52 protein-coding genes are annotated in these 57,671 nt (G+C 52.8%); 26 read left to right on the forward strand and 26 right to left on the reverse strand.

What is annotated here, in order from left to right; translation table 11 throughout:
• The first annotated feature begins 530 nt into the window (after positions 1–530).
• The 12 genes from OPIT5_00005 to OPIT5_00060 all read left to right on the forward strand — a co-directional run bounded on the left by OPIT5_00005 (position 531) and on the right by OPIT5_00060 (position 11,076).
• Positions 531–1,052: a hypothetical protein gene (locus OPIT5_00005; GenBank protein AHF94951.1), complete on the forward strand. Its 522-nt coding sequence runs from the start codon at positions 531–533 to the stop codon at positions 1,050–1,052.
• A complete protein-coding gene (locus OPIT5_00010; GenBank protein ID AHF94952.1) occupies positions 1,049–2,101 on the forward strand; it encodes a hypothetical protein in 1,053 nt (350 codons plus the stop codon). Before OPIT5_00005 ends, OPIT5_00010 begins: the two co-directional genes overlap by 4 nt.
• A 1,355-nt stretch (positions 2,102–3,456) precedes the next feature.
• Positions 3,457–4,023: a hypothetical protein gene (locus tag OPIT5_00015; protein AHF94953.1), complete on the forward strand. Its 567-nt coding sequence runs from the start codon at positions 3,457–3,459 to the stop codon at positions 4,021–4,023.
• 40 nt (positions 4,024–4,063) lie between these two features.
• Positions 4,064–5,041 carry a hypothetical protein gene (locus tag OPIT5_00020; protein AHF94954.1) on the forward strand — a complete coding sequence of 326 codons (978 nt, stop codon included), beginning with the start codon at positions 4,064–4,066 and terminating at the stop codon, positions 5,039–5,041.
• Between the two features lie 8 nt (positions 5,042–5,049).
• Entirely contained in the window at positions 5,050–5,358 is a 309-nt protein-coding gene (locus OPIT5_00025) for a hypothetical protein (GenBank protein AHF94955.1), read from the forward strand.
• 144 nt (positions 5,359–5,502) lie between these two features.
• Positions 5,503–5,862 carry a hypothetical protein gene (locus OPIT5_00030; GenBank protein AHF94956.1) on the forward strand — a complete coding sequence of 120 codons (360 nt, stop codon included), beginning with the start codon at positions 5,503–5,505 and terminating at the stop codon, positions 5,860–5,862.
• Positions 5,863–5,984: 122 nt separating this feature from the next.
• Complete coding sequence (locus OPIT5_00035; GenBank protein AHF94957.1) at positions 5,985–6,701, forward strand: hypothetical protein; 717 nt, start codon at positions 5,985–5,987, stop codon at positions 6,699–6,701.
• The gene (locus OPIT5_00040) at positions 6,698–7,696 is read left to right on the forward strand and encodes a hypothetical protein (protein ID AHF94958.1); all 999 of its coding nucleotides are present in this window, start codon (positions 6,698–6,700) and stop codon (positions 7,694–7,696) included. Before OPIT5_00035 ends, OPIT5_00040 begins: the two co-directional genes overlap by 4 nt.
• Entirely contained in the window at positions 7,686–8,990 is a 1,305-nt protein-coding gene (locus OPIT5_00045) for a hypothetical protein (GenBank protein AHF94959.1), read from the forward strand. Before OPIT5_00040 ends, OPIT5_00045 begins: the two co-directional genes overlap by 11 nt.
• Before the next feature lie 77 nt (positions 8,991–9,067).
• The gene (locus OPIT5_00050; GenBank protein ID AHF94960.1) at positions 9,068–9,688 is read left to right on the forward strand and encodes a hypothetical protein; all 621 of its coding nucleotides are present in this window, start codon (positions 9,068–9,070) and stop codon (positions 9,686–9,688) included.
• Between the two features lie 360 nt (positions 9,689–10,048).
• Complete coding sequence (locus OPIT5_00055) at positions 10,049–10,279, forward strand: hypothetical protein (GenBank protein ID AHF94961.1); 231 nt, start codon at positions 10,049–10,051, stop codon at positions 10,277–10,279.
• Positions 10,280–10,344: 65 nt separating this feature from the next.
• On the forward strand, positions 10,345–11,076 hold the full coding sequence (locus OPIT5_00060; GenBank protein ID AHF94962.1) for a hypothetical protein: 732 nt from the start codon (positions 10,345–10,347) through the stop codon (positions 11,074–11,076).
• On the opposite strand, the gene OPIT5_00065 is transcribed toward OPIT5_00060, so the two are convergent.
• Positions 11,053–11,538, reverse strand: coding sequence for a hypothetical protein (locus OPIT5_00065; GenBank protein ID AHF94963.1), 486 nt, complete (start codon positions 11,536–11,538; stop codon positions 11,053–11,055). The genes OPIT5_00060 and OPIT5_00065 overlap by 24 nt on opposite strands.
• Positions 11,539–11,683: 145 nt before the next feature.
• On the opposite strand from OPIT5_00065, the gene OPIT5_00070 reads away from it, so the two are divergent.
• Both OPIT5_00070 and OPIT5_00075 read left to right on the forward strand, forming a co-directional pair.
• The gene (locus OPIT5_00070) at positions 11,684–11,944 is read left to right on the forward strand and encodes a hypothetical protein (GenBank protein AHF94964.1); all 261 of its coding nucleotides are present in this window, start codon (positions 11,684–11,686) and stop codon (positions 11,942–11,944) included.
• Positions 11,934–12,467, forward strand: a complete 534-nt coding sequence (locus tag OPIT5_00075) for a hypothetical protein (GenBank protein ID AHF94965.1) — start codon at positions 11,934–11,936, stop codon at positions 12,465–12,467. The genes OPIT5_00070 and OPIT5_00075 overlap by 11 nt, the downstream gene beginning before the upstream one ends.
• 486 nt (positions 12,468–12,953) lie before the next feature.
• Here OPIT5_00075 and OPIT5_00080 read toward each other — a convergent pair whose 3' ends face one another.
• From OPIT5_00080 to OPIT5_00095, 4 genes are all read right to left on the reverse strand, one after another.
• Entirely contained in the window at positions 12,954–13,166 is a 213-nt protein-coding gene (locus OPIT5_00080; protein AHF94966.1) for a hypothetical protein, read from the reverse strand.
• A gap of 1,351 nt (positions 13,167–14,517) precedes the next feature.
• Complete coding sequence (locus OPIT5_00085; protein ID AHF94967.1) at positions 14,518–14,643, reverse strand: hypothetical protein; 126 nt, start codon at positions 14,641–14,643, stop codon at positions 14,518–14,520.
• Positions 14,644–15,580: 937 nt separating this feature from the next.
• Complete coding sequence (locus tag OPIT5_00090) at positions 15,581–15,766, reverse strand: hypothetical protein (GenBank protein AHF94968.1); 186 nt, start codon at positions 15,764–15,766, stop codon at positions 15,581–15,583.
• Positions 15,767–16,641: 875 nt separating this feature from the next.
• Positions 16,642–17,019 carry a hypothetical protein gene (locus tag OPIT5_00095; GenBank protein ID AHF94969.1) on the reverse strand — a complete coding sequence of 126 codons (378 nt, stop codon included), beginning with the start codon at positions 17,017–17,019 and terminating at the stop codon, positions 16,642–16,644.
• 1,730 nt (positions 17,020–18,749) lie between these two features.
• Here OPIT5_00095 and OPIT5_00105 point away from each other — a divergent pair.
• The 4 genes from OPIT5_00105 to OPIT5_00120 all read left to right on the forward strand — a co-directional run bounded on the left by OPIT5_00105 (position 18,750) and on the right by OPIT5_00120 (position 23,508).
• Positions 18,750–19,295 (forward strand): hypothetical protein, encoded by a 546-nt coding sequence (locus OPIT5_00105; protein AHF94970.1) that lies wholly within the window; start codon positions 18,750–18,752, stop codon positions 19,293–19,295.
• 82 nt (positions 19,296–19,377) lie between these two features.
• Positions 19,378–19,758: a hypothetical protein gene (locus tag OPIT5_00110; GenBank protein ID AHF94971.1), complete on the forward strand. Its 381-nt coding sequence runs from the start codon at positions 19,378–19,380 to the stop codon at positions 19,756–19,758.
• Between the two features lie 498 nt (positions 19,759–20,256).
• Complete coding sequence (locus OPIT5_00115; protein AHF94972.1) at positions 20,257–21,708, forward strand: hypothetical protein; 1,452 nt, start codon at positions 20,257–20,259, stop codon at positions 21,706–21,708.
• 111 nt (positions 21,709–21,819) lie between these two features.
• On the forward strand, positions 21,820–23,508 hold the full coding sequence (locus OPIT5_00120; GenBank protein ID AHF94973.1) for an ABC transporter: 1,689 nt from the start codon (positions 21,820–21,822) through the stop codon (positions 23,506–23,508).
• A 2,458-nt stretch (positions 23,509–25,966) separates the two neighbouring features.
• On the opposite strand, the gene OPIT5_00125 is transcribed toward OPIT5_00120, so the two are convergent.
• The 10 genes from OPIT5_00125 to OPIT5_00170 all read right to left on the reverse strand — a co-directional run bounded on the left by OPIT5_00125 (position 25,967) and on the right by OPIT5_00170 (position 37,546).
• A complete protein-coding gene (locus tag OPIT5_00125) occupies positions 25,967–26,080 on the reverse strand; it encodes a hypothetical protein (protein AHF94974.1) in 114 nt (37 codons plus the stop codon).
• Between the two features lie 648 nt (positions 26,081–26,728).
• Entirely contained in the window at positions 26,729–26,857 is a 129-nt protein-coding gene (locus OPIT5_00130; GenBank protein AHF94975.1) for a hypothetical protein, read from the reverse strand.
• 2,644 nt (positions 26,858–29,501) lie between these two features.
• On the reverse strand, positions 29,502–30,335 hold the full coding sequence (locus tag OPIT5_00135; protein AHF94976.1) for a hypothetical protein: 834 nt from the start codon (positions 30,333–30,335) through the stop codon (positions 29,502–29,504).
• Between the two features lie 110 nt (positions 30,336–30,445).
• Positions 30,446–30,769 carry a hypothetical protein gene (locus tag OPIT5_00140; GenBank protein ID AHF94977.1) on the reverse strand — a complete coding sequence of 108 codons (324 nt, stop codon included), beginning with the start codon at positions 30,767–30,769 and terminating at the stop codon, positions 30,446–30,448.
• Positions 30,770–31,661: 892 nt separating this feature from the next.
• Positions 31,662–31,979: a hypothetical protein gene (locus OPIT5_00145; GenBank protein ID AHF94978.1), complete on the reverse strand. Its 318-nt coding sequence runs from the start codon at positions 31,977–31,979 to the stop codon at positions 31,662–31,664.
• Between the two features lie 1,667 nt (positions 31,980–33,646).
• Positions 33,647–33,901 carry a hypothetical protein gene (locus OPIT5_00150; protein AHF94979.1) on the reverse strand — a complete coding sequence of 85 codons (255 nt, stop codon included), beginning with the start codon at positions 33,899–33,901 and terminating at the stop codon, positions 33,647–33,649.
• A gap of 136 nt (positions 33,902–34,037) precedes the next feature.
• Positions 34,038–34,367 (reverse strand): hypothetical protein, encoded by a 330-nt coding sequence (locus tag OPIT5_00155; protein AHF94980.1) that lies wholly within the window; start codon positions 34,365–34,367, stop codon positions 34,038–34,040.
• Positions 34,368–34,472: 105 nt separating this feature from the next.
• On the reverse strand, positions 34,473–35,990 hold the full coding sequence (locus OPIT5_00160) for a hypothetical protein (protein ID AHF94981.1): 1,518 nt from the start codon (positions 35,988–35,990) through the stop codon (positions 34,473–34,475).
• 6 nt (positions 35,991–35,996) lie between these two features.
• Complete coding sequence (locus tag OPIT5_00165) at positions 35,997–36,539, reverse strand: hypothetical protein (GenBank protein ID AHF94982.1); 543 nt, start codon at positions 36,537–36,539, stop codon at positions 35,997–35,999.
• 143 nt (positions 36,540–36,682) lie between these two features.
• Complete coding sequence (locus OPIT5_00170; GenBank protein AHF94983.1) at positions 36,683–37,546, reverse strand: hypothetical protein; 864 nt, start codon at positions 37,544–37,546, stop codon at positions 36,683–36,685.
• A 755-nt stretch (positions 37,547–38,301) separates the two neighbouring features.
• On the opposite strand from OPIT5_00170, the gene OPIT5_00175 reads away from it, so the two are divergent.
• The 5 genes from OPIT5_00175 to OPIT5_00195 all read left to right on the forward strand — a co-directional run bounded on the left by OPIT5_00175 (position 38,302) and on the right by OPIT5_00195 (position 42,200).
• Complete coding sequence (locus tag OPIT5_00175; GenBank protein AHF94984.1) at positions 38,302–39,165, forward strand: hypothetical protein; 864 nt, start codon at positions 38,302–38,304, stop codon at positions 39,163–39,165.
• 143 nt (positions 39,166–39,308) lie between these two features.
• A complete protein-coding gene (locus OPIT5_00180) occupies positions 39,309–39,851 on the forward strand; it encodes a hypothetical protein (GenBank protein AHF94985.1) in 543 nt (180 codons plus the stop codon).
• A 6-nt stretch (positions 39,852–39,857) separates the two neighbouring features.
• Positions 39,858–41,375, forward strand: a complete 1,518-nt coding sequence (locus OPIT5_00185; GenBank protein AHF94986.1) for a hypothetical protein — start codon at positions 39,858–39,860, stop codon at positions 41,373–41,375.
• 105 nt (positions 41,376–41,480) lie between these two features.
• A complete protein-coding gene (locus OPIT5_00190) occupies positions 41,481–41,852 on the forward strand; it encodes a hypothetical protein (GenBank protein AHF94987.1) in 372 nt (123 codons plus the stop codon).
• Between the two features lie 93 nt (positions 41,853–41,945).
• Positions 41,946–42,200 (forward strand): hypothetical protein, encoded by a 255-nt coding sequence (locus OPIT5_00195; GenBank protein ID AHF94988.1) that lies wholly within the window; start codon positions 41,946–41,948, stop codon positions 42,198–42,200.
• A gap of 1,086 nt (positions 42,201–43,286) precedes the next feature.
• Here OPIT5_00195 and OPIT5_00200 read toward each other — a convergent pair.
• The 5 genes from OPIT5_00200 to OPIT5_00220 form a co-directional block, all read right to left on the reverse strand.
• Positions 43,287–44,501 carry a hypothetical protein gene (locus OPIT5_00200; protein ID AHF94989.1) on the reverse strand — a complete coding sequence of 405 codons (1,215 nt, stop codon included), beginning with the start codon at positions 44,499–44,501 and terminating at the stop codon, positions 43,287–43,289.
• A gap of 920 nt (positions 44,502–45,421) precedes the next feature.
• A complete protein-coding gene (locus OPIT5_00205) occupies positions 45,422–46,174 on the reverse strand; it encodes a hypothetical protein (protein AHF94990.1) in 753 nt (250 codons plus the stop codon).
• 281 nt (positions 46,175–46,455) lie between these two features.
• On the reverse strand, positions 46,456–46,743 hold the full coding sequence (locus tag OPIT5_00210) for a hypothetical protein (protein AHF94991.1): 288 nt from the start codon (positions 46,741–46,743) through the stop codon (positions 46,456–46,458).
• A gap of 2,154 nt (positions 46,744–48,897) precedes the next feature.
• Entirely contained in the window at positions 48,898–49,101 is a 204-nt protein-coding gene (locus tag OPIT5_00215; GenBank protein ID AHF94992.1) for a hypothetical protein, read from the reverse strand.
• A gap of 594 nt (positions 49,102–49,695) precedes the next feature.
• Positions 49,696–50,043, reverse strand: coding sequence for a hypothetical protein (locus OPIT5_00220; protein AHF94993.1), 348 nt, complete (start codon positions 50,041–50,043; stop codon positions 49,696–49,698).
• Between the two features lie 252 nt (positions 50,044–50,295).
• On the opposite strand from OPIT5_00220, the gene OPIT5_00225 reads away from it, so the two are divergent.
• Positions 50,296–50,637, forward strand: coding sequence for a hypothetical protein (locus OPIT5_00225; GenBank protein ID AHF94994.1), 342 nt, complete (start codon positions 50,296–50,298; stop codon positions 50,635–50,637).
• 2,197 nt (positions 50,638–52,834) lie between these two features.
• On the opposite strand, the gene OPIT5_00230 is transcribed toward OPIT5_00225, so the two are convergent.
• Together OPIT5_00230 and OPIT5_00235 are read right to left on the reverse strand one after the other, a co-directional pair.
• Positions 52,835–52,957 (reverse strand): hypothetical protein, encoded by a 123-nt coding sequence (locus OPIT5_00230; GenBank protein AHF94995.1) that lies wholly within the window; start codon positions 52,955–52,957, stop codon positions 52,835–52,837.
• Between the two features lie 176 nt (positions 52,958–53,133).
• Complete coding sequence (locus OPIT5_00235; GenBank protein ID AHF94996.1) at positions 53,134–53,922, reverse strand: hypothetical protein; 789 nt, start codon at positions 53,920–53,922, stop codon at positions 53,134–53,136.
• 90 nt (positions 53,923–54,012) lie between these two features.
• Here OPIT5_00235 and OPIT5_00240 point away from each other — a divergent pair, with 90 nt between their 5' ends.
• Positions 54,013–54,255 (forward strand): hypothetical protein, encoded by a 243-nt coding sequence (locus tag OPIT5_00240; GenBank protein AHF94997.1) that lies wholly within the window; start codon positions 54,013–54,015, stop codon positions 54,253–54,255.
• Positions 54,256–54,656: 401 nt separating this feature from the next.
• Here the strand turns inward: OPIT5_00240 and OPIT5_00245 are convergent, their stop codons facing one another.
• Positions 54,657–55,109 carry a hypothetical protein gene (locus tag OPIT5_00245; GenBank protein ID AHF94998.1) on the reverse strand — a complete coding sequence of 151 codons (453 nt, stop codon included), beginning with the start codon at positions 55,107–55,109 and terminating at the stop codon, positions 54,657–54,659.
• A 29-nt stretch (positions 55,110–55,138) separates the two neighbouring features.
• The gene (locus OPIT5_00250) at positions 55,139–55,609 is read right to left on the reverse strand and encodes a hypothetical protein (protein AHF94999.1); all 471 of its coding nucleotides are present in this window, start codon (positions 55,607–55,609) and stop codon (positions 55,139–55,141) included.
• 36 nt (positions 55,610–55,645) lie between these two features.
• Here OPIT5_00250 and OPIT5_00255 point away from each other — a divergent pair, with 36 nt between their 5' ends.
• Complete coding sequence (locus OPIT5_00255) at positions 55,646–55,783, forward strand: hypothetical protein (GenBank protein ID AHF95000.1); 138 nt, start codon at positions 55,646–55,648, stop codon at positions 55,781–55,783.
• Between the two features lie 55 nt (positions 55,784–55,838).
• On the opposite strand, the gene OPIT5_00260 is transcribed toward OPIT5_00255, so the two are convergent.
• Entirely contained in the window at positions 55,839–56,357 is a 519-nt protein-coding gene (locus OPIT5_00260; GenBank protein AHF95001.1) for a hypothetical protein, read from the reverse strand.
• Between the two features lie 228 nt (positions 56,358–56,585).
• A complete protein-coding gene (locus OPIT5_00265) occupies positions 56,586–57,200 on the reverse strand; it encodes a hypothetical protein (protein AHF95002.1) in 615 nt (204 codons plus the stop codon).
• Positions 57,201–57,671: the final 471 nt, after the last annotated feature.

The following is a 57,671-nucleotide window of genomic DNA, read 5'->3' on the forward strand; positions in this document are numbered from 1 at the left end:
CAGTTTTCCACTTCGCCAACTAGAGCAAGAAAAATTTACCCTGCCCGCGACTGACCAAGCCGGGGCGTTCTGTGTTCGGGATCTTGGGTCCGGGTGGCAGTCCGGGTCTGGCGCATTGCTTGCAGTGCGAGACGGGAGAAAAAGCGGTCGAAAGCGGTCAGGGTAGCCCATGCTCCGGCAAGGCCAATGCGATCGGCCTTGGTTTGTCCGGAAATCGTGGCTTCACGCTGAACAGCGAGGGCGACTCGGGAGGCACCAAGGCTCCTTCCGCGAATCGTGGTTGAAAGATCCGACATATGCTGAAACTTCGCCCGCAGACGGCCAAGGTTTGCAGCATGCCGGGTGTGAGTTGCAATCATGGTTTTGAGATTGAAAAAGTTTCGAGTTTGGACAAGACCAATTAACTGATGATCAGAAAATCTTCCGATCCTGCTCATGGCAAGGTTGAATCACCAAATGACGAAGACGATTCTTCGGCATATATTTTCACTGTCGATCCAATTCCGGATGATGAGTACACCCGAAAGCCCATGAAATCATGGAGATGGGATGATTTTGTAGATCAGTTCAGGATAGATCGCAATTTTATAGTGAAGTTCCAGCTCAGGAGCCATGCCAGTGGCTTATATAAGCAAGCAAGTTTTCGCCGTAATCTTGATGTTGTCACCCGTACCGTGCAGGAACCGGGGAAAAATCCATATTTTCTTGTATACCGCCGCGACGCCGAATCCAAAATCGAGAAATTTTCATTTTACTGGCATATCTACGGCGTGAAACAGCTCGTCGCCGAAAGGCTGATTGCCGGCGAAACGTTGCGAATCCCGTCACGTGCAATCCTCGAACGCATAAGGCGCGGTCTTGTTTTGGCTTTCTGGCGCCTTAGCGAGTATGCTGCGTCGGCCAAACAATATAGAAAGATCCACGGAACCAGGGCCCCTCTGCTGGATGTTGAGTATAACCGGGACGGGACATTGCTTGCCTCACTGAAACCGGAACTCCTTACTATACTCAGGAACAACAAGGCCGACGACCATACTGCCAAAACGAAATGACCGGCGACAATACCGAACACCAGCCCGCACAACTGAGCGAGACCCTTTCCAAGGCATTCGGGCATCCCCACCACATGGAAATAGGGGAGGGGGTATTCCGCCGACTGGTTACCGAAGGCTACCATCGCGAACTCGGAGCGCGGCCGATGCGGAACGTTATTTCCCGAAGGCTTCGCAATGCCGTGGCCCAAGCTCTGATTGACGGCGTGCTGGTCCCTGGGGTCAAACGAAGCATCGTCGTTCCACACGGCGGCGAAGGTTTCCGCATCGCCCTCCCTCGCGATACCGCGCTCCCGGCTCTACCCAAATCTTTTCCTCCCGATTTCGGTTCAGCAATCAGGAAAGCAAGCAACCTGAAAGGGCAGCTTCGCAAACAGGTAATTGGTCAGGAAACGGCCACGGACCAGCTTGCCGAGGCGATAATACCCGGCGAACTCGGTCTGACTCCCGCAGGGATGCCGCGAAGCATGGTCTTGATCTGCGGGCCTACCGGCACCGGGAAAACCAAAGCCATCATCGAGGCGAGCCAGTACCTGTACGGGTCCGACGTGCTCGCCCGGATCGACATGGGCGAATTCTCGACCGAGGTATCCGTTCCACGACTACTTGGAGAAAATCGTCAGGACTGCGGTTTTCTGGGGGAACAGATTGAAAAACTGGACAAAAGCGGCGGCCACTTCCTCCTCCTTGACGAGATCGAGAAGGGGCACCCTAAAGTGACGGACATGTTGCTTGGCATGGAAGCGGCGCGCATCACCCTCGCGAACGGCAACACAATCGATCTTTCGAAGTACCACATTTTTGCTACTTCGAACCTCGGCGCTCGCGACTTGGTAGAAACGTCCGACTCGATGCCGGAACGGGCCAGAAAGCGCATCATTGAGGACGCCGCCAAGGAATTCTTCCGGCCCGAGATATTGGCGCGATTTTCGGCGCTGATCCTCTACAAAAAGCTGACCAGTCAGGTCCAGAGAGCCATTGGCGAGCAGATGATGGTCCAAGAACTCGGGTTCCTTTCGTCGATGCTTGGCAACCGTCTCGCAGCGTGAAGGCAGGGGTGGTTGCTTGACAGCGAGTGTTTGGCTGGCTCGATCCTTTTTGCGCAAAGCGCGACCCATCCATTCGGCCCGGAGGGCCGTGAACCGAGCGGAGCGAGGTTCCTACCTGTTTGTTCCGTAGTCTTGCGCATACATATATTATATGTGTTTTATATTCTGGCATACTAGGACGAGATTTTCAGAGGAGAATGGCGCGACTAAAGAGCGGGCCTAGAGCGACCAAAGAGCGGGAAAACAGAGGGGAACGCGACCAAAGAGCGGGGCAAGGAGCGACCAAAGAGCGGGGGGGCTGAGGAACAGGCCGCGACCAAAGAGCGGGGCGAGCGTGGAGCGACCAAAGAGCGGGGATAAACGGGTGATGGCCGACCTGAGTGCGAAACAAATGGCGCGACCAAAGAGCGGGTCTGTGGATCGGTGTTCGGCCCGATGCGATATGAGCTTGCGCGACCAAAGAGCGGGCCATTCCGGGCTGGGTTCGGCGTAGATCCCGAAAGTATTTCATAATTTTGGTGAAATTTTACTGTTTCAAGTTACTTGAAGATAACGTGTTAAGCCAATAACCTCCGTTCGTGTTTTTCAGGATCATTGGTGGTAGGCGCGACCAAAGAGCGGGGGTAGAACCAAGATACGCGACCAAAGAGCGGGTGCACTGAGCGCGACCAAAGAGCGGGGACAAACGGGTGATGGCCGACCCAAGTACGGAACAAATGGCGCGACCAAAGAGCGGTTCCGGTCAAGGTACGGCCGGCGGCGCGACCAAAGAGCGGGTGTGTGCTTCCCGATCTGATATTGGCCGACATGACGACGCGCGATCAAAGAGAGGGCGGGGAAGGGGGAAGGGTGGCGAAAATTATCGGCCGGATTGGGCCTCCTGACTAGCCATGCCTGTTATCCAAGATATTGCATGATAGGATATAGAAACATGGATAAATGTAATTGAGACGGTGCGCTATGAAGCGATCAGGCGCGACCAAAGAGCGGGGGCCCGGTAGCTCGCAGGTTCATTGAGCACGGCGGAAAGTTGGGTATCAGCCTGTTGAATTAATCGAAAAAACTTGACAACTGTTTCGGGAAAGTGCCGTAAACTCTTTTTGAGATTATATGCACTTTTAGCCGACTACCAGGAAATGCCAATGAATGACACCACTGCCGAAACAACCGCGAACGCGAACAAACCTGTCTTCTTTGAGGAGAATACTAACGGTCGGATCGCTGTCTTCTTGAATACGTCCACCGTTAAAACCGGAGAGCGGGCAGGAGAGAGTTACGATTATTTTACATACCGGAATGGCGATGACGCGATAAACGTTCCCACACGTGTTGGAGGGTATAACCTGCAAAACAGGATGACCAGGTCCGAGAAATTTTCAGATGTGGTCGATCTGGTCAACGGGCGCGAACTGGTCGTATGGGGGCGCGGTGCCAACGGCGAATACCCCATGATCCTTGCGCCGGTCGGAACCAAGGAACGGATTCACGACGGGAAAACCTACAAAAATCTCCAGGTGGTGGCTGCTCTGGCCGAATTTGCCCGCGGGGCTGATCCCAGAAAAGACGTCCCCAGGGCGTTCCTCATAAATTCTATTGAGGACGGAAAATTGTCCGAAACCCGCAATGTCAAATGCTACCGGTGCGTGTCTGCAAAGCACCCGGGAAGCCGCTCGGTTTACCTGCCGATCCGGGTCGAAAATGCGGTTGAGGCTGTCCGGTCGCTTGCCTCGGGAAAACCGTACAGTTTCGAGCTGGATGATTTCCGGATCTCGCTGGAAGGGATCGACATCGTACCGGCGAAGGCCGGACCGGTCAAGGTACTCCGTTTCCGTGCGGAGTCATTGCAGCAGGAGAATGCGCACGAAAATTCGGCACCGCTGCCGCAACGCCAAACGCCGGAGAGACGCAGTCGGGCGCTTTGATCGTCCCGAACGGCTCGCTGAATTGTCCGATTCGAAGCCGATGAATACTGACATCGAGCTTTTCGTAAATGATGATGAGTCAATCGCTGTGCTGGTCTATGACCTTCATATACCCTTGCGGCCTTTTATCTACGGACTGAGAGGCATTCTGGATGCAAGGGAGACCGCCCGGTATGTTGTGGCCGAGCATACCAGGCGATCGGCCGACCGGGGCTCGGCAGGGCGTCCTCCGTCCTGGGAGGAAATGGCATGTGAGGGGGATTACCGGATGCTGAAATTCGAGGCATTCCTGAACGAGGTCCAGAAGCAGCTTCTGGCCGCAAATGTATTTGCCGGGATTTTCGGGGACAAGATCCGGGATACCGATTCGTACTGGATAAAGGCCGCAGCTCTGGGTGTCCTGCCAGCCTACGCATCCGCAATCCACGCCATCCGGCGGGCTGCCCCGGATGGCACTATGGCTATGGACGCAGAGGATTTCTTCAGCTCGGAATCCCTCGATGCTGACATTTCCAACAGCGACATGGCGCTCCTGGCATGGCGGTCGGCTGAAACGGTCGGCTTTAGCTTGCAGGACAGGCGGAACCTGGTGCCGCTCGATCTTGGAGAGAATCGGAAACTCATAGAATTGCTGGCTCCTTGGTGGGCTCAAAACGGTTCGCATTTGCGAGGCGCTGCTGCACCGCAAGGGGAATGGTTCGAGAGTCTGTCAGCGGCAAAGAGGGTGAGTACCGCGGAAGCGTTCAACAGCATCAAGGATCTCGAAAGCCGGTTAGCCGCTGATGGCCGGGCAGGAATGATCCCGGATGTCATCGGCTATTCCGACGAATGGAAATGGCTCTGGTGCGCGGCAATGAACCTGGAGCGGGAGGCGCTGGCCGTTTCGGCGAGATCCGCGCCGGCAATCGCTCTGCACCTGGCAGAACGGCAGAGCCGCCTTAACGGTCCGGGGCAGAACCCCGGCGGTAATGCAGCGTCCCTGCCTGTGCAGCGCGTCGGCAACCGGCTCAAAAGATGATTCCAAGGATGAACATTCTTCACTTCAAAAAGAACCTGCCCCAAGCTGCCCACTATCTGAAAATAAACCGGATCAAGGATTATGAGGCCTCGACTGACGTGGCAGGAAAGCCGGCCGTGGTAGAGCACACTTCCCGCGGGGCATTCACCGAGGTTTGCGACTCCCGGGAAGAAGCCGAACGGATTGCAGCCGACTGCAACGCTATCATTGCCGAACTGAAAAAGGATGTAGGCAAGTTCGAGGAAGAGCACCGTTTGGTTTCCGGGCAGCGCGCCCTGGAAAAGCTGAATGATCAGGGCAGGGGAATTGCCCGCTAGCTTGGTCATTTCCAGCCGGCAAGTAATGAGGGGACAGACATTGAATGCTGTCCCCTTTTTTATGAATTATGTGGTTAAATTCCCCTGAAATAAGGAGAAATGCTGGATTGTTTCCCAATCCTGCCTAATGTTCCTTAAATGTCTATGTCCTATAACGAGCGAACCGATAACCCCCCTCCAAAGAGCAAACGGGATCAACTCAAAAAAACGTTCCTGGAAAAGATTGGCCGCAAGTGCGCAGAAGGCATGGGGTTGACCTACATTGCCTGGGAACGGGTCCTGCTGGATAAGGAAACCCAGTTCTTCATCAACTGCGGCGACGGGGTGCGAAATATGCGCATCCCTCTTGCCGGTGAAGATCTTGTCTGGATTCGGCGGATGGAGGAATGGGCCAACAATCCCCTTGGACCCTGCCCGATTGAATTGTGGGAAAACGAAAAGGGTATAACCTCACCCTCACTCCCGTCGGTCAGTCAGGCCAACAAGCTGCACCGGAAGCCCTGACAGGCAGCACTGACACCCCGCTCAATTTTTGAGCCCGCCTCAAGGCGGTGGTATTACGCGCCGGATAGTTTATTTTGTGGACAAGTCATAACATAGTATTTTCCTGCGATGACTGCCACGACATGCCCGATTCCCAGAAGCCAGATCTGCCAGTAACACCAAGGAAGGAGTCCAAAAGCGGAGACCGTGCGCAGTCTACCTTTCATGTCCACCGCCGCTGGTTTGCGGAGTATCGTCTGAAGGCATTCCTCATCGCGGTCGCGATCCTCGTGCCTCTGGTCTCCCTCAAATGGACCAAGGATGCCATTGCGGAGTCGAAAAGGGCCACATGGGTGTGGAATACGGACTCCAACGGAGTTCTCGTCTTTGCGCCGGCAGAGCTGGCCGACCCTGACTCAAGGATCTTCCGCGAGATCGGCATCCAGGCCGCCGAGGTCTACCTGAAACGGAACCCGGCAGGTCTGTCGAACCCCGAGCTGCTGACCAGGTATTATACGGCGGAGGCGCAGAAGGCCGTGCGTCTGGAGCTGCGCAGCCAGGAGGATGAACGCAACCGGCGAAACCTTTACGATCAGCCGGAATTCACCCGCATGCCGGAACGCCTCGACGACAGCGGGGGGGCCTTGCGATACAGGATTCAGGGGTTCATCGTGCGCAGCGGAGTCATTGACGGGCTGCCCCAGCGCGATGTCGGCGATTTCCGCCTGTCGATTGAACTGACCCCAACCGTTGCGGTGATGGACAAGGGGCGGTTTCCGTATCAGATAAACCGCTACAAAAAAACGGTGGTCTGGCGCAGCAACAAGAGATCCGAGGAATTCACGTCTGCCCTGAAATGAAAAGGCGTCTGATCTTTTTCCCATGTCTCCTGCTCGGCGGGCTTGTTCCGGTTTCGGGGGGAGGCGATAACATGTTCCGCGTGCCGCTGCCGGCAGAACAGGCCAGACCCTTCGCCGTGATGTGTTCGCCGGATGACAGCGTGCTCGTTACCCTGCCATATCCCGCAACCGGGTGGAGCGGTCGCGGGTTCATGCCGCAAGGGGTTTCCGTGCCGGATGGCGGTAACGCCGGAGCTGCGGGCGACTTCTCGGTTTTTCCCGGCGACCTGCGAGGCTATACCCGCTTCACCATCTCCGCTCTCGTTGACTCTTCGAACAGGACCCTGCATGTGTTCATGGAGGGAGGAAGGTCGCTGTCCATCGAATGCACGATCGTGCCGCGCGAGCAGGCATTTCGGGGAGTAACTTTCGTGGATAACGTGGCTGTTTCGGAAATGACGAACGAGGCTATACGCTCCGAGAGGCAGAGGAAAATGAAAGTTGAGCGCAGCGAAAACCCGCCGGTCTCGAACTACCAGGCTCCCACCCCGGAGACACAGCTAGGCATCAAGAACTTCATGAAGGCGCTGCTGGCCATGAACCGGGAACGGGCCCTGAATATGGTCAGGGCAAACCCTGCATTGCAGATCGTGCCGTTGCAGGAAGAAAACGACTCCGGGGATTACACGATCTCATTACGCTATGCCATTCGTGACTCGATCACGGACACTCTCGGAGTTGCGGCGGTGGTGAGAAACAATACCTACAGACGGCTACAGTTCGATCCGAAAAGCTGGATTATCAGGGCCGGGAACCGCGTCTATCCTGTCCCGACAGCGGAGTTCGATCCGGTAATTGAGCCGGAAAAGGAAGCGACCGCTTTCCTTGTCCTTTCGAGGGATACCAGCGGAATGCCCACCCGGTTGCTTCCGGACAGTCCGCTCAAACTGTCGGTTTCACTCGTCGGGAAAACCAATCCCAAACCGATCATGATGGAGCCGGCCAATGTCGAGTGAGAAGCCAAAGACAAGCTCGAGGCGGTGGGGAAATCCCTTCAAGAAGGTATCCGTCCGCGCGCAGATCATCATACTGGCGGTGATATTATTTTTCGCCCTGCTGATTTCCATGAACGGCGGGAACAGGAAGCAGAAAGGACCGCAGGAGCCGGCGGAGCCAGCCGGCGAAAGCGCCGGGGCCGAAAAGAAGAACGAGGCGTTGCCGCAGAGACTGCCCTCGGCTGTCCCCTCCGAAGAGGAAATGGCAACTCTGGCGAGGAAGAAAGCCGTGTCCCTGGACGATCAGGGGAGGGACGGGCTGAAGCGTGAAGTTCCGGATGCCATAGTTGCCATGTCCGAGCCTTCCGGAGAAGAGCCGGAGAATGATGACGGGCCGAAGCCGGCGGGAGTACCCTACTCGCCGCGGAGGCGCTCGAATACCGCCGTGGAGGTGTTCGGTATAATGAGCCCGCCGAAATCAGGGGAGGGTGAGGTGACGCAAGTCAGCCGGAGCGGCATAGTCACTGCGGCGAAAGACGCGGCGAAGAGCCTGGAGGTGTCCGGGCTGTCCACATTCGCCCCCTACGGACGCCTGGTAAAATGCAAGATGGTCAATACGCTCGATTCGCTGGTGCCGGCGAACACCCCTGTGATCGGTCTGGTGGTCGAAGAGGTTACGTGGAACGGCAAGGTAATCATACCTGCCAACACCGAAGTTTTTTCCTACGTGAACGGAGAACCCAAAATTGATGCCTCCGGGGTCGGGCGCTTGTTCGATACCGGCGAATGGGTGCTCGTGTTGCCGAAACAGTCAGGCGCTGCTGCCGGACGGAATGGGCGCGAATGGCGCATAAAAGGGAGGGCACTGGACCGGCGTGAACTGCTTGTAGAGGACCGGGGCCGTGTCAGGTCCTGGGGTCTCGATGACATGGCTCTAGGTTTCATCGGCTACACCATCTCGACGCTGGATAACGAGGAAATCAAGTTGTTCGCGACCGCGTTCCTTGGCGCGTCCGCGGCGGCTCTCGGAGAGACGTTGCAGGAACAGGAAGCCGTGCCCGGGCAGGATACCGGACTCACTCAACCCAAGCCAACCCTGAAAAACGCGGCATTGAGCGCCTTTGGCTCAGGTATTGCCAATGTCATGACAACTTCGGCGCAGAGGATTGCCGAGGAGATAGCGAGGCGCGGTTTCTATGTACGTGTTCCGAGTGGCAAAGACTTTTACCTGTTCATCGAGGAGACATTGGACCCGACGCGAGCGGAGGTAGGGCTGAAGCTGTCCAGGAGCGAACCTTCGGGGGAGAACAGATGAAACGGGACGCGAGTTCGGTGCAGCGGAGCGGCCCTCCGGATGTGCATGCTTTTCTATGGTCTATCTACAATAATGCTATGAAAACACTGTTGCTGGCTTTTCTGTTATTCAATGTCGCCTTTCTCGGCGGGTGCGCTTCGTCAGGACCTGCAAAGCGCAAAGGCGCGGCGGTGCAGGGTGCTCCTGTGCCGGATGTCTCGACGGAGGTCGTGGATTTGGTCGATCCGCCCGGCAGGATGGACAACGGACCGCGGTATGTGATGGGTGCCTTTCCTGGGGAGCTGACCGTGCCGGCAACATACCGCGCGCAGGTGATCGACGGGAAATATGTCCTCGTTCGGGAAACCGACCCACGCCGGATTTTGTCCTCACCCTCGATTACGGTGATTGCCGGCGACATCTCCGGCGGGGATCTCGCTATCCAGCCAGCGTTGATGCCCCAGGAAATCGCCGAGGAAGTAACCCGGAACCGCGTCCAGACAGCGGAGCTGCTACGTCTGTTGCCCGAATTCCGTTCACAAATGGATGCGATGGGCAAGCAGGCCGAGGAATTGTACCGGCACAATCAGGTCCTCGCTGCCCGGTTGTCGGAGGTAGCTGCCGCAGCCCACCAATTGGTGACCGGAAAACTCCCGGAGGATTCATCCTCCGCGGCCGAGAATGATACCGGAGATAAAGACAGGAACAACGAACCCTGAACCCGGATGCTTCCTTCAAGAATTATTTCCGGAGGCCAGACCGGGGCAGATCAGGCAGGGCTGGATTTTGCAATCGCGAACCGCATTCCCCACGGCGGCTGGTGCCCGCACGGCCGCCGATGCGATGGGGGTGTGATTCCTGCCGTGTATTCGCTGAAAGAAACCCCGGGAGATTCGGGGTATAACCGTCGGACAAGGTACAACGCCCAGGATGCCGATGCGACCGTGATCTTCAACCGGGGCTCGCGCCTCAGTCCCGGATCATCCCTTACCCTTCGCTGCTGCCAGCGCGCCGGCAGGCCGGTTTTGCTGATGTATCTGCATGAGGACTACCGAAGGCCTTCGCCGGATTCCGTGAGGATGGCCGGCCGCAAGGTCGCCGAATTTCTCGCACACTACCAACCCGGAATTCTTAACATCGCAGGCAACCGGGAGGCGAGCAGTCCCGGGATCTCCTCTTGGGTATTCACGGTTCTCGGATCGGCGTGGAACCAGTACGACGAGGTTTCGCTGTCCGCCACCCCCCGATGCGAACAGACATGCCTGGCGCTCCCCGGTTTTGACCGGCCCTCCCGTTCCCGTTCTTTCTGATGTCATTCACCTACGCATGGCCCACGAATTTTCCGCCGGTTTGCAGCTCGGCGGATGTTTATGAAATGATGCGGCATCCCGATTTTCGTGCCGCCAAGTATGACGGCGACATCGAGGCGGCGAGGCGTCTCGTGAAAACATTTATCGACGTGGCAGCGCTGGACATGCTGGCCCGCCGGCATAACGAATCTCGGCTGATCGTGGTTGGCGGTGCAGTTACCAACCGGATTCCTGACGCCTTTGCCGAAGCGGTTTCGGAGACTACCGGCTTCCGGCTCGATCGTGGGGTTTTGAAACAGCACAGCCCGAAACACACCGGGAAAACCGCAATGAGGCGTTTTCTTTCCAGGGCTACGTTTGCCGGCAGGATAACAGGAGGCGCAAACTACATCGCGCTCGACGATGTGATGACGCAGGGGGGGACCGTTTCGGAATTGCGCCAGTTTCTCCAGAGGCAAGGTTCGCGAGTGGTGGCAGTCGCAACCCTTTCCTTCACGCCGTCGAAAGTGATGAGTGACGGTATCCACATTGCCCCTACTCCAGAATCCCGAAGGATACTCATGGAGCGGTTGCCGCCGGAGCCGCTTTCCGCGCTCCTTGCCGAGTGCGGCATCTATGGAGGCAACCTATTCGCCATGACCGAAAGCGAGATCCGCCTGCTGCTGCGGTTTTCGTCGTTTGCGGAACTTGAGGATGCAGTGCGATCGGAAAAGTCCGCGATGGAATCGGAAACATCCGTTTCGGTGCCGTTGCCGGTGGCCAGCGCCGCCATTTCAAGCCGCCTCGTCACCCGTTAGCCAGTAGTGCTGGGACTCCCTGACTGCTTTCCTCACCTGTTTAACCGCGGAGGTGACATGGCCGAGCACCCTGTTGCAATCACGGGATATTGCCTCGATCTTCTGGGTGGCGGTTGCCGACGGAGAAAGGCGGCGGAAAACCTTGGCCTCCCAGCCTGTTTGCTGCTCCAGGGAAGCGGCCACCTCCTCCGGGGTCAGGATGCTGCGGCCGACAATCCTGTATTCGGGGAGTCGCCTCAGTGGTTTCCCTGCGCGCCGCAAGCGCCTTCGCAGTTCGGCCTGGCATGAGGCGATTTTCCTGCGTACCGACAGAAAGGCCGCATTGCGGCCGCGAAAGTCGGATATCCGGAGGCAGAAAGGTGGATCGCTACCCTTGACCTGCGGCAGGAACACCCTGCCGTCCAGTCTGCAAGGGACATTCCCGACATAGACGAAGTAGTGGGTTAAGGGTGCTCGTGGCATGTTTCATTTCAGGGAAATGACTAAAAAAACCTGAGCAACCAGAAAGACCGTGGAAAGAATTCAGGCCTGCCCAGAAAGCTGCACTATGCCAATTAGAGCAAGAAAAACGTTGACGGAAATCCTTGCGAGGTTGAATACCCGGGCAATGACCATGAGGTACAGAATAGCCCGCGCCTTGGCCGATCACCCGCAACTGCGGAATGTCGCGGTGCGTTGGCTATGGCTCCTTCTTGGCCTGGTCCTGTCATGGAGAATTAAATATATCGACATTGGACCGGAGGCAAAGCTGCTGGCCTTTAGTTTGGCCGGGGTTGTGAATGTCTGGCTGGCGTACCGGCTCATGAAGGCGTTGCAGGAAGCCTCCAGACAAAAGCGACCTCATGCCAACACAATCTATGAGTGCTAAGAAACGGAGCGAACCGAAGAAAAACCAGACACTCGTTGTAAGACTTGATGAAGCATTGGCCGAAAAGATCGACCGGCTCCAGATCGAGATGGTCAGGCACGGGGTGAAGCGAGGGTACTCGGCGACCAACATCATGATGTTGGCCTATTTTGCCGTAATGCGGTGGACCAAGGTAACGCGATCGGATGTGAAGGAGTTGCTGGAACAGGGTGAGGCGACACTTGCCGGTTTTCGCGAGAGCATGAAGCAACGAGGGTCTGGGACAAAGAGGAAAGGGGAACGGCCGGCGAGGGATTCCCGCGTGCTTCCCGTCCCGCGGTATGCTGACATTTATGAGCGGCTTTTTGTGCTGGAGGGGCAATTCTATGAGCTGGGTGCCCGGCCGGGGAGATTCTTCGTGAATAATTTCAACATCATCCGCCAGGCGCTCCGCCGGTGGGACTCGGTTACGCAGGATGATGCCGAGGGCTTCATCAAGTTTCTGGCCCGGTTGCGCGAACGGAAGAATAAGGAATCCACCTGATATCCGTACCCGGTTCACGAATACAAATCCCCCAATGAAAACATGGAAGGATCTGGTGGCCGCTGTGGGCAGCGGCTTTTCCAACCTATTAGATATTCAGATTGACTGGAAGTCAAAAAAAGTACTGGTTCGTGGTGAACAACACGAATATTCCGATGAGCACGAAAACTGGTTTTCTTATTCTTGCAATGGCAGGGGCAGCTCACCTTCTCCTCCCTTCCCAAGGAATCGCAGATGACTGCGATCCGTGTACCGCTAATCCTTCGTTACCGGAATGTGATCCCTGTAATGAAAACCCGGAAGCCCCCGGTTGCGGAAATCCCAACAATCCCCCCAACGGCGGGGATTCCATGCTCCTGGAAACCTTTGATTCAATGAACGAGGACTCCATCACCGATTAAATTTAGAGTAGGAATAATTTCCGGTGAAGGAAATCACATGATTTACAAGACATATCAAATATCATGACAACTAACTGCAAAATAATCATCCAAGCGATATCTTTTTTGGCAGGTCTATTTCTTTTATGCCAAACTGGAAACACACAAGTGTCCTATGATGACACGAGCTTTTCATGTAGCTCACAAGGTTGCCCAAGTTGCTCAACAGCGGAAGATATAGCCGTATCATATAATGTATGGCGTAGTGCGCCTCAAATATATGCGGAAGGTCCTCGATTGGTGCCCTGTACTCCACCATTCGACGAGAATGGCAACCCGGTATATGCAATCGAATATGTCAGGTTAATGAGCGAAGTTAGTATATCGTACGAATTATTTATACGATATTGCAATCCCAATCCCAATGTGACATGTCCTGCTTGCGAGGAATGGCCCAAAACACAGTGTCGAACGATGGGTGATCCAGACACTCAATATTGGGAAGTCATAGTTGATTCTTCGCCATGTGCCGGATATGTTTCACCTGAAGATACAGATCTAGAGATAATAGAGGCCTGATAATCGGAGGAAGAGGGGTTCAAAAAATGAAAGCATTACTGATTACGGCTCTACTAATCCATTTCCCGATGCTTCAATTGCATAGTGCAGAATTCTCTGCGGGAGTAAAAGGAAGCCCCTCTTCGCTCTCTAATGAAGTAACTTATTTAGAGACTTTGGAGCGATATATACATGGTTCAGGCCAGTCATATATCTGTCAAGAACTGTATGCCAATGGGAAATTGGATCGTATCGCCATTATTGATATAAAAAACAAAATAATAACATACAAGAGAGGTGACCTAATATTTAGTTTGAACTCGATTGGCGAAGCCCTACTCCGTACTTCGGATTCAAAGGGCTGGACAAAAGTGTCCCCTAGGCGTATTGATGCGATCAAAGTACAAGTTACAGAAATCCTTGCCTCAGCTACTGTCTATGGTGAGCTATCAAAGGATATGAGCGAGCTTGAATTGTTGATTCAAAGGACCGCCCAGAAAGGCAACGTTGAGGCACTCCCGGCGATGGTCATGCAACAAGAGAAAATTAAAAGAATTATAGCGGGGGAGTCAGGCGAATGGAAATGGTCTACCTATGATATTGGAAAATTTGGACTTATTCGCCAAAAATTGACATCGATTAATCTTAAAAATCAATCGCTCCATTTCGAAATAAAAAACAGATCGATCGATGAAAGCGAAGTGAATACCATCTTGCCGATCGCACTTAATGCAGCAAGTACAGATTTCGAGTCAGAAGGGAAAGTCCTTCCGGAAATATTCATAAATGGTGGTTATGCATGGGATAAGATTATTGAAGAAATTCCTGACGGTATTGATTCAAATGTGCCTACACGCGGATTCAAGCTTCAGAAACGGAGTGGTGCCTATTATGTGTATTCAGTAATAAAAGGCTCTTCGGCCGCCAAGGCCGGACTCCACTCGGGGCTGCGGCTAGAAAAGATCGGAGACACTCCCATCAACGGTTTAAGCGCTGAACAAATTAAAACATTATTGGCATCACCTTTAAATTCTACATTTACATTCGCGGATAAGGAAAGCTCCAGGAATATTGATATTCCATTGTCACCACTTGATGTTCTTTCCCGATAATTATATTATATGATTATAGTGGGCCGACTCACGTTGCAAGTTGTTGCCATATTGTTGGCAGCAGTTCTTTTGGCGGAAGGATATAGACGACTCCACGGCGAAGATGATCATTATCGGATAGAACATTGGTCGATCAAAGAAGTGGGCCCGATATCGGCAATGAATAATATGTCAGATTGGCTGATTTTGGATGCGAGGCGTGAAGATGCTTATATGAAGGGCCACATAGACGGAGCAATGTTGTTTGGGGAGTATAATTGGGATGAACAATTGGGCATATTTCTGCAACTCTGGAAGCCAGAGAAACCTATTCTTATATATTGTGATGGACAGCAATGCGATGCGAGTAAAAGAATGGCTTTACGATTGTTAAAAGATTTACCCGATATAAAGGTTTTTGTTCTTGAAGGGGGGTACCCTGCTTGGGTTAGTAGCCAGCTCGAATCGATTTCTGGTGAAAATAATGGCATATTGTGATGATTAGTGGGGATCTTTCGTCGAGGCTGGTATCGAGTTCAGATCGATAAAAAGATTCCGACGATGTTGATCCGATAAGGCGTAAATTGATATTAGTTGATAATTGTTTTACTGTGGCATACTCTGGGTGTGTTTCCTGATATTTTCTCCATTAATAAAATCTGGCCATCCGGGAAGGTATACCCCAGCACCGCCAACTATTTCGACCTGCATATCCTCCCGTTTTCTGGCGATGCTTTCCCATTCATCTAACCGAGTCGCCCGATTTAGTGAGTCACTTATGTAAACCCGGATTCGCGTAGGGTTCATTTTCGCAATCCATGCTATAACTTCCGGTAGACATACAGTATTGAAGAAAACCACCTCCCCTGGTTCTGCCGGGATCTCAGGTAGTATGGCGGTTACTACCCATATTGCTGCCTTAGGATCAACAACCGAAGCAGGCCCCTCCAGAATAATATCTGCCGTAATCGAGGATTCCTTTATCAGCCTCCGTATATCTTGTCCCCACCGTTCACCGAGTATCATCGGCTCCGGTTGATAAAAAACAACTCGCGGTGTTCCTGTACCGATGATAATTCTTGTTTTACCTGCTAAACTTAATGGCTCTCTTCGCATCATCCAGCCTGCTAGATGCAGTCCAGCCAACGCCAGAAGGCCGATGCTGGTCGCGCTCACCCATCCGCGCCATGATGGTAAAGACCGATATCCCCATCGGTACATCAATGCCACTACCAACCAAAGTGCTGGCAAAGTCCAGAGCGGCCCCCATCTGGCCGTTGAGCTGAAAATCGCTGCGACAAAAAATGTCGTCCACACTCCCGCCGCTGTTTCAAGAACTCCGACTTGTACCAGCTTGGAACGATTTTCCTTGTTCCTCTGAAATGATGGCGTACTCGCACCGCATAACAGCCAGAATAATGTCGCCCACGCCAGTATGTAGCCAATCCTCGCAGTCATGCCATGCTCGACCAGCCAATTCAGGTGATAATTGATCAACGACAGGTATCCTCGCGGATCCTCTTCCGCCTGATACCATTGAACGTATGCATTTGCCGCATTACCCTTGCCCCAACCCCCCGGGGCATCCCAGAGCATGGCGAGACCTGCCGACCACAAATCGGCACGTGAACTATCACCAAGCCCGAACCGGTACAGGGTCCGGTTTGAAAAACTATAGATGACAAGTACCGAGAGTACACATGCGGCCAAAATCCATCTGAAATATTTCTGTTTACTACCGCGGGCATTGGCTAACGAAAAATTTTGTATTTTATCACTCCGATCTTGGTGCAGCAGTCGCCGCTTCCAGCACCACCACACCCACACAAGGCCGGCGATCGCAGCTAGCACGCCCCCTCGCGAACGGGTTGCCAGCAAGAGAAATCCTCCGATCAATATCCATATCCAGCCGATTGCTTGGGCCCACCAGGGGCGATAGAAAAACCATATAGTGCCTGAAACAAGCAGGCATGCCAGAAGAGCTGCGCCAATATTCGCACTCCCCGGCCCAAGCTGCAAAAAGTCCAGACGGCGCTCAAATAACCATGAGGGCAATGTACTCATATTCCTGAAAATATACTTCTATCCGGCAAGGCGTACCTTCCCCTGTATTTTGCCAGTTCTCATGTATAACTCGGCGTTTTTTTACTGAATCAGAGTTCCCCATATTTTAGCGATTTCTAGCGTGGGCAATGCCGTCTGGTAACGACCCTGTATCATGTGTGCCTTGCTGGCCGGAACGGCTTCTTGGTTGAGCCAGTCCCCGATGTAAGGTGGCCGTCGTAAAAGTTCATGGATATCTCCTCTGCGCGACGGCTGATTGTCACGGTAGTCAGGCAAATAGCGCAGGGCATAATCAAAGAAGGCAAAACCCAGCCGGTCAATCTGTGGACTAGAAGAGTGCCCCAAGGCTTCGCCCACCTTGTAGACGATCGAATATCCGTTTTCCAGGCCTTCATAGTAAAATCGCTGTGAGGCCCGATAACCGTATTCCCGCTCCCCGGTCGTGAGCAGCCATATCATGCTTTTCCCGGATTGGCCGGGCTTGTCGTAAGAACTATTTACATGAATATGGATTGCAGAAAAATACTGAGGCTTGCGCAATGCCAGTCGGTGAGCAGTTTGTGCCCCTCCGGAAAAACCATGCAGTAAATAATCACGTTCAGGAATGCCATATTCGCGAACTAGCCGTCTTATCCCCTTTTCCCACTCTTTCGCGGCCGTATCAAATTTTTCGCTCCATCGGGTATCGGCTTTTTCGTCCATCTCGTCGTTGCTCACGCCTGTTGTATAGAATTTGAGCCGATTCCAGCTCAGTAAGGCCAAGCCGTTGCGATCAGCATAGCGAGTATAGGCGTTATCCCCGGCGACGAGTGAATGAATTGAGTCGGGCTTATCGTACCAGCGAAGCGTGCAAAACACGCCTCGTACCTTGTCCGGTCCGGTGGCAGGATTACCTTTCTTCCATCCCGGCGGAAGACGCAGGGAAAAATAAATCCAGGATCTGGTTCCCCGTTCGAATGTTACCGGTTGCTTCAAATCGAATACACGCTCTTCTTGGCTTTTTGCCGGCGATGCCGGTACTGAAAGTAGAATGATTATAGTGAAGGATATACACAACCTGAAGCAGCAGGAAGAGGGACCAGAATTTCTCATACTTCGACGCTTTTAGTGGGAGGGTTTAGTGGCAAAATGGTCCCTTACATATTATTTCGTCTTTATCATCACGGATGATGAATATCTTTCCATATTTTTGCCACATCGGGGTTTGGTAGCCAAACCGTAAGTGCCGGCTGTAATAGCAGGTCATTTTCCTCAACGGGAGTTAGCAACTCGGCATCGAAAAATAGGGGATTTTGCGTTTTGGTCGTAAGCACCGTATCAAAAAATGTCTGTGTAAATCTCTCCAAAGTCCGACTTCGCATGTGTCCGGTATTTTTGAGGCTCAACCAAATCCACGGTGCGTCTTTCCGTCGCCCCTGCTGGAAGTAAGCGAACGTTGGCCCATATCGCTCGCTATCGAACTCACCACAGGCCACAATGCCAGGCGGCCCATTTCCCGCCTCTCCGGGTGATGGCCAGAATGAGGCCGACTGGGCTGACCATGCCAGAACGCGCTCAGGTTGCCACCGGACAAAATGACTGATGAACATTGCGCCACCCGAGAACCCAAATAGCAACAACTTCGGTTCACCGTTTTGTGAGGAGCCGATGCTACTATTGTTGGTGCGTCTTGACGGCTCCGCCTCGTAAATCTCGGCGATTCCTTGCAGTAGTATCTTCCCTGCCCCTTGCTCTGCATAATAATATCCCTTGCCCGGCCTAGCATACAATTTTTCCATAGGTGACGAAAATGATAGGGCGACCAACCCCAGATCATGCGCCCGCGCAAATTCCACCCACGGTTTTTCGCTCACCAAGCCCATGCCTGAACCATTCATGCCAGGACAAAGTACCACTACGCCATTCTTGGCAGGCAAGGTGTCCTCATACCACAAGGCCGCTCGGGTCATGTGGGAGTCAGGTTTCAAATTCGGTAACTGCCACTCTTTTACCTCAGCGAATGCGGGTATAACGAAAGCAAAAAGCAGAAATAGTTGTTTAGTAATAGTTTGCATAAATAGTAACGCGATGCCATGATATGCAACAGAATCCATTCGATCTACTGACAATTTGATCATTCATATTTTTCCCGTGATTCCAATCCTAGAATTGACCTGTCTGCTTCCTTGAAGCAGATTTTTCACGCTTCCATGTCCGTTCCGAAACCAGAAGACCACGATGGGACAATGATAACTTCCTCCGAGCCCGGTAATCAGCCACGCGGTTCCGAATGCCATATTGCCAAGCTGTTTCCTCGGATCATTTCTGCCCTTTGCAGATTCGGACTAGCCGGTGTTTTCCTCTGGTCAGGCTTCGCCAAGGTCAGCGAACCTGCGGCGTTTCTCGCCAGTATCGAAGGGTTCCGGATATTGCCCTATCACTGGGCCTGGCTGACCTCGCTCCTCCTGCCGTGGCTGGAAATCACCACGGCGCTTGCACTTCTTGCCGGACGAAGCTGGACGCGGGCCGGAGCGCTTCTGGCAGCACTCATGCTGCTCGGCTTCATGGTGGCAGTCGGTTCTGCGTGGATACGCGGCCTTGAAATAAACTGCGGGTGTTTCGGCCAGTCTGACGACCCCACCAGCTATCCGTGGATTCTATCCCGTAATTTTCTCCTGCTCACAGCAGGATTGCTTGTATTTGCGGGTACCGAATTCAGTCCGAAGGAGAAACAGAATGAAATGCAAAATCCGTAGGTTTCGATTCAGGATTACCTTGCCGGGATACCGCTTCCCCGATGATATCAACACGCTTTTTCCAACCGGAAACTGATTTTTCATGAATGCCAACCCGCGCTCCAAATTGTTCAAGCTCTGGATTCCTTTCGGGATTCTGCTGCTGGTCGCCATCTGTTTTTTTGCATGGCATGCGTTTGCTCCGTCCCTGCCCCCCTTACCCGTGGAAACCTATGTTTCGCGTGCTCGCGGGTTGGCGGGCAACCGTTACGAGCTGCGTGGACGTATCGAAAGGCAACTCGAAGCCATGCCTGATGGCGGCCGCATCATCCTCGTCCGTGATCTCGCGACACACCGTGCCCTGCCATTCCTTGACGCGGGAAAATCCCCCGGTTTTTACCCTGAACCTGGACAGTTGTATGCTCTCTCTGTCGAGGTCGATACTGACGGTATTCTTAATCTGACCGGCTTTCGCAAACTCTGAATTTTTCATACCATGAGTCCTCATTCCGTTATCGAGACAGCAAGACGCTCTTTGATCTGCGTATCGTTCATCGTTCTTGCAATCAGCCCTCTCTCGGGTCAAAATGAACCCTCTTCCGGACTATCACCTGCACCCGACGAAGCCAACAATGCCGGAACACGTGCATCCCGCAGGAGTGAGCCTCCATCACCTTCGTCAGGTTCTCCTGGAGGCATCAAACTGCTTGAGGCATACGATCCCACGACCGGCAACTTCACTTGGCAGGGACGTTCGTTTTCCATCGGTGATACCAAGGCTGCACAATCCCGCTTCGAACGCTTCCTAACCACTCCGCCTGCCGATGGCGAAGCCGATCTTGTCTACAACAAGACACTGGAGGAGATCACGCTGACTCTCCAAGGACGTAAGGGGGGCACACTTGACCAGCGTGTGGCCCAAGGCTGGCGGTTGCTCTACCGTGCAGCCGACTACGAAGGCGATTCCCGTCTATGCGAAACGTTGGGAAATATTCTCATTTCCCACTGGCAAACGAATGAACGTATCCGCGACATTTTGCAAGAAAACCGACAACTTGAAAAGAAACGTGAGGCGGCTGAAGCCAATATCACTCGCACCCGGGATTGGGATCGCAATGTGGTGCTCGACAACATTCGCAACAACACCTCCGCCTCCGGCACACCGCCTCAACGCGACTACGCAGCCGATCCTTTTCAGAAGCGGCTGGAAGAGGCCGAACGTAACATTGATGAAAATCGAAAGCTCGAAACCACTTCCCGGCTCAACCAGAAACTCGAATTCCAAGGGATGATTTTCCAGTTCTTCGCCCAGCGGCGGTTCCAGCATGTTCTCATCGCACTGGATTTTTATCGTTACCTTTTTCCGGGGGAACAGGGAGATCTTGAAGCCGCCGAAGGTATGAAGCGTCAGCTTCTGGGCAACATGGATGTGCGGATCACGACCTCTGCTGTCGAGGCAATGACCCGGGAAGCGATACGTGAGGTCGAAGTCGGTGCACAGTCAGTCAACCATCTCTTAGAGCGAGGCCAGACTTGGGGGGCTATGCAACGACTCTCGGAAGTATTTCATCTCGGCGAGTTTTTGCCTGTCGTAAAAACATTCCCGCTCGAACAGAAGGAAAAGGTCAGTGATGCCGCAGGTATTCTTGCCCGCCTGAATACCGCCCTTGAAGCAAAAGATCTCGAACAGGCCGAACTGCTTCTTGCTGAAGCCGCGAAGCAATTGCCCGATTTCGATTCTGTAAAACCGCGTGCTTTTATTATCACTACAAAACAGGCCAGTAACCTCGCCCTGCAAAAGGCCGCGATGGCGGCCAAACAGGGTAACAACCAAGATGCCGAAGCGGCGCTGCGGCAGGCAATGGAAGTATGGCCTGCCAATCCGGGAATCGCCCGTTTTTCCAACTTGCTGGAAACTCGCTCTGACGCGCAGACGATGGCATCGGTGGATTTCGACCGCCTGCTGGCTGCAAGCGAGTACCGCGCCATTTTTAATGACCGGTTCCGCTTTGCCGCCGCGCTTCATAATGACGAGACCCGGAATAAACAGTTTCTTGATGTCATGCGTCGTCTGGAAATGGTGGAGACTGCCATTGCCCAAGCGTCCGAACTGGAGCGCACACGCAATACGGCCGGCGCGTGGGAAGTGATCGAACGAGCTTGGAAGTCCAATCCCGATGACCTACGCATCAACAAGGCTCGTGGGGAACTTGCCGTGAAGGCTTCAGCTTTTGCATCGCTTATTTCCAAGGCGGAAAGCGACGAGCAACAAGGGCAACTGGCCAACGCGCTGCTTGCCTACCTCGATGCTCGGGAAAAGTATCCGGCCAGCTTTTTTGCTGACGAGGGCATCGCCCGTCTCTGCAAGGAGATCCTTCGTCGCAAGGCAGGTGCAAATGCACAGTCCAAGGATGATGTCGCGGCATCATTGTAAATCCGGCACCCATGTCTGTCTGACCCTGAGCCGACACCGCATAGCCAGCAAGGTGTCTGCATGCATCACTTCAATCACTTACGCAAACAGCGTTTCCAGCCACTCTTTGTTATGCTCTCCGCACGCAGCCTCACCGTCACTGCCCCCGGCAATACTTCCCGCATTCTGTTGCGGAACATCAACGCCGATTTTGCACCTGACGGGCTGCATGCCATTATCGGCCCATCCGGTTGCGGGAAGACCACGCTGGTCAAGGCGTTGTTAGGCATTTTCCCAAGTACGGATGGACTGGTGAGCTTTGAAGACCATCCGGTAAACACCAACGATGATCTTGTTGGTCGTATTGGTTTCGCCCCACAGTTCAGCATCGCCAATCCACGCCTTACCGTAGCGGAAACCCTCGCAGGTACACTCGATCTTTTTGTCACCAATGGCCGCCTGAAAAAGGAGCGGCGCGAGGCAATCTTGGAAACCACGGGACTCATGTCGGTGCGGGACACGCTCGCCGGAGATCTGTCAGGCGGTCAGCTTCGCCGTCTCGGTCTCGCTCTTGAGCTTGTCAATAATCCTTCATGGCTTGTGTGTGACGAAGTCACGTCCGGTCTCGACCCGAAATCGGAGGATCATATCCTGTCTGTACTGCGAACCCTTGCCGACCACGATGGCAAAACCTTCCTCTGCATCATCCATAATCTTTCGAAACTGCCGCTCTTTGACCGGATCACGACTCTCTTTCAGGGGGAGGTTGTTTTTCAGGGAGACTTCAATGGATTCTTGCAACACTTCGAGATAACGGACCCCCTGCATCTTTATGACAGGCTGAATGCCCAACCGGTAGAATACTGGCGGGAAAAATGGCGTGGCGAAACGGGGGGGGCATCGGTACAAGCTCACACACTTCATCGCCCGGACGTGGACTCCGCAGCGTGGCAAAGGGTATCTAGTCGTCCAGGACTGATTTCGCAGATCTTGACTTTACTCTCCCGGCGCTGGCGGTTGTTTTGCCGGGATCGGGGTGCGCTCGGCCTGCTCGCCGGCATCACCTTTGGGTTTCCCGTGCTGGTGGCGATTTTTTCGCTCGGAGGCTTGCCGCAGATCAACGGACTCATCTTGGACTCACTTGGCAGTTTTATTGAGGGTTTGCAGGAAAACCTTCGTTACCAGCGGGAGGCTGCACAGGCGGCCAATCTCGTCGTCGGCCTGATCCTGTTTCAGGTAATCCTTCTCGGCTTGACAGGAGCCAACAACGGCGCTCGCGAAATCGCATCGGAGCGTCGGGTTTTTGAAAAGGAGCGTATGAACGGCCTGCGCCCGGCAGCTTATGCTTGGTCAAAGGTAATCTTTTTTTCGCTACTAGCCGCGGCCCAAGGTTTGTGGATGGCGGCATTCGTGAAGGGTGTGTGTCGGTTCCCGGGGGATTGGTCCGTCCAGCTCGTGATTCTCGCTGCGTCATGTATTTCCATGACACTGGTAAGCCTGGCGATTTCGGCCATGTCACACTCAGCAGAAAAAGCCTCGTTTGTCTCGGTGTTTCTTGTCGGCCTGCAACTCCCGCTTTCAGGCGTCGTCTTGGCATTACCCTCTTATCTACTCTGGGTTTGCCGTCCTTTTATCAACGCCTTTTGGGCATGGGCCGGTTACCTCAACGCTATGAACCACACTCGTTTTTACGACGCATTCAGACTCAATAATGACCGCTGGCTTCCTGGGTCAGGGTTTGCACTATCCATGCTTGGTGTCCAGGCCATCGCCGCCGTTGCTATTCTGTTCTACGGCTGTCGCGCTCGCCGAATCTGCTAGGGCCGTATCTTGTTAATGGATACGGACTATTAGGGGAAACAAGTAAGGAACAGGATAGGGGATGCGCAGGAAGAAGAAGATATGGGACGGGCATCCGATATCCCCAGCGATTCTCTGAGTGATCACTCATGTGCCGAAATAGTGGATACAGAAGAGTTCAAGGTTTTTTACTGCTACGAACAAAACTACCTCGCTTCATTTTCACACAACTTCACGCAGTATCGGATTCAGAGAGGGCAATTCCCAACGTATATCCGTGAATATGCTTGCGAAAAGAAGAAATCCTGCCAAGGAAGGAGTTCCTTATGAGAAATATAATTCAGCTTCGTTATCTTTTTCTTATTGCTCTGGGATTCTTTTTAGCATCCCTTACGGTTACTGCCAACGATTGTCAAACCTGCGAACAACAGACACCGGGCCAATGTGACCCGAACGATCCCAGTAATCCAGGCGACACGATACCTGAAGCCTTAATGGTCGACTAAACTTCAAAGTCGATGCAGATGAAATGGCCAATGAAACATACCATCCTGGTCATTTTGATGGTCGTTGCTTTTGGAAATCAAAAGCAGATGTATGGCCAAGCTGATTTTACGTTTCGTGTTCAACCACACGAATTAGGATCAAGCGATAAATACGGTTACGGAGTCTGGGATACAGAGATCGGAACTGTACAGATTGAAGACTTCAATATTCCGGTCCGGGTGTATTTTTCTACTGATCCTCGATTACCTGAAGGGTTATTAGGAAACGGATGGTCCATGCCATTGATGGAATCCCGGTTGGTTGAGCAGGGACAGAATGAACTACGCTGGCATAGGCCTGATCGTCGTATTTGGCAATTCGGAATTAAACGTGTTGGTAGGGAAGGCAATTCATCCGCGGATACAGTCACATATGAAACTACAAATTCGCGCTGGATGGCAATTCGCCAGAAAGGGACGCGAAGATATACCCTGAAGGATACTGAAACAGGTATTGAACTCATCTATAATGAGGGGTGCTTGGAAAAATTGAATTTCCCTCGTGGGGGAAGCTATTCAATTTCGTATAATTCAGCACGAAGGCCATTACGATTAACCAGAGTTTCAATATCAAAAGTGTTATTGGAGATACAATATGGTGGAGGGAGCGTCGCGGACAAGATAATTATAGACAGGAAATCAATCTCATTGGATTTGGCGCGACAGGAATTGCAGAATTTTGGGACGAATCCTTTGTTGCAGTGGATTGATTATGGTAATATAAATGAAAACATATCAATTTCATATAGGCACACGGAGAAGAACGTTAATCGAATTGAATTTGGCAAGGGTCTTGATCCTTCCGTAAAAGATTATCTTGAGTGGAATGCAACCAATGGATTCATTCTTCGGGATAATAATGCATCATACGTTATAAAAAATGACAGTCTATCTGTTAATGGCACCTCCTTGGAAACATCCAATAAAAATGTATCAAGAAAAGAGGAGGGGACAGATAAGAAGAATGTCGGCCCTTTATTGACAAATTACAATTGGAAACCAACCAATGCTGAGATTACTCGCGTGGGTCCAAATGGGAGGAAGGAATACCACTATTATGATCAGAATAAGGGTACTCTAACTCAAATAACACAAGACGGAATAAAGACTGTGACTACGTACCTGCTCACGCCAGGCCCGATGATGAAGAAAGTTAGGAAAGTCGAGAAGTTCGAGAACGGAAAGCTAGTTGCATTGGTGCGTAGTGCATACGATGAAACCGGGAGAAAAGTTAGAGAGATCGATGCGGCAGGAAATATTGCGGTGTGGGATTATAATCAGGCTGACGGGGCAGTTTCAAAATTTGTAAATGGAAACTTGGCTGAAATCTTGACATATAATAATAAAATGCTGATTGCACAGAAAACATTTCGAAATGGAAAAGTAATCGAACGCATATTCAAGAGGGGCGAAAAGGGTACTATTGTTGAGAATTTTGAGGATGGAGTGATTAAGTGGAGAGAAGAGTATAGAGAGGGAGGCACCCTAAAGCGCCGTGAACAAAATCAAGGAAACTATATAGTGGAATACGATGACAGGGGAAGGGAGTCCAGAATCATAATTAACGGAGTTCTTCAGTCAGAGAGACAGTATGATGTGTATGGCTTGTGGGAGAGAATTCTTGTGTATGATGAGGGATCTTCTGTGCCTAATCGTACATTTACTCGTGAACTTGATAAGTTTGGGAAATTGGTATCTGAAAATGTAACGGAACATCAACAAAATGACAAATAAAAATGTAATAAATAGTAAGTCGCTGGCGTATTTTATAATGGCATGTTTGGCGACCGCGGGTATAGGTGATAATGCCTATGGTTCGTGCAGTGAAACTCCGGGCCAACTGACCATTGATGTCTCGGGCGCGTCAGCATCATCAACAACAGATGATTATTATGTTGTAAATATACCGCCAGAGGGCGGCCAATCATCTACGGTTATTTTTGTTGCTGGAGGAAGTACACCTTGTCCAACTTCATCGGAAGAATGCAAATGCGAAGCACAAAACACAAGTGCCCCGCCAGAACCAGATGGTAATGTAACTTACACATTTTCAAATACCAAAGGTTCAGTGGATAGCCAGAATCCGGACACCTTAAAATGGGTGGTATCCTCTTCTGAGACTCCTGGAGAGTATTCGTTCAGAGTAACAAAGGCTTCGCAAAAATATAAATCCTGCCCCGAAGGGCATACTGGCGGTGTAACAGCACCAAAGGATAATACACAAAGCAGTGTTTTAGTAAAAGTTTTGGCCGTGAAGCTATCTTCACAGACGTATGAATCAACACCCTCTGATAGAACCCGTTCGAAATTAGGTGTCGGAGAGAAGGTGACGGTGAACATTCTTCCAAGTGGCACTTCGGGATCATGGTCTGTAAGCGGAGGGAGTAGTAATGGATCGGTGTCCCCATCATCAGGTTCAAGTACCACTTTTACTGCCCCTGTTAGCGCAGGTTCGGCAAACGTCCAATGCAGTATCCACGGGGTAACATTAAGCAAAAGCTTTACGATTCATGAGCCTGCTTCGGTAACTGCCGCGATCACATCAACGACTTCTGTCCCTAATTTGCCAGTTCTCGGTCCTGGGGAACAAGGAGTTGGAATGAGATTGCTCTTAACGTTCCAACCAATAGACGTATCTTTTGCGAACGTCCAGTTTAGGGAGGTTTCTGGCCCAGCTACAAATATCGAGGGATACTTTATCCCCTATACAGCATCCCTTTATCATACTGCGCAGGATTGGGCAAAAATAACATCTTCCAATACTCTTGGCGATGCTGCCGGGTTTTATGGATATCCGTCACCTTGGGCGTATGGAAAATATACATGGAATATTCCTGTTCGATGGAGGGTATTGGGTGAGACTACTGAAAAAACAAATATTTCTAACTTTGTCCAAGTCTGCTCAATTGCAAATTCGACAGGAGCCTCGACAGTGGCAAAACTAGGTAATTCACATACCCGAACACCATGAGCAATCTAGGCAAAACCCGCATTAGTATTATCTTCTCGTTCATTTTGATCTGGGTTCAATGCCTCAAGGCATCGGATTCCTCAAGTCTCAAAAACGATAAGCAATTGACTCCTGATAGTGTTCAAATTGAGTATACGCAATTAACTGATTCATTGGATACTATCATTCAAAAATCAGATTTGTCTTATAAAGACATTTCAGGTGTTCGGGAGAAGCTACGATTGTTTTTTGCTGTGAATGACGTTGATCATCCTGAATTGTCCGCCCAAATATTGACTAGACAATCTAAACTGACGTCAAAGTTAATTGATAGTATTGTAACATCACAGAAAGAGTCGGAATATTCTAAAGCGGTATTCCCATTGATTGGCCTATTTCTTGAGAAAATCAGAAAAGATTATATACCAAACTATGTGGAAAAGGAGGTGTTGCTCAACGTCCCGATACCAACGGGTGTCACAGGATTTCCGGGTATGGACCCAAAGAGCATTTCAAATCCTGTATTACGAGCCCAATATGAAACCAAGATTGCTGAAAATACGGCTAACGCATTTGCAAATACCCGACAATTTTTAATCAGAAGAGCAATTCAACAACATTCGTTAGAATTGAAGGCAATTCAGGGACTAGATAGGTATATTGACATCAGCAGTGACCCTTGGCGGTCTTTTCTTATTCAAAACATAATAGATATAAAGTAATTATGAGAACACAAACAACTAGCAATGCATTCAGCATGGTATCGATTCTATTGGTGGTTTGTTTTTTGGAATTGAATACCATTGTTTATTCACAATCAACAGGTGGAGGATTAACGTTCAATTGCGAGTCACAATCTTGTCCATCTTGCTCTGATACAGAGGACCTAGCGCATCATATCGATTATTGGTATAGTGACTACCAAGTTGAAGATACTTTTCTGAGAGTTGAACCCTGTGATCCTCCTACTGACAGCAACGGAAATCCCAACGTTTCTATCAAACAGATCGAACTTCGTACAAATTTTACTATTTCATACACAGCATGGATAAGGTATTGCCATCCAAAGCCAGATGTCCCCTGTCCAGCCTGTGATTCATGGCCAAAGACTCAATGCGGCAACGCTTCTGATCCTACTCAGGCTTGGTGGGAGGTTATTATTTCCGAAATTCCATGTACTCCTACTTGGGATATGAGCGAGCCTGTCCTTGTTTAACTTAATCCCCATTATTGTTGATGAGAAGATTGCGCACTAATTAAGCCCCGATTTGTATCATATGATTACGCATATCAAGGTTGGCGTTTTCCTTTGGCTCACATTTTCAGCGCCATTGCTGTTGTGTAATTCTGCACCTTCCGGAGAAGATGTCCATTCGCCACCGGTTGAACATGCCCTTTTCCAAAGCATATACAATCTCCCCAAGGGATTAGCGACTCCATTCATTTACCAAGAGCTATCTGTTAATGATGAAATTAAGCGTTTTTCTATTATCGATCTTAAGAACATGATTATCACCTATCAAATTGATGACATGATCTTTAGTTACAATTCTGAAGGGAACGGCATAGTTCGAACGTTAAAGTCCAAGGTGTGGACAAAGGTTTCTGGAACAAATCAAAAGACGATTGAAAGAGATGTAAACGCAATTCTAAATACGATGTCGGTTTTCGGTGAACTATCGAACGACTTGGGAGAATTCAATCGGCATATTCAAAAGATTGCGATGGAAGGTAATGTTGCAGCACTTCCGGCAATGATCACTCAGCAGGAACTTCTTAAAAAAATCATTTCTGGCCAACCAGGCCACTGGAAGGGGTACGATTACGATATTGGCAGTGATGGGATTATAACGAATAGGGCAATCACCTTAAATACAAATAAGGGACCCTACAAGCTACGAACCACAAACCGATTTGTTTCTGAAGATGATGTGAGGGTAATTCAACCATATGCAATAGAAGTTGCTCAATCTGATTTCAGTTCATTGGGAAGGAGCATTCCCCGCCTATTTTATAACGGGGGCTATGCGTGGGATTTGATAGTTGAAGATATCCCGGCGAACATTGATGGGAGTCGTTTGTTACGAGGTTTTCGTGTTCAAGAACGAGATGGCATATTTTATGTTTATTCAGTAATCAGAAATTCTTCGGCAGCTAAAGCCGGTATTCACTCCGGTTTAACGTTAGTGAGAATCGGTAACACCGATGTTAATGGGATGACAATTGGTCAGATCATTGCCCTCTTGGCGTCTTCTGATGTCACCGAATTTACTTTTTCAGACGGTTCAAAAGAATTCATCCGAGAAATTCCCTTATCCTCAGCTAAATAACGGCGTCTTGGATACTATCCTGTCCTCATTTGGATATTTTTAACATTCTCTTTATCGATCTTCCTGAAAATTTTGCCACTTCGATTGGGAACTCGCGCACCATTAACCCTACGCACCGCGATACGCCGACAAGATACATTTCCACCAACGCTTCATCCACGCTGCTTTCCCTCTTCCGGCATCGCTCGATTATCGTCGTTTCAGCCACCATGCGCCGGCCAGTTTGATGCGTCGGTGGAGGATGTGACGGTTGCCGCTTTCGATCATGCCGGAGCCGAGCGGGAGGCCGGCGCGCAGGGCGGCGGGATAATCGAGCTGGTCGAGGCGGTTTTGGAGGTAGCGCAAGGCGCAGCGAGCCGGGGCGAGTTCATCAGGGAAGCCGGGCGGCTCCTGACGATGCCGGAGGGCGTCAAGCACCTTGCCGGCATTTCCGTTTTTGAGGTGATCGCGGTGGGTCTGCACCGTTTCCCGCTGACCGGGCCAGACGGCAGCCAGGTAGTCGCAGACGTGAAACAGGTCCAGCAGGTAGCTTGCATCCGGTCCGAAGCGTCGCAGGCACTGGTCGGCGATCCATACCGCGCCGTCGCCGACACCATGCACCCGGCTGTTGAGTCCGCGACCGGCCGCCCGCGCGGTGTTTTCCCACAGGTCCCCGGCCGACTCGACCCCGTTCATCGTGGCCGCATAGCAGGCCCGGGCCGAGTCCTTGCCCCGGGCGGCCACCAGACGCAGTTCCCGCCAGTCGGTCCGGCGATACCGGCGCCGGTCCGCCCCGGCCGGCGCGCCGGCCGTCGACACAGTCGGCACCATGCACCCGTCGGCCTCGGCCACCAGCACCTCCACTCCCCGGCACGGCAGGGCGCGCGAAGGCGCCGGCGTCTGTTCGGCCATCCGCCGGGCGTGCTCCAGCGTGGTGCTGCGCACCCGGTGCACGCTCACCTCCACCCCGTAATGCTCCCGGAACTTCTCCGCTGCCTGCGCAAACGCATCGTCGGCTCCAAAATCGGTGAGCGCTCGCTGCACCCTCCTCGAACTGCCACGCGGCCTCACCCCGGCCTGCCGGCAAAACGGCCGCTCTATCCGCCCGTCGCACCACCACACCTGCTCGCAGATCTCGATCCACCCGAATCCTGTCAGCCACCGGACTTTTTTTTCCTGTGCCGGTGCACCTTCCGGCCTCCCGGCTCCGGCGCACCGGCCGCCATCCGCCGCGCACACCCTCCCATCGTCTCCTGCCCGAGCTGGCGCACCATCTGCGCCACCCGCTCCTCCACCTCGTCGAGCCTGCCTGCTCCTTCTCCGGCTTGCTCCAGCTCCTCTACTATCCGCTCCATCTGTCCGTAGACTTCCGGATACTCCCTCAACCTCTCCTCCAGCGTCTTCCCCGTCTTGCTTTCCATCCCTCTCTCCTGCCATCCTCTCTCCCCTTTATCCAGGTTTATCCATCCCCTCTCCATCACTTCCGATTACACCCATCGCGTGGGTCAAATCTCAATGGATGCTGACAATTGAGTTTGGGTGTTTGTTTTGGGTGGATCACATGTAGCAAACAATACCCCTCATATGGGCAGATTTTCTGTTCCTACCGGATAATACAGTGTAAAAAAAATTTTAACTCTTTGCCTTCTGCTGAGGTTATTAGTACTGGGAAATTCTCATATTTGAGAGTATCTGTGGTGAGAGGTGTCACCTCAATTTCATAAAGAGCGTTTGGTGAAATTTCCTTGGTGGTGAAACTAAAGAAGGAGCTCTCGAAGGTTGGCTGAATGATTGAAACAGATGGTTCATTTACAGTTACTCTAATAACCTTAGTGGTCAGGGCTTTCTTCGCTTGCCATAGAACAACTGCTGGCTTAATTGTTAGCGGCTGTTTGGTTTTGACATGAACCTTCAAGCGGTCAGTGATTGTTGTGGTAGAACCATCCTTCAGAATTTGTCCTTTAACCTCAATATTTACGACCGCCTTTTCCTCATTACTCGAATAAGATGCTTTAATGTCCCCTGACTCCCCGGGCCCAAATTTCTTGTTTTCTAGTGTTAATACTGTACAACCACAACTTGCCGTAATTGGACCGATTTCGACATCATGTCCAGTGTCATTATGAAAAGTTAGGGAGAAAACTGTTCTATCATTTCCATACAGGTGTTCGATTTCGATTTCGTCTTTTTCCCATTTCAGGGTATTTGCAGCAAATCCCAAGGATGTGAATATATGAAATAAACATAGAACTGTATGAATTCGATTGAACATTGTGAGTAGTGGATTGGATGTAGCACCGGAGGGAAATCGCGGTTCAGTCTTCTCCGGCTCTGGAAGTGTTTAGTGAGAATTGTTGGATATGCGTTGTTCTATGGCTCAAGAGTATAGGAAGTTTCGTGATTTATGAATTTGGTTATTTTCTGCTCACTATCTAAAAATTGGGTCCACTTCTTTTTCCCATCGCGATAGAATTCAATATATTGGCCATTATTGATCGGATTATATTTATATTCATCAATACCGGCAAGGGTGAATACCTTTTTCGTTCTAAGCTGCCCACTAATGTATTCATTGCTTTCGATTAGCTTCCCGTCTTGGAATACACGTACCAAACCAGCCAATTCGCCCGTTCTTCTTTCATAATCCCAGACCTTAATAGAACCTGCGGGATTGATATACCTAATCATTCGACCAAATTCATCGTACGCTCTACGGGAAACACTTATTTGGCCATCTTGATCTGTCGTCTCAATTTTACGGATTTTCCCGTAAGATGGGCCTTGAGCTAGTATATGGAATGTTTTCCGCTGAATCCCATTGGGGAGTATTTTTGTTTCCACTCCCTTGTTCCTGTCATAACTACTATATTCCCGCTTACCATCGTTTCGAATCCGTGTAATTGAGGCATCTTCTGCGTCCCAATTAAACTTAGGAATCTGGCTTATGTTCACGGATTTCTTGTCAGAATTAACTGGTGTTTCAAATAACATCAGGCTTGAATTATCAATTTTATATTCGCTATCTTTATCTTTCACCAAAAAACCACTTTTCGAATCCCATTGAACAAAATTTGAAGATTCTGGTAATCCGATAACCTGAAAATCTGCCCTGTTATTGTTTTGATCTTGCTGCCTATATGAAATATTAATTTGCGGTTGAGATGATGACGCATTTATAATCCTCATCAAGTATGGTGGGGTGGAGAAATTATTTAAAGTGGAGCTTCCGAATTCTACAAGATATTGGTTGCTGCCTACAGTCATTGCCGCAGCCTTTCTTTGTTGATACTTGATTTCGATGAGGTTGATTCCTTTGTTTATATCCGTAAGCCGTAATGGAAGCCCTAACGAGTTATATGATATTGAATATCTGCTCATGTTACCCGAAAAGGCCATGGAACGCAGAAGGCCATTTTCGTAAATTAATTTGGCTCCAGATTTATTATCCGAAAGTGATATTGTCCGATTGCCCGACTCTTTAGTCCCTTTCCATCTACCATCGGATGTTTCGAAATAGATTATACCATCAGGTCTTGGTCTTCTGGCCAGTTTCCATATAGTACCGTCCGGCCTGTGCCAGCGTAGGAGTCGCTGGGATTCTTCTATTAAGCGTGACTCAAGTATTGGGAGAAACCAGCCTTGTCCCAAGCTTCCTTCATTAAGTCGTGGGTCACTAGAAAAAATGATTCGCAGGGGTACCTTAACATGATCCAAGTTTATTGTATCTATGTCGTAATACCATCTAGCATAACCGTATCTGTCCGCTGATCCCAAACGATATAGATTTCCGTTAAAAGAGAAATCCGACTGAGCTTGTAGCCCGGCATGGGTTAATAACGGAATGATAAAAATAAAAGTCTTGTAAAGATTCATATTTTATCAAACCATTTGTTTCATGGTTGGTCTTAAATTTAATCGGTGATGGAGTCCTCGTTCATTGAATCAAAGGTTTCCAGGAGCATGGAATCCCCGCCGTTGGGGGGATTGTTGGGATTTCCGCAACCGGGGGCTTCCGGGTTTTCATTACAGGGATCACATTCCGGTAACGAAGGATTAGCGGTACACGGATCGCAGTCATCTGCGATTCCTTGGGAAGGGAGGAGAAGGTGAGCTGCCCCTGCCATTGCAAGAATAAGAAAACCAGTTTTCGTGCTCATCGGAATATTCGTGTTGTTCACCACGAACCAGTACTTTTTTTGACTTCCAGTCAATCTGAATATCTAATAGGCCGGAAAAGTTGTGGCGAGCGTGTATAAATGCCATTTCCTTGAGCGCGAAATGCGGGAAAAACTGTTGACAATGAGTGATTGGGCCACGGTGGGCGGATTTGGAGGGGGGTATCTGTGATGTGCCGGTCAAACCTGATGCCGGAAGACCTTCGGGAAGCGTGTCTGGAGGTCGTTGCGGATGGAGTCGGAGTAGGTTGCAATGGCATTTTCGGAAGCTGTGTAGGCGGTGCCATCTGGATCGACTACGGAGACTGCTTTGATTAGGCCATCGTAGTGTTTTTCCATGAATGACTCGTTGGCTGTAAGTTGGGATGCGACTGGTTCGGGGAGAACCTCCCCGGCGATGGATTCGATGTGCAGGTAGGCGGTTGAGCGGTTCATGATTGGAAAGTCTTGGAACTGTTTGGAGAGTTGGGAGTGATGATCGGGCCGGTGGAGGCTGTTTGAAGGTGAATTGGTGATGCCAGAATGCTGTCAGGATGCCGGCGGTGGCGGAAGGCGTGGGGGAGGGAGGCGGTTATGGTTGTGCCTCGCCGGGGTGCCGGTGTTTTTTGGCGAGGCGGAGGAAGTCCGCGGAGATGGTGACGGCCAGGCCGAGCAGTGCCAGATTGGCGAGGTACCACAGGGGGAAGATGCCGAGGAGCGCGTGCCGGTGTCCTGCGGTTGCGAATTCGGTCCAGCCGGGGATGGGGGAATCCGGGAATATTGTTCCTGCCGAGAGGTAGCTACAGATGAAGAGTACGGGGAGGACGGAGAGGAGAAACCAGCACAGGGTTCTTTTTTTCAGCACTAGGTAGGTTGCTGCGCTCAGAACGGCGATGAAGTAGGCGAGTTGCACAGCGAGCATGGCATGTACGAGTATGGATGGAGTGCTGTTTTGGTAAAGACCTTTTCCGGGCGGTGCAGGGGGCTGATTACAGCAGGCGAGTGGCTGTAGGCGCCACTACCTGAGCTAGGGGGAACCGGATTTTTTGCGGTGGTACTGGATGAGTTTGTTGCGGAGTGCGGCGAGAGCGGGGTCGGGGCGGCGTTTGTTGAAGGCGGCGAAGGCGGCGAAGTTTTTCCTCTTTGCCTTTGCCTTTGCCGTAGCCGGCGGCGGCGAGGCGGCGGGGGGAGTGCCGGCGTCGGCCTGGCGTGCGAGGCGTGCGGCTTTGTCTTTGGCGAGTTTTTTGTTGTGGCCCTTGAAGCGCCCGGGGGCGCGGGGTTTTTTCGTTGGAGAGGAGGGGGGGGCTGCGGAGCCGGCGCGGGCCGTCGGGGTGGCGGTGCCGGCCGGGGGGCTGGCGGGTGAGCCGGCCTCGATGGCGGCGGCGGGCGGTGCGGGAAGATCCGGTGCGGGTGGGGCTGCGGGGGAGCTGGCGCGGGAGGGGGGAACCGTCATCCGGGCGGGGGGGCTGGCGCGGCGGTTGCGGCCGCCGGAGCGGCCGGAGCCGGCGGCGGCGGGCGGAGGGCCGGGCTCGATGCCGGCGGGGGGGGATTCGGGAGGGGGCTCGATTGCGTGCGATCTGGGGGGTGTGTTTTTGCGGGAACGTCCGGATGGCCGCGCGGAGGGCGCGGAGGGTGCGTGGCGTTGGCGTGGCGGGGTGTCTGGCGGGGTTGCAGCCTTCTCCCCTGCCCCGGGTTTGGTCCTTTTCGCGGGAGCGGCGGGAGCCGGCGGGTTAGGCGGAGGGGTTTCGCCGGCCGGTGCCGGCGGTACGGGATCGAGGAGGGGGTCGGATTCGGGACCGGGAGCGGGTGTGGCGCGGTGGAGCCGGAGGAGACGGGAGGTGGTGCGGACGGAGACGCCGGCAATTTTGGCGAGCTTGCGCTGGTTGAGTTTCGGGAACTGTGTTTTCGCCTCGAGTATTTTTTCGAGGAGGAACTGGTCGAGGGAGAGGACAGGAGGGGGGATGTCCTCGCGCTGGAAGTTGATGGCGGCGATCGTGCGGTCGTTCTGGACGACGCGGGCCTTCTGGAGGCCGTCCATGACGTTTTTGGCAAAGTTGTCGATGTCGCCCCGCACCCATGGGGGGATGCCGTTGTGTGGGGCCCAGGCAAGGAAGGTGCGCTGGGGATCGATGTGGGAGCAGACACGGGAGGGGGGCTGCGGGGGGGGCAGGTCGAGGGCCTTGCAGGCCAGGCCGATCCTGTTCTGGAATTTCTGGCTCTGGTAGTCGGTGACGAGGCGGGGAGGGCCCTTGCCGGTGGGGCTGGGCAGGGCGGTGGGCCGTCCCATGACGACGGGAGGGATGTCCAGGAGCAGGCAGGTCCAGTGGAGGGTGAACCAGGAATGGGCGAGGAAGAGGGGTCGGCCGGTGGCGGAGCGGACGACGACGGTTTGCAGGCCGCTGGAGATGTCGGGGAGGGGCTGGTTGGGAGGGCCTTCGGCATCGAGGAGTGAGGCCAGGAGGCGGTCGAACAGTTCGGAGGTCGTGGAGGACGGGGAAATCCCGAGCTTCCGGAATTCGCGGATGTATTCGATGAGGGAGGACATGGCGGTCTATCGCTTGCGGCCGTGTGCGGCCGTGGTGGATGTGTCTGGTGCAGGTGGAAGCGGAGCGCCGGTGCCGGCGGGCCCGGCCCGCCGGGAGGCCTCGGGGATTTGTGGATGCACGTCCGGGAGGGGGATATGGCCGTCGTGGTTAGCGCCGGGAACCTCGCTCCAGTCGGGTTCGGGATCTTCGTCCTGGTCCCATTGTGTCATGTCGCGGGCGATCTGCCGGGCTTCCTCCTCGCGCATGCGATCGTCGTCGGAGAGACCGCCGGCGGTGCCGGCATCGAGGCCGGCGCGCGCGGCCGCGGTGGACGTGGAGGATGCCGGCGTCGCGCCGGCAGCGGGAGACCGGCGGCGGTGCAGCTCGGAGAGTGCGGCCGCATGGCATTCGCGGAGGTTGGCGAACCATGCGCCGGCACGGACGCGCTCCAGCTCGGCGTCGGGGATACGTGCGAGGTGTTCCGGGGAGACATCGAGGATCGAGGCACAGAGATCCGCAGGGAGATCCGAGGATTTCCAGGTGATGATGTCGTCGGAGTGAAGGGACATCGGAGTCAGGTGGTTGCGTTGATGATGTCGTCGGAGAGGGCGAGGAGCCGGGCACGGAGGCCCGGGCTGGCATGCAGCTTGCCGGAGGCCTCGAAGTATTCTAGGATTGGATACGAAGTGGCATCCGGCAGGTTTTCCGGTGATCAGACGCGGGCTTGGGTGAGGCGGACCGGTGCGGAGGCCTTTTGGGTCTGTGTGGTTGTCCGGGGAGCCGGAAGGGGCGCAGAGTTGCCTTTGGATTTGATGACTTCGTACTCTTCGCGGGCTTGTTTGTTGGCGGTGGTAATATCCGGGGCCTTGCCCTGGACCACGAGCATATTGGCATAGGACGAGATGACGGTGTTGTGGAGTTTCATGCCGGTAAATTTCGTGGTCTTGGCAAGGTTGGTGCGCATGACTTCGTACCAGTTTTCGACCGGGGTGAAAGCCGGTTCCGGCGGTGCCTCCACCACCGGAGCCGGACTGAGGGTCCGGAATTTCTGGGAGACAGGGAAAGCGGCCTTGAGCAGCGTCCCGACAGCGGCGGGGTGCAACCAGACGGGATCTCCGGTTTCGGAGAATAATCCGAGGGGAACGAGCCGGCCGGCGACCGCCCCGTAGGCTCCCGGTGCGAAAGTCGGCAGGGCGGCGAGATGGGTCGGCTGCCCTGCCGAGCGTTTGAATGCCTCTCCTGCCTCGAAAAGAATCCGGGCTTCGGTTGCGCTTGCGGGCGTCCCCTGACGCCCAAACTGGAGGTGCACCATGTTCGAGGTGCGCCCGTAAGTAGCGGCGAGTGAGAGGACGGTTTCATTGACGGCCTCCGCAAAGTCGGCCTCGATGGCGCTGCCTTCGGTGAGTTGGTTCACAACCGTGAGATCCTGGCCGTATTCGAGTGGCGGAGAATCCTTGATGGGGTAGTGGGGGGTGAACCCCGACATGCTCTTTTTCAGACGCTCGCGTATCCGTCCTGTCAATACGATGGCGCGCGGGCTGAGGTCGATTTTTCTGGCGAGTTCCGAAGTAGTCATAGGTTGATAAAACGGACACTAGCTAGCTAGCTAGTACAGTGAATGCAACCATAAAAGCAAACAATAACCCATCTTTGGGTATGTTGCTCCCTACTGGCGAGTACAGCAAGCCATTCACGCCCGGAAACCTGCCTCTGGGGGCGAATATCGGGCCGTGGCGTCTCTCCCTCCCGGTTGGGCGGTGTGCAACCGGCCGGATGGTAGGCCGGCGGTGCAGCGGGTCGGGCACGCCAGCCGTAGGGCAGCACCCGCCCGCGCCTCTCCCCGCTCTCCGGTCGCGGTTTCCCTCCTTAGACTAAGGCTTAGACTAAGACTTAGATTAAGGCTTAGAGTAGCCTAGACCTTAAGTCTTAAGCGCGCACACTAGCACTTAGTTTTACTTAGTGCTTAAGTGTGCGCGCTAGACTAGGTCTTAAGGCTTAACTCTTAGCCTAAATCTTAGTCTAAGTCTTAGCCTAAGTCTTAGGAGGGAAACCGCGACCGGAGAGCGGGGAGAGGCGCGGGCGGGTGCTGCCCTACGGCTGGCGTGCCCGACCCGCTGCACCGCCGGCCTACCATCCGGCCGGTTGCACACCGCCCAACCGGGAGGGAGAGACGCCACGGCCCGATATTCGCCCCCAGAGGCAGGTTTCCGGGCGTGAATGGCTTGCTGTACTCGCCAGTAGGGAGCAACATACCCAAAGATGGGTTATTGTTTGCTTTTATGGTTGCATTCACTGTACTAGCTAGCTAGCTAGTGTCCGTTTTATCAACCTATGACTACTTCGGAACTCGCCAGAAAAATCGACCTCAGCCCGCGCGCCATCGTATTGACAGGACGGATACGCGAGCGTCTGAAAAAGAGCATGTCGGGGTTCACCCCCCACTACCCCATCAAGGATTCTCCGCCACTCGAATACGGCCAGGATCTCACGGTTGTGAACCAACTCACCGAAGGCAGCGCCATCGAGGCCGACTTTGCGGAGGCCGTCAATGAAACCGTCCTCTCACTCGCCGCTACTTACGGGCGCACCTCGAACATGGTGCACCTCCAGTTTGGGCGTCAGGGGACGCCCGCAAGCGCAACCGAAGCCCGGATTCTTTTCGAGGCAGGAGAGGCATTCAAACGCTCGGCAGGGCAGCCGACCCATCTCGCCGCCCTGCCGACTTTCGCACCGGGAGCCTACGGGGCGGTCGCCGGCCGGCTCGTTCCCCTCGGATTATTCTCCGAAACCGGAGATCCCGTCTGGTTGCACCCCGCCGCTGTCGGGACGCTGCTCAAGGCCGCTTTCCCTGTCTCCCAGAAATTCCGGACCCTCAGTCCGGCTCCGGTGGTGGAGGCACCGCCGGAACCGGCTTTCACCCCGGTCGAAAACTGGTACGAAGTCATGCGCACCAACCTTGCCAAGACCACGAAATTTACCGGCATGAAACTCCACAACACCGTCATCTCGTCCTATGCCAATATGCTCGTGGTCCAGGGCAAGGCCCCGGATATTACCACCGCCAACAAACAAGCCCGCGAAGAGTACGAAGTCATCAAATCCAAAGGCAACTCTGCGCCCCTTCCGGCTCCCCGGACAACCACACAGACCCAAAAGGCCTCCGCACCGGTCCGCCTCACCCAAGCCCGCGTCTGATCACCGGAAAACCTGCCGGATGCCACTTCGTATCCAATCCTAGAATACTTCGAGGCCTCCGGCAAGCTGCATGCCAGCCCGGGCCTCCGTGCCCGGCTCCTCGCCCTCTCCGACGACATCATCAACGCAACCACCTGACTCCGATGTCCCTTCACTCCGACGACATCATCACCTGGAAATCCTCGGATCTCCCTGCGGATCTCTGTGCCTCGATCCTCGATGTCTCCCCGGAACACCTCGCACGTATCCCCGACGCCGAGCTGGAGCGCGTCCGTGCCGGCGCATGGTTCGCCAACCTCCGCGAATGCCATGCGGCCGCACTCTCCGAGCTGCACCGCCGCCGGTCTCCCGCTGCCGGCGCGACGCCGGCATCCTCCACGTCCACCGCGGCCGCGCGCGCCGGCCTCGATGCCGGCACCGCCGGCGGTCTCTCCGACGACGATCGCATGCGCGAGGAGGAAGCCCGGCAGATCGCCCGCGACATGACACAATGGGACCAGGACGAAGATCCCGAACCCGACTGGAGCGAGGTTCCCGGCGCTAACCACGACGGCCATATCCCCCTCCCGGACGTGCATCCACAAATCCCCGAGGCCTCCCGGCGGGCCGGGCCCGCCGGCACCGGCGCTCCGCTTCCACCTGCACCAGACACATCCACCACGGCCGCACACGGCCGCAAGCGATAGACCGCCATGTCCTCCCTCATCGAATACATCCGCGAATTCCGGAAGCTCGGGATTTCCCCGTCCTCCACGACCTCCGAACTGTTCGACCGCCTCCTGGCCTCACTCCTCGATGCCGAAGGCCCTCCCAACCAGCCCCTCCCCGACATCTCCAGCGGCCTGCAAACCGTCGTCGTCCGCTCCGCCACCGGCCGACCCCTCTTCCTCGCCCATTCCTGGTTCACCCTCCACTGGACCTGCCTGCTCCTGGACATCCCTCCCGTCGTCATGGGACGGCCCACCGCCCTGCCCAGCCCCACCGGCAAGGGCCCTCCCCGCCTCGTCACCGACTACCAGAGCCAGAAATTCCAGAACAGGATCGGCCTGGCCTGCAAGGCCCTCGACCTGCCCCCCCCGCAGCCCCCCTCCCGTGTCTGCTCCCACATCGATCCCCAGCGCACCTTCCTTGCCTGGGCCCCACACAACGGCATCCCCCCATGGGTGCGGGGCGACATCGACAACTTTGCCAAAAACGTCATGGACGGCCTCCAGAAGGCCCGCGTCGTCCAGAACGACCGCACGATCGCCGCCATCAACTTCCAGCGCGAGGACATCCCCCCTCCTGTCCTCTCCCTCGACCAGTTCCTCCTCGAAAAAATACTCGAGGCGAAAACACAGTTCCCGAAACTCAACCAGCGCAAGCTCGCCAAAATTGCCGGCGTCTCCGTCCGCACCACCTCCCGTCTCCTCCGGCTCCACCGCGCCACACCCGCTCCCGGTCCCGAATCCGACCCCCTCCTCGATCCCGTACCGCCGGCACCGGCCGGCGAAACCCCTCCGCCTAACCCGCCGGCTCCCGCCGCTCCCGCGAAAAGGACCAAACCCGGGGCAGGGGAGAAGGCTGCAACCCCGCCAGACACCCCGCCACGCCAACGCCACGCACCCTCCGCGCCCTCCGCGCGGCCATCCGGACGTTCCCGCAAAAACACACCCCCCAGATCGCACGCAATCGAGCCCCCTCCCGAATCCCCCCCCGCCGGCATCGAGCCCGGCCCTCCGCCCGCCGCCGCCGGCTCCGGCCGCTCCGGCGGCCGCAACCGCCGCGCCAGCCCCCCCGCCCGGATGACGGTTCCCCCCTCCCGCGCCAGCTCCCCCGCAGCCCCACCCGCACCGGATCTTCCCGCACCGCCCGCCGCCGCCATCGAGGCCGGCTCACCCGCCAGCCCCCCGGCCGGCACCGCCACCCCGACGGCCCGCGCCGGCTCCGCAGCCCCCCCCTCCTCTCCAACGAAAAAACCCCGCGCCCCCGGGCGCTTCAAGGGCCACAACAAAAAACTCGCCAAAGACAAAGCCGCACGCCTCGCACGCCAGGCCGACGCCGGCACTCCCCCCGCCGCCTCACCGCCGCCGGCTACGGCAAAGGCAAAGGCAAAGAGGAAAAACTTCGCCGCCTTCGCCGCCTTCAACAAACGCCGCCCCGACCCCGCTCTCGCCGCACTCCGCAACAAACTCATCCAGTACCACCGCAAAAAATCCGGTTCCCCCTAGCTCAGGTAGTGGCGCCTACAGCCACTCGCCTGCTGTAATCAGCCCCCTGCACCGCCCGGAAAAGGTCTTTACCAAAACAGCACTCCATCCATACTCGTACATGCCATGCTCGCTGTGCAACTCGCCTACTTCATCGCCGTTCTGAGCGCAGCAACCTACCTAGTGCTGAAAAAAAGAACCCTGTGCTGGTTTCTCCTCTCCGTCCTCCCCGTACTCTTCATCTGTAGCTACCTCTCGGCAGGAACAATATTCCCGGATTCCCCCATCCCCGGCTGGACCGAATTCGCAACCGCAGGACACCGGCACGCGCTCCTCGGCATCTTCCCCCTGTGGTACCTCGCCAATCTGGCACTGCTCGGCCTGGCCGTCACCATCTCCGCGGACTTCCTCCGCCTCGCCAAAAACACCGGCACCCCGGCGAGGCACAACCATAACCGCCTCCCTCCCCCACGCCTTCCGCCACCGCCGGCATCCTGACAGCATTCTGGCATCACCAATTCACCTTCAAACAGCCTCCACCGGCCCGATCATCACTCCCAACTCTCCAAACAGTTCCAAGACTTTCCAATCATGAACCGCTCAACCGCCTACCTGCACATCGAATCCATCGCCGGGGAGGTTCTCCCCGAACCAGTCGCATCCCAACTTACAGCCAACGAGTCATTCATGGAAAAACACTACGATGGCCTAATCAAAGCAGTCTCCGTAGTCGATCCAGATGGCACCGCCTACACAGCTTCCGAAAATGCCATTGCAACCTACTCCGACTCCATCCGCAACGACCTGCGCAAACTGTATCCTCACGAATATCGGGATAAACGATGACCACCAAACTCAGAAACATCCAGTCATATGGATGTAGTCATGCGTGCCCAATTCGCTCTACTGCTTCCAGAATTGCATCCAGCATTAATGTTGCATTACGATAGCAAATAAACCCGAACGAAAAGAGAAACTATTGCACGGTAATCGTAACAGGTGCAGCCAACATGAAACGCTGGACCTCGACACCAGGAGAAGAGGTACCTCTTCTCACAATGATCAGGCGTCCACTTGGAATTCCCTTAGCGAACTCTGAAAGGGTCGAACTCCGGGATACCCCAGAACCGGCCGCACAGTGAAGCGCATCAGAATAGGGGCCGATATCCACCCACACAGAATCGGATGGGTGACTGTTTACAACCGTCAATTCATACTTCAACTGATTAATCCGTTGAACAATAAGGCGCGAGGCATTTGTGCGCCCGCCAGGTGTCTCATCCCACTCCTGATAAGCACTGGTCGAAAGGTGGCTACTCCATGCGGTTGGCGCAACGGTGCTTCCGCTTTCCCAACTATTATCCCAAAGTGAATTGAATACATCAAGTTCAGTAGGGCCGGCAGGAAAAGTCAACTGACGTGAAAGTGGAGTGAGCATCGACACGAGTAAATACCTCTGGGAGTATTCATTATCAGGCCCGACGAGGAAAAACCGTTTCCACCGCCGTGAATTATACCAGACACCGGGTTCGGTCGGATCTAATGTTGAACCGATAAGCCTCTCCTGTCCACGAATCCTAGAAATCTTCTGCTGCCAGTCAGCAGAGGTAACGACAGCTTCTGAAGCAAGAAAATCATTTAGACCCAATGGGGGTTGAGCAATCGTGGAATTGCTACCAATACCAGTACCGTAGAGAGCCCCAACATTTCTCAGGGTATCTACCTCCTCAAAACTTCTTTCAATGTCTTCTTTCAGTCCGGCGAGAATCTGCCTTTCGGCACGATTCTCGGCGGATTCAAGCATGCTCTGCACAGCCGGCGCTACGGCACCGGCCAGAATTCCGAGTACAACAATAGCAATGAAGATTCCGAGAAGCGTAAACCCACGTCGATCCATGCGCGAGTATCCAGACGAAGAATAATTAAACATAATTAGTGACCTCCAGAAAGTGTGGTGACTAGGCCAACAATAGGCAGGAATACGGAAAGACCGGCGGTAGCGGCAAACAGGCCTAGCAATATCATCATGGCAGGTTCAAGCGCGCTAATTGCAATATTAATTCTGTTAGTGGCCTCTCGCGAATAAAAATTACCAAGCTTTCCAAATATCGACAGTAGATTATTCTCACCCATGCTCACAGCGGTAACAAATTCGTTGGGAAAAGTCTTTTCCTTTTGAAAAGCATCCCCGATCGTAGCCACACGATTATCCAGCAAGTGCTGTCGCACCCGATCAACGGCAGAACCCACAAGTGCATTTCCGCATACTTTCGATGACATCTCAAGTGTGTCAACAGACTGAAAGCCGACAGAAGTAAGCGTGGCGTAGGTAGTGCAAAAGCGAGCGAGAGCAGAGGCCATCAAGGCTGGCCCGAGTACTGGAGTCCTTGAAGCTAGCTTAAAAATCAGCATTTGCACGATGCTAACCATACAGGCTCTCCAGGCAAAAACCGGGACGAGAACTCCAGCCAGAATCACGAATGCTGGATGGGAGGTCACGAAATCAGAAATGCTAAAAAAGACACGTGACAATAAAGGCAACGAGTCATAAGGTATCATATCAGTAATAAAACTCTTGAATTTCGGAAGCGTATAACCAAATAAGACTCCGAAAGAACCTATACCAGCAAGAAGCCCGATAATCGGAACGAAGAGTCCCTTAGCCAGATCTCCACGAATTATTTCCATCTTTCGATAATACTCACAAGATTCGATCAGTCCCTTGACAAGAGTGCCGGCCTTTTCATGGGCCTTGATCATATTCAGCACAGAGTCGGGGAATACCCTAGAAAACTGACCGAAGGCATCTCCCACCTGTCCTGAATCCTCGATCCTGCGGGCTATAAATGCCATCATATACCGTAACTTACCTTGCGGGACACGTGACACCGAAGACCGCATGGCGACATCGATTTTCGCACCGGACTCCAAGAGCAAAGCAACAGCTTCCAGTGCCATGAGGAGTCCTTTGCGCTTAACGCGAAGCCGATGATTTTTGTATCTACCTTCATTCTTCTCGTTAATCTTGATAACGAACCCTCCACGTTGCTTAATAAGATCATCCACCATTGACACATCAATGGCATCTACGCGTTCGTTCGCGATTCTGCCCCGGCGGCTTACATAATTTGCGATGTAGGTTGGCATCAATTTTTGGGGACCTGTACGATGATCGTCTTTCCTTCCGGGATCAAAAAATATACTCCGTCAAACTCCATCACAACCTCGTGTCTACGAATAAACGCCAGTGTAAATTGTCCGATTTGTTTCTCACCTCGTTGCAACGGAAATCCATTTAACAAAACTGTTGGCTCCGGACCAATGATAATTGCCTCAAGGCGGAGTGCGTATTCGGTGACAGAGGCTTTTGTTGTTACCCGAATTCCCCAAGGATTCCGTGGATTTTGTTGTTGAGCCTCGCTGCCGTTCCGAGGCCTGTTAATAAGCAAATTACCCGTTTCATCAGGTATCAGGATATTGGGCGGCAATGGTGGTTCAGCCCAAGTCGTCTTAGCCAAATCAGCACCAGCAGGGTTTGAAAAACTCGGAGTCTCATCAAGGTCAATGCCGATCAAACTTGTTCTGCTCAGGTTATATTCAAGTGATACCGCTCCCTCGGACGAAGGAATGGTTGAGTCCGGAGTTTGAGCAATAACAATAATCGGGAGATCGGCGGTGCCGAAATTACATTCATTGTGCTGAAATGTTGCATATCCAGACAGGACACCTCCTTCTTGCAACAACATTGACACTGGTTCGCCCAACAGAAGGGTGGGTATTGTAAAAAGTAGAACAATTTTGATTCCTCTCATAAATTCACGGAAACCGACTCTGTGCCTTGTCAAGCAGGCTGCGAAGTCCCTCTACGATGTTACACATTTCGCCAAGATCTGCACGGCGCTTTACGATCGTCTCATCAAGGGTTTTCAGTTCATGTCTTGCCTCAACAACTATAGACCGTGCTTTGTTGAGGGAAGCGACGATGAACTCTGCCTCGCCTTTTAATATTCCAATTTTTCTGTCAATCTCCACAAGGTCATGAAGCGTATCGGAGAGCGAATCGCCGGCTAATTTTCGTCCATCGGTTGCGCTATAACCATGTAGGTCCGTCCGTTGCTGACAAACGGTTGCGCCTCCGGCGGTACTTCCACCACAACTAGGCGATTCTGACCCTCCGTTTCCAGAAGCCGGAACTGGTAGGCTTGTTGAAGCCGCTGTAAGTTCTTCAATTCGTTCTGGGCATCCGTCCTGCTTGCAGATAGGGCTTTGTTCACCACCAGCAGGGACCGGTTTTCCTCCTGCAACGCTAGATTGTGCTTTCGAATCGAAGCAAGGGCTTGATCCAGCGCCGACCATTTTCCCTCCATCGTCGCAATCTCCTCTTTCACCCGCTGTGCCTTCTCTGTCAGGGAGGCCAACTCTCTGAGGGAGTTTTCCTGCTTCTCCGTGATCATTGACGGATTCGTTTGGCCGATCTTCAAAAAGAGAAGATCGGCCTTCCATAGAAGAAGAGTTGCCGCCAGAAGGGTAAGAATCATGCTCGATATAATCCCCGTGAAGATTTTTTTGCGCCTGCTCATCGTCCGCTCCATTGCAAGCAACTGATTCTGGAGAGATGAGTTCTTCTCTAGTTCCGTCCTCAGCAAGCCCTCCTGCTTCTCCATCGCCTGGGCCAGACGATGCAAAGCCGACAGGCTCGTCTCTTCCACGAACTGCCCGAGCAGTTGAGCCAGCATCACGCGGATTTTCTCCATTCTTGCAGCCTCCCGCTGTTGCATCTCGTTCTCCAGGGACTCGCGAAAAGACATAGCTACGTTCATATTGCAGGGTTTTGTTGGGTTGCCCATCGGTTAATTCATCCTCATAAAGTCTAACTACCCAATCCTCTGCTGTGCCGCCATCTCTACAAACGAGAACATCAACGTCTCCAAATTTAATGATTAGCTGTGATTCATCAATCTGAGTGAATGGTATAGAACGGTCTCTAGCCAGAGCAGCAAGTTTATCGAGAGAAATTGCCTGATCATGAAAATCAAGTGAGAGGAACATTGCACGAACAGAGGCAATGGCATTCATTTCCAATGAAGACATGCACGATACTTCACTCACTCTTTGTACCCTCCTCCATTGAGGTTTGTGCCGTCTTCAAGGTATCAATAGTTTGATCAATTAGTTGCCTGAGCCTCCCCAAATCGAGCCGGGCCTTGTTAAGTTCAGTTTCACGTAAAGCAATCTGAGCCAATAAATTTTCTTTTTTATCAGTAAGAGCAGTAATCTCCGCCTTAATTGCATCCGCATCTTTCACGATCGCCAGGCGACGCCTAATCTCGCTTGCCCTGCCGGGATCGTTAGTGATAATCTCAGCGAACGGGGGATTTCCATATAACATCAGAACCTCTTCAACCGCGGCGGTAATTTTATTTTTTATTTCTTCCAGTTTACTCTCGCTTAATGTTTTCGTGCCAGATGTAGCAGAATTCGTAGACGGGGGTTCCTCGCCAGAGGGTATCTGTTTTCCACCAGAATCGGTCGCAGTATTGTAATTAACAATTCTCGAACGAGGGACTGGCGCAATTTCGGCCATTGCGGTGAAACAGAAACCGACAAGTGCCACCTTGATTGATAATATAAACATAGCTATACGGATTTTCATTTGCTGTTATTTCCTGCTGTAAAGTATGAAAATTGAAATCGAACTGAAGCAAAGCGGCGAATGCTCAAGTCTCCATCACTTACAATGGCAACCTCACGAATTGTAGCAAGGGGACTGGCACTCTCCAATTTTTCCAGCGATGCAACCACAAACGGCCAGTATGCAACGGACGGTTCTACATAACGAACTTCGCCGATTACCTGCGTACCGGGAATATTTGGGTCCCCAGCAAGATGACGATATTGCCACGATTGGCCAAACTCACTTATTAGCGATCCAACAACGCCAGGAGCCAATAATTGCTGTTCCCAAGACTCGGATCTTTCACGAGCTTCGGCCAACGCATGTTCGTTACCCTTTCCCTCAAGGTCAGATATCTCCGCAAGCCGAATATTCATTTGTTGTCTGTATGCCCTTGAGGCAGATAATTTTGATTTATCTGCGCCACGATATAAAATGGATGCCACGGCAACGGAAACCAACGAGATCGCTGCGGCAACTACCCAAGTTCTTGAAACTTCGTAACCCTTGTACATTCTAATTTCCCTTCAATTTTGCCTTGATTCGGTATTTTTTGGGTCCGGTTGTATCGTTTTTCACTTCGGAATTGTAAACTTCACACCCATCGTACCCAAAGCGTTGCATTTGAGTAGCCAGACCGAGTAAATCACCTCCATCAACTAACTGGATTACGGTTCCAGTAACGTTACCATCCTGATCAATGTTGAGCTGGGTGATGGTAAAACTATCAGGAATCGCATCACCCAGATTGGTCAACGCTCTCGCACGACCTTTCGGAAGCTTAATACTGCCACCAGTATATAGCTTATCAATTCTTTCAATCTCGGCGATATTTGCCAACAGGATTCCTTTGCGCTCTTCAAGACCAGTATATTCCCTTATTGCCTTTTCCCGAATATTGCTAATATCCTTTGTCGCATAATGCCACTTAATCCCAACTACTACCGAAATAACAACTAATACAGCGACAAAACACTTGAGGATATTGTTTACAGGATACGCTCTCGGAAATGCATCCCACAAATTGGCAGGATTCCGAGGGTTCAATGATGATACCGCTTTTGAGAACTTGTCAAACGTGACTGTAGTCGCATTTGACTTTACTTGGTCCCATATACTTTGTCTATCTACAAGTTTGTACCGAAGTGCGTCAATATCTTCCTGTGCGCCTAGAACAGCCCACGACTTCGAAGCATTGTTCCCAATTATCCCTGTAGCCGAAATCTTTTCAGCAATTCCCGGAATTGCGGCTGGTTCTAATAAATTATGTATATCAATACCGTGTATCGACCCAATGCGCCCACCTCCTGGAGCAGGAGCGGTAAAAATCGCAACAAAATCCTTTGCCACAAAAAAAGCCTGCGTTGCATTCGTTGCATGCATCGTCGCCGTATATAACGACCACGCAGCCTTAACGTTGAATCCGCGACTTTCAATAAAGTCACCAAATGCCTGTAACCCCGGGACAGTCTCGAGATGAAACCATCGCCTTGCCGCCCCAACCGAACCTTTTGCGAGTGGTTCCACCCCCCACCCGACAGTTCCACTCGTCAACATCGGGAAATTTGCCTGAGTTACCTGAAGCGAACTGAAAATATTGCGGAAGTTTCGGGTAATTAGTGGAACTTCCACGCGTTCATGGGTGATCCCGAAAGGCTCCCAGATGATAATACATGATGCCCCTCGTCTTGGTGTGTTACCATCATCGAACCAGTCTTCCAGTAACTGAGCCGGAGTCTTTCCCGGCGGATTCTCATTCTCCGAATCCCCTGAATGTCGACCCAAAGCAATCCATTCACCAGACCGGATTACATAACAACCCCACCCAAGAACAAGGAATACCCACGAACCTTTGATATTCATGGCATGCTAAAACGCTGCAAGGTACACGTATACGTCAACCACCCCTGTGTCTGACCCGAGGTAGGTTACCTGTCCGTTAATCTGGTCATTCGTGCCTTCTTCACTTGTATCGGTCAGTAATGCGTCGCCATTTATGCCGCGCGCGAGTTGATAGGCCTCCCCGGCAGGGACATCCTTGAACACTATGTATGCCACACGACCCGCGGGCAAACCACTTGTACCCCCGTTTAGGCGGAAATTTGCACCTGTACCCGGTGTCGCACTGGTATCAACGGGCCGGCATTCAAGTCTCGACACCGAGTCGTAGCTTTTACCTGTCGCAACGATAGCACCGCCATCGACATTTCTCCACTTCTGCGTCCGGGTGTTGAATGCCAGTTCCCCTCCGGAATCACCGTCGGCACGTGCAAAGGCCTGACTTCCCAATTTTGGACGAAAATAGGTTTCCATCAGAGGGGGTTGCAATGAAACCAGAACGTGCTCCAACCTTGCAAAATTATAGAAGTCTGTAGCCGCCGGGGCGGCCCCGGTTTCAACGGGTATCGTCCCTGTTCCTGCTTCAGTCAAAGGCAATGTGCCTCCCAGCCTTGACGAGGCTTCAGCAACAATTGCCTGATTGGTTTTAATATCAGAAATGGCAGATGAAATCCGGGCCATTTGCTGGACTTTGGACCCAACGGGGACCAAGACCCCTGCCAGTATCCCGATAACCGCAATAACGGTTAGTAGTTCTATCAACGTGAAACCACGCGTATATGTTTTTATATGTTTTTTCATCATTAGTACCTCCTATCGGTAATTCTGTTATGAAGCGTCCATACTGCTCGCTGCCAGAACCTCCTCGATTGTGGTCAAACCAAGTGCAGCTTTAATCACTCCATCTTGTGCCATGCTTCTGTTAACCAATGCCCCTGTCTCATATTCTGCTGAATAAACTCCTTCGGCAGTCCCCAGATCGAATTCATTTTTTTCCGCCGCCAGTTGCTCGCGAATTTCTCTCTTGATTGCCCGCAATTCGAAGATAGCGAGCCTGCCTCTGAAACCGGTTCCATCACAATGAGCGCAACCCGGACCGGCCTCATAAAAGAGGGGTTTTTCCAGAATTCCCTTTCCAACCGCCCGATCCAGAATAACCCTGTGCTCTTGCACCATCGAATTATTATGAGGATGGTTTTTCCGGCATTTGGGGCAGACACGTCTGACGAGTCTCTGCCCTAGCAGTAGTTGTGCGGCCGCTGCTAATAATGCGGGTTCGACTCCAAGATCCAGCAGTCTGGGTATCCCGCCAAGCGCGGTATTGGCATGCGTTGTCGTCAATAGCATGTGTCCTGTCTGCGCGAGGCTCAATCCTGCTCTAGCTGTTTCCGGGTCCCGCATTTCCCCAAGAATTATTATGTTCGGATTATGACGCACGAGTGCCCTAAGAATATCTGCATACCCCATTCCCTGAATGTCAGGGTACGCCTGAATTTGTGTTACCCCGCGCAGGCGATATTCAACTGGATCTTCGATCGTGATAACACGTTTTTTGTGTATATCCAGATACTGGACCGCTGCAACCAGTGTTGTACTCTTTCCGTGCCCCGTTGGACCACAGTTCAGAACCAAACCTTCCGGCTTGCGTACGCATTTCTGGTAAAGAGCAGCGTGATCCTGCAACATCCCCAATTTCGACAAATCGCCGATCTGGGCGTCCTGATCGAGAAATCGAATCACAATACTTTCCCCATTGATCGTAGGGATTGATGAAAATCGCAATGAAAGACGACGGGAACCGTATCGTCTGATTGCGGCTCCGTCCTGTGGCCGCAACTTCTGGACAACATCCAGGCCTCCGAGCCCCGTCACCTTTACCTTTCCATCTTCACCTCGGCCTGCACTGAGTTTGACTGCCGAAGTCAACCTCTCCTTGTCAGCTTGACCCTCTACAGCCTGCTTTGCAACCAACTGTCCATCAATCCTGTATTTGATCGTGGTGGTTTTCTCGTCAGGAATGAAATGTATATCCGAGGCACCGGGTGTAAGTGCACACTCGCGATATATCCTCTCAACTAAATCTGCCCATTCGTTTTCATCACGAATAGCTATTGTACTTACGTGTACTGTTTCTATCGCGGCAGCGATGTCCGATCGTGGCGCGACAACAAAGCGATACCTTAAACCGGCCAGAGCGTATTTTACCTGGCTAAATTGAGGGATTTCCGGGTCGTGAATTGCAATAATTACGGTCCCCCCCTCACGCCTCAAGGGTAGTGCTCCCCGGATTCTGGCAATGCCCGGACTAAGCAGCCTGACGACATCATGTTCAGTATTTGCCAGTTCGCTTTGAGAAGCTAATTTCAGACCAGTTATTTCGGAAATCCAGCGAGCGACTTCACCTTCAGTCGCAAACCCGAAATCAACGATCGCTTCGCTGAATGCCTTACCTCCCATTCTTTCGCGGTAACTGTCGATCAAGGACGCAACCTGTGCGTCTGTAATTCCTTCTTTCTCCAACCGTTCACATAGTGCCTTGTTCTGTGGCGTCAAGGCATCTGCAACATACCTGCGCGGGTTATATTGTTCAACAGATTCCAATGTTACCTCACTTATCATGATTCAACAATCTGCACCTTGTGCGGTTGCTCCTCTTTTGGGGTGCCTGTTGCTTCATCCTTTTCCGCTGTGGGTTCCCTCCCCTGAATCCCATCCTTGGATATCGCCCTCATAACTTCTGGCGACAAGCTTTGATCCGGGGCGGGAAGATCAACCCGTCGTGGAGAAGGAAGTAAGGGATCCTCAGCTTCAACAGATATCAGAATAGCCAGTTCACTTCGCCGTGAAATCTTCCCGTCAGTCCTGAACAAACCTCCAATGCCCGGAATCGCGGATAAAAACGGGACCCCCCTAGACGTGGTTCCGCTGGTTTCCTCGATAAACCCACCCAATATTGCCGTTTCTCCATTCCGGAGCACCACGGTGGACCGGTAACGCTTGACACCAACGTTATAGGCGGTGCTACCGCCATCAGGCGAGGTCACGTTACCGCGAAAGTCTGTTATTGTTGGCGATACAGATAGCGTAGTGACCAGTTGGTCATCAACCTGCGGTGTTACCTCCAGAACATTCCCAAATGAGATTGTCTCCTTACTATAGTTCGTCTCTGTTGTCGGAGTGACCCCTGTTGTTGCTTGGTTATAGGTGGTCTGGGATTCCTTGCTGAAAACCGGCCTATCTTCCGAAATCTGCATAAGGGCCATCTGGTTGTTCAATGCAGATACCGTGCTCCTGTTTGTAACAGTTACATCGCCCTGTTCTTTCAAGGCGGAGATCAGGGCACTTACTTTTCCGGACGCTATAACTGCCCGAAACGTTTCACCCGGCAGCGTCACCCCGCCTACATCGCCCAAGTTTGTCGTCAAGCTACCTGTACCACTGCCCGTCTCCCCGTTAATTCCAGTGAATGAACCCCCGACAACCGGAGCGTTTCCACCCTTGCCGATTGAAAAAGCCGCTATGCTCCAATCTACCCCCATTTTCTGGCTATCCGCCAAGTCGACACGAACTAACCGGACCGCTATTACCACAGAACGCCGCACGCGTTTCATCACCTGATTGATATATGTTTCAACCTCTGCATGTGTCCGTAATGAAGCAGTAAGTTGAACAAGCCCTGCGAATCTGTTGATAACAAGCCGCTCGTCTTTCCCGACAAAAGCTTTGGCATCCTCCTCAAACCTGCCCCAGAAATCAGCCTCACTCTCGCTGGTTAATGACACGCTTGAATCCCCGCTACCGTTGCCTTCGGAATTATTGGAATTACCGGACCGGCGGTAACTGGACGAACTACTCCCTGAATTATTCGAATTGCTCGCGGATATGTTTACGCTGGCGCTGCTGCTCATTGTCTGGGATAGTTGCAAGTAATCAACCGAATAAACCTTTGTAACAAATCGGTGAACTATTATGTACGAATCGCCCTCACTACCATCGATTTCATAATGCCATCCATGTGGCCGGCATATAGCGTCGAGTAATCCGCGTAACCTTGTACCAGTGACACGAAAAGATACCTCGCCTGAAACATCCGAATCCATAATAATCGGGATGCCGTAACTTCTCGATAGTGTATCAAACACATCACCGACTGGCCGAGGGCTAGCAACAACAAAATGCGATACCGGTGTTTCTAGCGCCTTTTGTATAGTTGAGCGAGTTTGCGCACTCGCGCATATCGCACAGAGCAAGAATAGGGCAATGAATTTAGATATTTTGTATGCCATACATGCGCCCAATCAGTTGAAATTGCTGGGAAGTAATGTGTTTCCGGTTATGTAAATGACGTAACATTGCTCTCGGGACCGGGGAAAACCTGACTACCTCCTCCGCGCTATATTCCTTGCTCAAGAAGAGTTCTTCAAGGTGCTCTTCAAAAGTAAACATCCCATCCCTCCTTCCTGTCAGCATCGTGTTTTTTATCTGGTTGAAATCTGCTCGCGCAATACATCCGCTGATTCCCTCGTTGACTATCATCAATTCATAATTCGCACGCAGTTTCCCTTCTCTTGTCGGTATCAGTCTCTGTGACACTACCCCCAGGAGCGCGGTGCTAATTGAATTCAAAAAGAATTCCTTTCCCTCCCCTGGAGAAGCCGTGATTAATCGTGAGATGCTTTGTTCTGCGTTCCCCGTATGCAAAGTCCCAAAAACCAGATGACCTGTTTCTGCCGCTTCCACCGCATACCGTATGGCTTCCGGTTCACGCAGTTCCCCGAACATGATTACGTCGGGATCTTCACGCATGGCTGACTTTGCAGCCTCAATAAAATTCTCGATATGACCATGACCATATGGTCCCACTTCATGCTGCTGCACCAGTCCTTTCCTCGATCTGAATATTGTTTCAATCGGGGCCTCGTAGGTGATTACTTTGATCGGCTGGGTCTCGACAAGGTGGTCAATGATTGCAGCCAAAGTGGTTGACTTCCCCGAACCTGTCTGACCCGTTGCCAAAACTAGGCCGGCACTCCGTGAGTGTATCAGTTCGATCAACGCCCGAGGTGTGCCTAGTGCGGTAAGTGGACGTGGCGCATCCGCCAGAGAGCGCAGATTAAAAGAAAATCCGGTTTGTCCAACTTTGGCATGAACCCGGAATCGCTTTCTCGACCCATCCAGGTCGATTTCCACACTTCTGTCATCGGGACTGAAAAAAGTCCGCTTTTCACGTCCCTCCTCCTTAGTAAGCGATCTCCAAGCCTCAAGGGCCTCTTCTTCCGCTATCGGCCTGTCACCAAGATAACGTATATCCCCATAAACCCTGAGGGCCGGCTTTTCCCCGGGGGTAAAATGCCAGTCACTCGCCCCATCAGCGACCCCTTCCCGTAACCACGAAGCTATCTGCCCGCTTGCGGGTACCCGTACCGTCGGGTGCCGAACATCAATTGTGGCAGTTGCAGTCACGAACACCTTTTAAGATACATTGTTATGACTTGTCACATAAAAAAACTTTCAAAATGACACCTATTGTAACTTATTATCCTTTAGTATGTAAAGAATCATCCGATTCAACAAAGGACCCGGTGCAAGAGGGTTTCATCGACGTTTCGGTGGTAATTCCTGAGATCAGGGGGGAGGGGAATTCTCAAACCGCGAGATGTTTCCGAAACGTCAAGGTCGCCTCTCCTACCTCGCCGTTACGATTTCTGGCGTTGCATAAGTGCCGCCTTCCTGAAATGCCTCGCAGGGCTTCAATTGAAACTGCAACAGGGTGACCAGTTGCGTGCATTTCACGGTCTGGATCTACCCGACCGTTGCGTTTTTTGGGCTGTGGGGAGATTGGCACCGTTCGGCCCCTCGGTCTCGGGGAAAACTGCTTGGGCCCCGAAAAACTCGGATGCCATTGCGAAGGCCCCGATATAGCCCCCTTGGATAGGCGAATCTTCACCTGTTCCCGGGTCACGCCATAGCCAGATGCCTTCGATGCTGTCTTTCGCCGTCAAAACTTCCCCGGCCGGCCGAAAGATGATGGTCCCGAAACCCCGGTCAAAGTTGTCACTGATGAACCACTCGCGCTGGCCTTGGTACTCAGGCATGTGCGCCACCTTCCCGTCATCGAAATCGCAATAGACAGCCCTCCGGGCCAGTTTTGCGGTAAGCCCGGCTGCCATGGCCGACCGGATCATTGCGTCCTCTACCAATTCAACGACGCGTGGGACAACAGGCTTTGGGTCATTTTCCATAACAGGCAGTCCGGGTTCAGATTCACTCCTCAACGCGAACGTCTCACTGAGTACGAATGTTTTTCCGGAACCGGCAACGGCAATCCATCGGATACCGTCTCAGGTCCCGCTGGCTTTGGCTTGACATCGCCGATGTCTGAGACCACCTTTTCACCGCCAGCAATGGTTTCCAGCTCGGGATATTGAAGCCCGACCGAGTGAAACCACTGCTGGCTCTTTTTTTGGTGGTAATAAAGAACTCGCCCAGATTCTTCAAACCAGCGGGCAATCCTCTGATTGAAGCTCGCTCCGTAAACGCTTGCGATGATGTGAGCCAAGTAGGCGTTGACTTCCCTGTTAAGGCCCATCGCGACGAAAATCGGCCGTCCCTCACTGTCGTTGCGGTCCAGCATCACCACAACTGAATCACCCACCGTTTCAGACTGAAATACGGCCACAGGATGCTCGATGGCGTGATGAAGGGTGCGAAGGGTTAGCAATGTAATTCCGTGAATCCTCATGGCTTTTTTAATCACCGAAGGCGGCACAAAGACGGGGTGATCTTCAAATCCGACCCGCTTAAGGATCTCCGGAGTGCGTCCGAACAAAACCGGGCGGCGATCGTGAACCCCTTCGAGTGTTTCGCGCAGGCTTTCCTTCCATTGGCGGATGGCTTCGGCAGGGGTTTCAGGTAGTGGCTGGTTTGTGTTCAATGCTCCAGTGTCTGGCTCGGTTTGTTTGACGGTGCAGTTATCGGCTGCAAACGCGAGAAAGCCCCGCAGTCTTCGGAAGATCATCAGGCAACGCCTCCAGCGGTGTAATACACGCGATGTTGATGACAAACACACTGCTGGCGCTTCCGGGAAAATCATCATTCTCGGCAACACGAACGGCATCGTAACCCAACCGTTTTGCTGACGCCACCATCGGGGTTTCGTCAAAATCCATGTAGTGGACTGGTCCCCCGATTGTTTCAGCCACTTCCAACGCCTCCGTGAGTCGGACTCGTGTCGCGGAATCAATTCTCGGGTCTTTCAAGGTCTCCGTGATGATCTCAATCGCCACGCCGGCCTTTCTGGTGTCCGCAAGACGAGCGTACCTTAACACATAGCGCCGGGCCCCTGGAGCCTCGGAATAGGTGCTTTCGCCATCGATGCCGAAGTATGCGCCGCTGTCGTCAAATTCCCCTACCCTCGTGAGGGTCAGATCAATGTTTTCAGGGGGGGAGTGAATCATGATTTCTTCATTTCCGAAGCGATCGGCGAACATGGCCGTTCCGGTAATCCGATCCGCGCGGGGTCGGCAAACAAGCCCCTTCTATTGACGGGAGGAAGTTGCGAATGAATCCACTGACACTGTTGGGATATCGAGCCTTGATCATGGCCTTGATTTCAACGTCCACGTTTCCTGATCGAGGTCGATGGTCGTGTGGGGCGAATTTCTTTTGAGATTTCCCGGAAGAGGCCGGACATGCCCCCTCGGGGGGGCATGGAAATATCAAAAACGGTAGGTGACAGACAAATTCACACTCGGGCGGGCGTAGGTCGTATCCTTCGAGAGTGTGAGATCTCCATCCCCGATCCCTTTGTACTCCTTGTTGTCAACCCAGAGAATCCGTCCGCCAAGATCAAATGACCAATTTTTCGTAATTGAATAACTGATACCAGCGGTGATTCCGTAGGTGAACAACCAGTTGGAATCAGATCCCGTGCTATCTGGGCTTGGCGTATCCAGCGTGAACTTGTCATGAATCACCCCCACCGTCGCACCGGCTGAAAGACTCCAAATCTTTGCTTCGCCAAAAGCGTAAGTAAACCGGTAATTCACCAGAATCGGTACCTGTTTCTTCTCGATGTCGAACTCGGAAAAATTCCAATGCCCGTCAGCCTTAACATATCCAACTTCAAGCCCGACACTGTGGGCGTCGGTGATATTGAGACCCACTTCGACAAATGCACCCACTTCCCAATCTGAAAAGTCGTCGGCGGTACCGATCGCCTTAAACTTCGTCACATCGGCACCGGCCCGGGTGAAGACCTCGGCGGCATGGGCCGTGGCGCTCGCGAGCGCGACAGCAGAGAGAATGGACACAAACAGCGTGGTGCGTTTCATATTTATCCTGAGTTTAGGTTGAGGAATTGCCGGTGTAAGGAACGGCGACAGGTGCTAGCAAAACTACTTCGCCAACTAGAGCAAGAAATTTTTCAGATTTCAGAATCGCTGCCATCCCGCCGGAGTGTAAAGGTAACGAACCCCATCCACTACGTGAAGTTGCCCGATTGTCGGATTCTCCGGGAAAGTGTTCGTCGGTGCCGGTTCGGTCGGATCAGTGGGATTTGTCGGGGGTGGCCCCGGATCGGTAACGCCGGCGATGAGGTTGCGAGTGGCGGTGATGACGACGCGTGCCTCGTCCGACGAGGACACAAGCGGCAACGCGGCGGCGGACGCAACACGGCCGGCGGACCCGGCTTCCGAGAAATCGGACGAAGTTCGGCCGCTGAGTTGAATCGAGGAACCCTGCACGTCGATAACGACGCCCGGCTGCGCTACACCCACTGCAAACGTCACGGATGCGGTTGCAGG

The organism is Opitutaceae bacterium TAV5, assembly GCA_000242935.3.
In the GTDB taxonomy this organism is placed as follows: Bacteria; Verrucomicrobiota; Verrucomicrobiia; order Opitutales; family Opitutaceae; genus Geminisphaera.

Bases quoted from the DNA above. Each gene is read 5' to 3' on its own strand.
- OPIT5_00250 (AHF94999.1), bottom strand. From the start codon at position 55,609: ATGAGGATTCACGGAATTACATTGCTAACCCTTCGCACCCTTCATCAC.
- OPIT5_00230 (AHF94995.1), bottom strand. From the start codon at position 52,957: ATGTTTCAGGCGAGGTATCTTTTCGTGTCACTGGTACAAGGTTACGCG.
- OPIT5_00170 (AHF94983.1), bottom strand. From the start codon at position 37,546: ATGACTACTTCGGAACTCGCCAGAAAAATCGACCTCAGCCCGCGCGCC.
- OPIT5_00180 (AHF94985.1), top strand. From the start codon at position 39,309: ATGTCCCTTCACTCCGACGACATCATCACCTGGAAATCCTCGGATCTC.
- OPIT5_00095 (AHF94969.1), bottom strand. From the start codon at position 17,019: ATGATATGGCTGCTCACGACCGGGGAGCGGGAATACGGTTATCGGGCC.
- OPIT5_00030 (AHF94956.1), top strand. From the start codon at position 5,503: ATGTCCTATAACGAGCGAACCGATAACCCCCCTCCAAAGAGCAAACGG.
- OPIT5_00005 (AHF94951.1), top strand. From the start codon at position 531: ATGAAATCATGGAGATGGGATGATTTTGTAGATCAGTTCAGGATAGAT.
- OPIT5_00065 (AHF94963.1), bottom strand. From the start codon at position 11,538: ATGCCACGAGCACCCTTAACCCACTACTTCGTCTATGTCGGGAATGTC.
- OPIT5_00120 (AHF94973.1), top strand. From the start codon at position 21,820: ATGCTCTCCGCACGCAGCCTCACCGTCACTGCCCCCGGCAATACTTCC.
- OPIT5_00045 (AHF94959.1), top strand. From the start codon at position 7,686: ATGTCGAGTGAGAAGCCAAAGACAAGCTCGAGGCGGTGGGGAAATCCC.
- OPIT5_00080 (AHF94966.1), bottom strand. From the start codon at position 13,166: ATGGTGGAGTACAGGGCACCAATCGAGGACCTTCCGCATATATTTGAG.
- OPIT5_00140 (AHF94977.1), bottom strand. From the start codon at position 30,769: ATGGAGAGGGGATGGATAAACCTGGATAAAGGGGAGAGAGGATGGCAG.
- OPIT5_00185 (AHF94986.1), top strand. From the start codon at position 39,858: ATGTCCTCCCTCATCGAATACATCCGCGAATTCCGGAAGCTCGGGATT.
- OPIT5_00025 (AHF94955.1), top strand. From the start codon at position 5,050: ATGAACATTCTTCACTTCAAAAAGAACCTGCCCCAAGCTGCCCACTAT.
- OPIT5_00210 (AHF94991.1), bottom strand. From the start codon at position 46,743: ATGTTATATGGAAATCCCCCGTTCGCTGAGATTATCACTAACGATCCC.
- OPIT5_00220 (AHF94993.1), bottom strand. From the start codon at position 50,043: ATGGTGCAAGAGCACAGGGTTATTCTGGATCGGGCGGTTGGAAAGGGA.
- OPIT5_00125 (AHF94974.1), bottom strand. From the start codon at position 26,080: ATGTGTAAGTTACATTACCATCTGGTTCTGGCGGGGCACTTGTGTTTT.
- OPIT5_00040 (AHF94958.1), top strand. From the start codon at position 6,698: ATGAAAAGGCGTCTGATCTTTTTCCCATGTCTCCTGCTCGGCGGGCTT.
- OPIT5_00055 (AHF94961.1), top strand. From the start codon at position 10,049: ATGGCCGGCCGCAAGGTCGCCGAATTTCTCGCACACTACCAACCCGGA.
- OPIT5_00240 (AHF94997.1), top strand. From the start codon at position 54,013: ATGAACCCGGAATCGCTTTCTCGACCCATCCAGGTCGATTTCCACACT.
- OPIT5_00110 (AHF94971.1), top strand. From the start codon at position 19,378: ATGAATGCCAACCCGCGCTCCAAATTGTTCAAGCTCTGGATTCCTTTC.
- OPIT5_00075 (AHF94965.1), top strand. From the start codon at position 11,934: ATGAGTGCTAAGAAACGGAGCGAACCGAAGAAAAACCAGACACTCGTT.
- OPIT5_00090 (AHF94968.1), bottom strand. From the start codon at position 15,766: ATGGGGGCCGCTCTGGACTTTGCCAGCACTTTGGTTGGTAGTGGCATT.
- OPIT5_00160 (AHF94981.1), bottom strand. From the start codon at position 35,990: ATGTCCTCCCTCATCGAATACATCCGCGAATTCCGGAAGCTCGGGATT.
- OPIT5_00200 (AHF94989.1), bottom strand. From the start codon at position 44,501: ATGCCAACCTACATCGCAAATTATGTAAGCCGCCGGGGCAGAATCGCG.
- OPIT5_00020 (AHF94954.1), top strand. From the start codon at position 4,064: ATGAATACTGACATCGAGCTTTTCGTAAATGATGATGAGTCAATCGCT.
- OPIT5_00195 (AHF94988.1), top strand. From the start codon at position 41,946: ATGAACCGCTCAACCGCCTACCTGCACATCGAATCCATCGCCGGGGAG.
- OPIT5_00035 (AHF94957.1), top strand. From the start codon at position 5,985: ATGCCCGATTCCCAGAAGCCAGATCTGCCAGTAACACCAAGGAAGGAG.
- OPIT5_00015 (AHF94953.1), top strand. From the start codon at position 3,457: ATGACCAGGTCCGAGAAATTTTCAGATGTGGTCGATCTGGTCAACGGG.
- OPIT5_00175 (AHF94984.1), top strand. From the start codon at position 38,302: ATGACTACTTCGGAACTCGCCAGAAAAATCGACCTCAGCCCGCGCGCC.
- OPIT5_00130 (AHF94975.1), bottom strand. From the start codon at position 26,857: ATGTATATTTTCCATACGCCCAAGGTGACGGATATCCATAAAACCCGG.
- OPIT5_00060 (AHF94962.1), top strand. From the start codon at position 10,345: ATGATGCGGCATCCCGATTTTCGTGCCGCCAAGTATGACGGCGACATC.
- OPIT5_00260 (AHF95001.1), bottom strand. From the start codon at position 56,357: ATGTTCGCCGATCGCTTCGGAAATGAAGAAATCATGATTCACTCCCCC.
- OPIT5_00105 (AHF94970.1), top strand. From the start codon at position 18,750: ATGTCCGTTCCGAAACCAGAAGACCACGATGGGACAATGATAACTTCC.
- OPIT5_00245 (AHF94998.1), bottom strand. From the start codon at position 55,109: ATGGAAAATGACCCAAAGCCTGTTGTCCCACGCGTCGTTGAATTGGTA.
- OPIT5_00150 (AHF94979.1), bottom strand. From the start codon at position 33,901: ATGAACCGCTCAACCGCCTACCTGCACATCGAATCCATCGCCGGGGAG.
- OPIT5_00225 (AHF94994.1), top strand. From the start codon at position 50,296: ATGACGCACGAGTGCCCTAAGAATATCTGCATACCCCATTCCCTGAAT.
- OPIT5_00145 (AHF94978.1), bottom strand. From the start codon at position 31,979: ATGATTAGGTATATCAATCCCGCAGGTTCTATTAAGGTCTGGGATTAT.
- OPIT5_00010 (AHF94952.1), top strand. From the start codon at position 1,049: ATGACCGGCGACAATACCGAACACCAGCCCGCACAACTGAGCGAGACC.
- OPIT5_00050 (AHF94960.1), top strand. From the start codon at position 9,068: ATGAAAACACTGTTGCTGGCTTTTCTGTTATTCAATGTCGCCTTTCTC.
- OPIT5_00085 (AHF94967.1), bottom strand. From the start codon at position 14,643: ATGTTCTATCCGATAATGATCATCTTCGCCGTGGAGTCGTCTATATCC.
- OPIT5_00190 (AHF94987.1), top strand. From the start codon at position 41,481: ATGCTCGCTGTGCAACTCGCCTACTTCATCGCCGTTCTGAGCGCAGCA.
- OPIT5_00205 (AHF94990.1), bottom strand. From the start codon at position 46,174: ATGAACGTAGCTATGTCTTTTCGCGAGTCCCTGGAGAACGAGATGCAA.
- OPIT5_00070 (AHF94964.1), top strand. From the start codon at position 11,684: ATGACCATGAGGTACAGAATAGCCCGCGCCTTGGCCGATCACCCGCAA.
- OPIT5_00265 (AHF95002.1), bottom strand. From the start codon at position 57,200: ATGAAACGCACCACGCTGTTTGTGTCCATTCTCTCTGCTGTCGCGCTC.
- OPIT5_00165 (AHF94982.1), bottom strand. From the start codon at position 36,539: ATGTCCCTTCACTCCGACGACATCATCACCTGGAAATCCTCGGATCTC.
- OPIT5_00155 (AHF94980.1), bottom strand. From the start codon at position 34,367: ATGCTCGCTGTGCAACTCGCCTACTTCATCGCCGTTCTGAGCGCAGCA.